General features: G+C 56.9%; 50 protein-coding genes. 33 read left to right on the top strand and 17 right to left on the bottom strand.

Annotation, left to right across the window (positions count from 1 at the left end; translation table 11 throughout):
• Positions 1 to 678: 678 nt before the first annotated feature.
• Positions 679 to 1,551, bottom strand: coding sequence for a BrxR family helix-turn-helix transcriptional regulator (locus FJD38_RS06635; protein ID WP_146384484.1), 873 nt, complete (start codon positions 1,549 to 1,551; stop codon positions 679 to 681).
• A gap of 120 nt (positions 1,552 to 1,671) precedes the next feature.
• Between FJD38_RS06635 and FJD38_RS06630 the strand changes: the two genes are divergently transcribed.
• The 13 genes from FJD38_RS06630 to FJD38_RS06570 all read left to right on the top strand — a co-directional run bounded on the left by FJD38_RS06630 (position 1,672) and on the right by FJD38_RS06570 (position 19,310).
• Complete coding sequence (locus FJD38_RS06630; protein ID WP_146384482.1) at positions 1,672 to 1,929, top strand: hypothetical protein; 258 nt, start codon at positions 1,672 to 1,674, stop codon at positions 1,927 to 1,929.
• 8 nt (positions 1,930 to 1,937) lie between these two features.
• Positions 1,938 to 2,990 carry an ADP-ribosylglycohydrolase family protein gene (locus FJD38_RS06625; RefSeq protein ID WP_146384480.1) on the top strand — a complete coding sequence of 351 codons (1,053 nt, stop codon included), beginning with the start codon at positions 1,938 to 1,940 and terminating at the stop codon, positions 2,988 to 2,990.
• A gap of 46 nt (positions 2,991 to 3,036) precedes the next feature.
• Positions 3,037 to 3,240 (top strand): hypothetical protein, encoded by a 204-nt coding sequence (locus tag FJD38_RS06620; protein ID WP_146384478.1) that lies wholly within the window; start codon positions 3,037 to 3,039, stop codon positions 3,238 to 3,240.
• A gap of 27 nt (positions 3,241 to 3,267) precedes the next feature.
• Positions 3,268 to 3,666, top strand: a complete 399-nt coding sequence (locus FJD38_RS06615; protein ID WP_146384476.1) for a hypothetical protein — start codon at positions 3,268 to 3,270, stop codon at positions 3,664 to 3,666.
• A gap of 182 nt (positions 3,667 to 3,848) precedes the next feature.
• Positions 3,849 to 4,961 carry an ankyrin repeat domain-containing protein gene (locus FJD38_RS06610; protein WP_158637850.1) on the top strand — a complete coding sequence of 371 codons (1,113 nt, stop codon included), beginning with the start codon at positions 3,849 to 3,851 and terminating at the stop codon, positions 4,959 to 4,961.
• A gap of 35 nt (positions 4,962 to 4,996) precedes the next feature.
• Positions 4,997 to 8,032: a serine-rich family protein gene (locus FJD38_RS06605; protein WP_146384472.1), complete on the top strand. Its 3,036-nt coding sequence runs from the start codon at positions 4,997 to 4,999 to the stop codon at positions 8,030 to 8,032.
• 11 nt (positions 8,033 to 8,043) lie between these two features.
• Positions 8,044 to 8,742, top strand: a complete 699-nt coding sequence (locus tag FJD38_RS06600; protein ID WP_146384470.1) for a hypothetical protein — start codon at positions 8,044 to 8,046, stop codon at positions 8,740 to 8,742.
• A 57-nt stretch (positions 8,743 to 8,799) separates the two neighbouring features.
• Entirely contained in the window at positions 8,800 to 9,546 is a 747-nt protein-coding gene (locus FJD38_RS06595) for a hypothetical protein (protein ID WP_146384468.1), read from the top strand.
• Entirely contained in the window at positions 9,546 to 10,175 is a 630-nt protein-coding gene (locus tag FJD38_RS06590) for a hypothetical protein (protein ID WP_146384467.1), read from the top strand. The genes FJD38_RS06595 and FJD38_RS06590 overlap by 1 nt, the downstream gene beginning before the upstream one ends.
• Positions 10,176 to 10,330: 155 nt before the next feature.
• Positions 10,331 to 13,054 (top strand): Hsp70 family protein, encoded by a 2,724-nt coding sequence (locus FJD38_RS06585; RefSeq protein ID WP_146384465.1) that lies wholly within the window; start codon positions 10,331 to 10,333, stop codon positions 13,052 to 13,054.
• Between the two features lie 149 nt (positions 13,055 to 13,203).
• Positions 13,204 to 14,685: a type I restriction-modification system subunit M gene (locus FJD38_RS06580; RefSeq protein WP_146384463.1), complete on the top strand. Its 1,482-nt coding sequence runs from the start codon at positions 13,204 to 13,206 to the stop codon at positions 14,683 to 14,685.
• A complete protein-coding gene (locus FJD38_RS06575) occupies positions 14,682 to 15,824 on the top strand; it encodes a restriction endonuclease subunit S (protein ID WP_070415312.1) in 1,143 nt (380 codons plus the stop codon). The genes FJD38_RS06580 and FJD38_RS06575 overlap by 4 nt, the downstream gene beginning before the upstream one ends.
• Positions 15,825 to 15,827: 3 nt before the next feature.
• The gene (locus tag FJD38_RS06570) at positions 15,828 to 19,310 is read left to right on the top strand and encodes a DEAD/DEAH box helicase family protein (protein ID WP_146384461.1); all 3,483 of its coding nucleotides are present in this window, start codon (positions 15,828 to 15,830) and stop codon (positions 19,308 to 19,310) included.
• Between the two features lie 151 nt (positions 19,311 to 19,461).
• On the opposite strand, the gene FJD38_RS06565 is transcribed toward FJD38_RS06570, so the two are convergent.
• From FJD38_RS06565 to exaC, 11 genes are all read right to left on the bottom strand, one after another.
• Positions 19,462 to 19,737, bottom strand: coding sequence for a hypothetical protein (locus FJD38_RS06565; RefSeq protein WP_146384459.1), 276 nt, complete (start codon positions 19,735 to 19,737; stop codon positions 19,462 to 19,464).
• The gene (locus FJD38_RS06560; protein ID WP_146384458.1) at positions 19,734 to 20,714 is read right to left on the bottom strand and encodes an integrase domain-containing protein; all 981 of its coding nucleotides are present in this window, start codon (positions 20,712 to 20,714) and stop codon (positions 19,734 to 19,736) included. Before FJD38_RS06560 ends, FJD38_RS06565 begins: the two co-directional genes overlap by 4 nt.
• Positions 20,715 to 21,726: 1,012 nt before the next feature.
• Entirely contained in the window at positions 21,727 to 22,953 is a 1,227-nt protein-coding gene (locus tag FJD38_RS06550) for a tyrosine-type recombinase/integrase (RefSeq protein ID WP_146384454.1), read from the bottom strand.
• Positions 22,954 to 23,312: 359 nt separating this feature from the next.
• A complete protein-coding gene (locus tag FJD38_RS06545; RefSeq protein ID WP_146384452.1) occupies positions 23,313 to 24,053 on the bottom strand; it encodes a LexA family transcriptional regulator in 741 nt (246 codons plus the stop codon).
• Positions 24,054 to 24,308: 255 nt separating this feature from the next.
• A complete protein-coding gene (gene ppa, locus FJD38_RS06540; RefSeq protein ID WP_016779241.1) occupies positions 24,309 to 24,836 on the bottom strand; it encodes an inorganic diphosphatase in 528 nt (175 codons plus the stop codon).
• Between the two features lie 87 nt (positions 24,837 to 24,923).
• Positions 24,924 to 25,748 (bottom strand): M90 family metallopeptidase, encoded by an 825-nt coding sequence (locus FJD38_RS06535; protein WP_146384450.1) that lies wholly within the window; start codon positions 25,746 to 25,748, stop codon positions 24,924 to 24,926.
• A 15-nt stretch (positions 25,749 to 25,763) separates the two neighbouring features.
• Positions 25,764 to 26,417: a DedA family protein gene (locus tag FJD38_RS06530; RefSeq protein ID WP_122782022.1), complete on the bottom strand. Its 654-nt coding sequence runs from the start codon at positions 26,415 to 26,417 to the stop codon at positions 25,764 to 25,766.
• 366 nt (positions 26,418 to 26,783) lie between these two features.
• Positions 26,784 to 27,587 carry an ethanolamine ammonia-lyase subunit EutC gene (gene eutC / locus FJD38_RS06525; RefSeq protein ID WP_167654233.1) on the bottom strand — a complete coding sequence of 268 codons (804 nt, stop codon included), beginning with the start codon at positions 27,585 to 27,587 and terminating at the stop codon, positions 26,784 to 26,786.
• Positions 27,584 to 28,984: an ethanolamine ammonia-lyase subunit EutB gene (locus FJD38_RS06520; RefSeq protein ID WP_122782021.1), complete on the bottom strand. Its 1,401-nt coding sequence runs from the start codon at positions 28,982 to 28,984 to the stop codon at positions 27,584 to 27,586. Before FJD38_RS06520 ends, eutC begins: the two co-directional genes overlap by 4 nt.
• A 51-nt stretch (positions 28,985 to 29,035) precedes the next feature.
• Positions 29,036 to 30,484: an ethanolamine permease gene (gene eat / locus FJD38_RS06515; RefSeq protein WP_146384446.1), complete on the bottom strand. Its 1,449-nt coding sequence runs from the start codon at positions 30,482 to 30,484 to the stop codon at positions 29,036 to 29,038.
• 110 nt (positions 30,485 to 30,594) lie between these two features.
• The gene (gene exaC, locus FJD38_RS06510; protein ID WP_146384444.1) at positions 30,595 to 32,115 is read right to left on the bottom strand and encodes an acetaldehyde dehydrogenase ExaC; all 1,521 of its coding nucleotides are present in this window, start codon (positions 32,113 to 32,115) and stop codon (positions 30,595 to 30,597) included.
• Positions 32,116 to 32,460: 345 nt separating this feature from the next.
• Here exaC and FJD38_RS06505 point away from each other — a divergent pair, with 345 nt between their 5' ends.
• From FJD38_RS06505 to FJD38_RS06490, 4 genes are all read left to right on the top strand, one after another.
• The gene (locus tag FJD38_RS06505; RefSeq protein ID WP_146384443.1) at positions 32,461 to 34,350 is read left to right on the top strand and encodes a sigma-54-dependent Fis family transcriptional regulator; all 1,890 of its coding nucleotides are present in this window, start codon (positions 32,461 to 32,463) and stop codon (positions 34,348 to 34,350) included.
• 258 nt (positions 34,351 to 34,608) lie between these two features.
• A complete protein-coding gene (gene mpl, locus FJD38_RS06500) occupies positions 34,609 to 35,958 on the top strand; it encodes a UDP-N-acetylmuramate:L-alanyl-gamma-D-glutamyl-meso-diaminopimelate ligase (RefSeq protein WP_146384441.1) in 1,350 nt (449 codons plus the stop codon).
• A complete protein-coding gene (gene ubiX / locus FJD38_RS06495) occupies positions 35,955 to 36,584 on the top strand; it encodes a flavin prenyltransferase UbiX (RefSeq protein ID WP_122783240.1) in 630 nt (209 codons plus the stop codon). Before mpl ends, ubiX begins: the two co-directional genes overlap by 4 nt.
• On the top strand, positions 36,577 to 36,864 hold the full coding sequence (locus tag FJD38_RS06490; protein WP_122783239.1) for a YceK/YidQ family lipoprotein: 288 nt from the start codon (positions 36,577 to 36,579) through the stop codon (positions 36,862 to 36,864). The genes ubiX and FJD38_RS06490 overlap by 8 nt, the downstream gene beginning before the upstream one ends.
• Positions 36,865 to 36,937: 73 nt before the next feature.
• Here FJD38_RS06490 and FJD38_RS06485 read toward each other — a convergent pair whose 3' ends face one another.
• Together FJD38_RS06485 and FJD38_RS06480 are read right to left on the bottom strand one after the other, a co-directional pair.
• A complete protein-coding gene (locus tag FJD38_RS06485) occupies positions 36,938 to 37,579 on the bottom strand; it encodes an oxidoreductase (protein WP_146384439.1) in 642 nt (213 codons plus the stop codon).
• A 49-nt stretch (positions 37,580 to 37,628) separates the two neighbouring features.
• Positions 37,629 to 39,311 carry a C13 family peptidase gene (locus tag FJD38_RS06480; protein ID WP_146384437.1) on the bottom strand — a complete coding sequence of 561 codons (1,683 nt, stop codon included), beginning with the start codon at positions 39,309 to 39,311 and terminating at the stop codon, positions 37,629 to 37,631.
• A gap of 164 nt (positions 39,312 to 39,475) precedes the next feature.
• Between FJD38_RS06480 and FJD38_RS06475 the strand changes: the two genes are divergently transcribed.
• Genes FJD38_RS06475 through FJD38_RS06465 form a run of 3 tightly spaced genes read left to right on the top strand, consistent with a single transcriptional unit; the run spans position 39,476 to position 41,153 of the window.
• Positions 39,476 to 39,838 (top strand): CidA/LrgA family protein, encoded by a 363-nt coding sequence (locus FJD38_RS06475; protein WP_122783236.1) that lies wholly within the window; start codon positions 39,476 to 39,478, stop codon positions 39,836 to 39,838.
• Positions 39,835 to 40,551 carry an LrgB family protein gene (locus tag FJD38_RS06470; protein ID WP_146384435.1) on the top strand — a complete coding sequence of 239 codons (717 nt, stop codon included), beginning with the start codon at positions 39,835 to 39,837 and terminating at the stop codon, positions 40,549 to 40,551. The genes FJD38_RS06475 and FJD38_RS06470 overlap by 4 nt, the downstream gene beginning before the upstream one ends.
• Positions 40,552 to 40,562: 11 nt before the next feature.
• Positions 40,563 to 41,153: an LON peptidase substrate-binding domain-containing protein gene (locus FJD38_RS06465; protein WP_122783234.1), complete on the top strand. Its 591-nt coding sequence runs from the start codon at positions 40,563 to 40,565 to the stop codon at positions 41,151 to 41,153.
• 18 nt (positions 41,154 to 41,171) lie between these two features.
• Here the strand turns inward: FJD38_RS06465 and FJD38_RS06460 are convergent, their stop codons facing one another.
• Both FJD38_RS06460 and FJD38_RS06455 read right to left on the bottom strand, forming a co-directional pair.
• Positions 41,172 to 42,488, bottom strand: a complete 1,317-nt coding sequence (locus FJD38_RS06460; protein WP_122783233.1) for a bifunctional DedA family/phosphatase PAP2 family protein — start codon at positions 42,486 to 42,488, stop codon at positions 41,172 to 41,174.
• A gap of 422 nt (positions 42,489 to 42,910) precedes the next feature.
• On the bottom strand, positions 42,911 to 43,615 hold the full coding sequence (locus FJD38_RS06455; RefSeq protein ID WP_122783246.1) for a DNA-3-methyladenine glycosylase: 705 nt from the start codon (positions 43,613 to 43,615) through the stop codon (positions 42,911 to 42,913).
• A gap of 176 nt (positions 43,616 to 43,791) precedes the next feature.
• Here FJD38_RS06455 and FJD38_RS06450 point away from each other — a divergent pair, with 176 nt between their 5' ends.
• The 13 genes from FJD38_RS06450 to FJD38_RS06390 all read left to right on the top strand — a co-directional run bounded on the left by FJD38_RS06450 (position 43,792) and on the right by FJD38_RS06390 (position 56,215).
• On the top strand, positions 43,792 to 45,063 hold the full coding sequence (locus FJD38_RS06450; RefSeq protein ID WP_122783232.1) for a glutamate-5-semialdehyde dehydrogenase: 1,272 nt from the start codon (positions 43,792 to 43,794) through the stop codon (positions 45,061 to 45,063).
• A 64-nt stretch (positions 45,064 to 45,127) separates the two neighbouring features.
• Positions 45,128 to 45,754 (top strand): nicotinate-nucleotide adenylyltransferase, encoded by a 627-nt coding sequence (gene nadD, locus FJD38_RS06445; RefSeq protein WP_167654250.1) that lies wholly within the window; start codon positions 45,128 to 45,130, stop codon positions 45,752 to 45,754.
• A 69-nt stretch (positions 45,755 to 45,823) separates the two neighbouring features.
• Positions 45,824 to 46,318 carry a ribosome silencing factor gene (gene rsfS / locus FJD38_RS06440; RefSeq protein WP_122783230.1) on the top strand — a complete coding sequence of 165 codons (495 nt, stop codon included), beginning with the start codon at positions 45,824 to 45,826 and terminating at the stop codon, positions 46,316 to 46,318.
• Positions 46,319 to 46,327: 9 nt separating this feature from the next.
• Positions 46,328 to 46,795 (top strand): 23S rRNA (pseudouridine(1915)-N(3))-methyltransferase RlmH, encoded by a 468-nt coding sequence (rlmH, locus tag FJD38_RS06435; RefSeq protein ID WP_003444191.1) that lies wholly within the window; start codon positions 46,328 to 46,330, stop codon positions 46,793 to 46,795.
• 12 nt (positions 46,796 to 46,807) lie between these two features.
• The gene (gene mrdA / locus FJD38_RS06430; RefSeq protein ID WP_122783229.1) at positions 46,808 to 48,703 is read left to right on the top strand and encodes a penicillin-binding protein 2; all 1,896 of its coding nucleotides are present in this window, start codon (positions 46,808 to 46,810) and stop codon (positions 48,701 to 48,703) included.
• Positions 48,704 to 48,734: 31 nt separating this feature from the next.
• A complete protein-coding gene (rodA, locus tag FJD38_RS06425; protein ID WP_167654249.1) occupies positions 48,735 to 49,838 on the top strand; it encodes a rod shape-determining protein RodA in 1,104 nt (367 codons plus the stop codon).
• A 17-nt stretch (positions 49,839 to 49,855) separates the two neighbouring features.
• A complete protein-coding gene (gene mltB / locus FJD38_RS06420; RefSeq protein ID WP_122783227.1) occupies positions 49,856 to 50,866 on the top strand; it encodes a lytic murein transglycosylase B in 1,011 nt (336 codons plus the stop codon).
• Complete coding sequence (locus FJD38_RS06415) at positions 50,866 to 51,858, top strand: septal ring lytic transglycosylase RlpA family protein (RefSeq protein ID WP_122783226.1); 993 nt, start codon at positions 50,866 to 50,868, stop codon at positions 51,856 to 51,858. The genes mltB and FJD38_RS06415 overlap by 1 nt, the downstream gene beginning before the upstream one ends.
• Positions 51,859 to 52,031: 173 nt before the next feature.
• The gene (locus FJD38_RS06410) at positions 52,032 to 53,189 is read left to right on the top strand and encodes a D-alanyl-D-alanine carboxypeptidase family protein (RefSeq protein ID WP_122783225.1); all 1,158 of its coding nucleotides are present in this window, start codon (positions 52,032 to 52,034) and stop codon (positions 53,187 to 53,189) included.
• A 79-nt stretch (positions 53,190 to 53,268) separates the two neighbouring features.
• Positions 53,269 to 53,544, top strand: a complete 276-nt coding sequence (locus FJD38_RS06405) for a DUF493 domain-containing protein (protein ID WP_122783224.1) — start codon at positions 53,269 to 53,271, stop codon at positions 53,542 to 53,544.
• Entirely contained in the window at positions 53,544 to 54,197 is a 654-nt protein-coding gene (lipB, locus tag FJD38_RS06400) for a lipoyl(octanoyl) transferase LipB (protein ID WP_122783223.1), read from the top strand. The genes FJD38_RS06405 and lipB overlap by 1 nt, the downstream gene beginning before the upstream one ends.
• 1 nt (position 54,198) lies before the next feature.
• A complete protein-coding gene (gene lipA / locus FJD38_RS06395; RefSeq protein WP_122783222.1) occupies positions 54,199 to 55,239 on the top strand; it encodes a lipoyl synthase in 1,041 nt (346 codons plus the stop codon).
• Between the two features lie 4 nt (positions 55,240 to 55,243).
• Positions 55,244 to 56,215: a S66 peptidase family protein gene (locus FJD38_RS06390; RefSeq protein ID WP_146384431.1), complete on the top strand. Its 972-nt coding sequence runs from the start codon at positions 55,244 to 55,246 to the stop codon at positions 56,213 to 56,215.
• 106 nt (positions 56,216 to 56,321) lie between these two features.
• Here FJD38_RS06390 and FJD38_RS06385 read toward each other — a convergent pair whose 3' ends face one another.
• Positions 56,322 to 57,635 carry a lytic murein transglycosylase gene (locus FJD38_RS06385; RefSeq protein ID WP_146384429.1) on the bottom strand — a complete coding sequence of 438 codons (1,314 nt, stop codon included), beginning with the start codon at positions 57,633 to 57,635 and terminating at the stop codon, positions 56,322 to 56,324.
• Positions 57,636 to 57,671 lie beyond the last annotated feature (36 nt).

Raw genomic sequence — 57,671 nt, 5'->3', positions numbered from 1 at the left:
TACTGACGAGACACAATCATCAGCCTGGGGGGCGTCGTAATGTGTCGCGGTCACCCAGCACGGCAATATCGAGTGGGGGAGCGAGAACAAATTCCTTACGTCTTTTTACATCTTCGATCCTGGCGTTCAACCGCAACTTACATCGTCTTCCAATACTCGGCATGACCCCAACGGCGCACTACTGGCCGACCTCTACACCGTCTGGGGCAGTGCCAACCCGAAAGTGCTGGTCGAAAAGTAATCTTGCCATCCACAGGGCGCGCTCCTTCGGGCGCAACTTTATCGAGCCACTGACAAGCCCAATGTATGACGGGGACCGACAGGAGAGAGCTCGCTTTCTCCTGTCATCAGATACCTCTACACCTCGGCGCTCTATGAGGAAATTGCCGATGAAGATCATGAAGATCATGAAGATCATGAAGATCATGAAGATCATGAAGATCATGAAGATCATGAAGATCATGAGGATCTGGAGTTTGAGGACGAGATCCTGGAAATCCGATCTTACGATGTTTGGGAAGACGAAGATGTGTTGTTAGAAATTCCGTCCCTGGAAGCACGCTTCCGGCACGAACTGCTGCGTAAGTAAGGGGCGCTAAGCCTTCGTGGCGCTATTGGCAGGGAAGTAGAGGTTGATTACGTGCACCGTCCAGGTAATCAACCCGACTTGCGAACTAATCACTCATACAGCCACGCCTTCAATTCCTTGAGGTTAGTCACCACGATTTGCTGCGCCTCAGGGTTGGGGTCCATGTTTCTGTGGTCGATCTGATAGCGCTGCAATACATACTTCACCAGCGCCCTACGGCTGGGCACCACTAGCTGGCCATCAACCATGCCGAAGTCGGTTTCGATGATCGCCTTCTGCGCTGCGCTCAATCGCCCATCGGGCGCGATGATGACTGGTATTTCAGTATTCCAGTCTTCATCCAACTCACGGGTGTTCTCTGACGCATCAAGCAACCCCGGCTCACCTCGCAGTCGGCTAAGCACAAAATCCCGGTACTGGCCGTTCTTCTCGCAGTATGCGCGCACGTGCCAGCGCATGCCGGTGTAGACCAAGGTGTGCGGGGCTATGAGACGAGTATCGACCTCAGGGGTATTGAGTGACACGTATTCGGTTTCCAGGCGCAGACCATCGCGACAGGCTTTGAGCAGTGGGCGCAGGATCTCGGGGCGAATCGGCCGGTCCGGTACCTCCAACACCTTGGTGTGAGCGTAGGCCAGGGCGAGCCCATCAATGTGCGGGGCGCGTTCGTTGTTCTGGTAAAGCAGGTGCAAATAGGCGCTGGCGCTGTCGTCGATGAACTTTGGTTTGAAGTGCTTGCTGGGTACATAGCCCTTGATCTGCTTGTCATATGTCAAGTTTCGGGGCGCATGTTCGGTGATGTAGGTGTTGATGTCTTTTGACGCCTGCTGACGGCTGATGCCAAAGCTCTGGATCAAGTGTCCCGTGGTCAGCCGGCCCTCCCACCAGGCAACGGTCTCAATCAAACGATAGCGAAGTGCCAGGTCCCAGCGGACCTGTTCGATGGACTGCTTGCGTTTCATAACCTCTCCATGTGCGCGAATACTTTACCTGTATAAGTCTACATTCTAGACCTGTCGTAAATCACTACATATCGTGTGGCTGTCTGAAAAGACAAATTGAACTCACGGAAGGAAGTGGACATGAGTATGTCGCAAGCGGTTTCGACAGGTGCATTGGTGATGATGGGGGTAATCCTGCTGGTGCTTCTGCTGCAGTACCTGAGGCTGCGTGAGCTCTGGCAAATGGCTCTTGCCTGTCGAAAGGACGCGCGCTGGGTACGGATTTGGGAGATGGAGAACCGGGAACTGCGCTCGGCGCTGCGCGCTGAGAAAGCGCACATCGAGCAGTTGCAAAGAAAGCTGGTGATTTTGCAGGAATTGATCCCGGCAGAGGGATAAGGGAGGGCATGAACAGACTTGAACGGATCAAAGGTTGCCTGCTGGGTGGTGCCGTCGGCGATACGCTAGGCGCCCCAGTGGAGTTTCTCGAGTGGCCTGCAATCGAAGCTAAGTTCGGTCCACAGGGAGTCATCGATTTTGCCCCGGCTTACGGAATCACCGGTGCCATCACCGACAACACCCAGATGATGCTTTTCACTGCAGAAGGCTTGCTGCGGGCTTATGTGCGCGGCAGTTCACGAGGGGCTTGCCACGTCCCCAGCATCATTCATCATGCATTGCTGCGCTGGCTGATGACCCAGGATTACCCTACCGCGATACCGGTCAGCAGGGACGGGTGGCTGATCGAGCAACTGGCGCTCTGGTCTCGCCGCACCTCTGGCACTACCTGCCTCGCTGCACTTAAGGCCAGTCCACGGCTGGGGGCTGTCGCGGAGAACAACAGCAAAGGCTGTGGTGCCGTGATGCGTGTCGCACCCTGCGCATTTTTTGCTAATGCCTTTGACTACGCCGCCCAGTCAGGGCGCCTGACCCATGGGCACCCCACGGGCTATCTGGCTGCTGGGTTGTTCGCCGATATTCTCCAGCGCATTGTCGACCGGCAAGACAGCCTGGAGCACGCAGTCACTCAAAGCTTGGCCAAATACGGGCAAATGCCCGGTATGGAAGAAACACGTATCCTCATTGAGCGCGTACTTTTCTTCTTTTACGAGGGCTACCAGCCCACCCCACAACGCATAGCCGAGCTCGGTGGCGGTTGGGTCGCCGAAGAGGTGCTGGCTATTGGGTTGTGGTGCGCTTTGGCGGCGCACTCGTTTGAAGAGGGCGTGATCTCGGCGGTGAACCACAGTGGCGATAGCGACAGCACCGGGCTGATCGCCGGGCATCTGTTGGGTGTTCAGTATGGTGCTGCGGCGATTCCTGCTCGGTGGTACGCACAACTGGAACTGCGTGAGGTGATCGAGCAAATGGCCGAGGATATTGAACGTGTTCCGCGGGAGTACTGTGGGTATGACGGAGAGTTCGATCAGCAGATCGAGCAGATGTATCCCGGCGGGTGAGAGAGTTGATGGAGTCGACTATGGGTAAGTTTTCAGGAGAACTGTGATGCCAATTAAACCCAAGCCTTTCACCTTTGTTTGTGATGACTGTGGCTGGAAAAAAACTGTAGCACCACGCAGCGATGCATTGGGCCCCGGTGACTGGTTCGCTCACTGCCCCAAATGTGGCAGCGAGGCGTTGAGTCATCGGCGAGCGGGCATTATTGATCGCTCGGTGGCTGAATGGCTGGCGCGACTGCGGCGCTTTTGAGTGCTCGTAGGTACGCAAGGTAATGTCATGATGATATCGTTGGGCGCCCTGCAGTGGCCGTCACTTCTGGCTGCTGTTGGAGTGGTGCTGCAAGGAAAAGGGATGTTGGTGTTCATAGCAATTATCGTCGCACTGATTGGCTTCGCCGCTATGTCTCGGCTGTTCAAGACTGTTCTTTCCTTGTTCGTGGGGTACTTTGTCTATTGCCTCTATCTGCATGGCGGTAGGGCCGATCTGGAACAGGCGTCGATCTTTCTGACGCTGATGGCCGGGGGTATTGACCTGTTGATCCTCGGTGGCGTTCGTGCTGTTGATCGCAGTGTTTTATGGCGTGAAAAACGCTATCGCAAGCCGATCTTGGGTCAAGGCATGAGTGACCTTGTATATCCAGGGGGGCGCTCAAGAAGTCGATCGCTCGGCCGATAGTGAACATGCTGCGGGCCCGTTTACGGGCTGAATCTTGCGCAATCTGATCACACACGGACGAGCCTCATGTTTTGTTCCTTTTTGCAGGTTAGGTGGCTGTCGCTAGATCACACCCGGCTTGCGGCCCTTGCAAGTCGCTCTGTTATTGACTCATGCCCACCGGAAAATGGAAGCCCCGCGTCATGAACGCTCGCTACTCATCTATCGTCAAAGTTCCGAAAGCACCGGTGCCTTTTCTCGCCATTGATGTGGGTCGTATCGACGAGTCCGAACACGTCTGGTATGAGCGGGTCTCGCAGTTCGTCCGGCACTGGGCGTTCGATCATCCCGATCAAAAACCTGCAACTCTGTGGTCGCTGGAAACCTTGAGCGAGCTTTTTGAGGGGGGCTACGGTATTTACATCGCGACCAGTACGAAGCTGCCTGAAGACTTTATGATTCGCTTGGGGCGCTATCTGCGCCAAGAGCTGGGACAGGTAATCAGGTCTGCGAAAGGCGCCGATCTTAGAGGTGAGGACGACTGGCAACCGCTATTCCATTTCGAAGACGATAACGTCTGGACACCGCGCGACTTTGAGAACTGGCCCGCGCGCGATCTGACCCCCATCGAGCGCCCATCAACGGATGACGACAATCAGCGTGCTTACAACTTTCGGTCCGAACCTTATGTGCTGTCCGAGCAACAGCTCAACACACGTCAGTTCAAGGAGGCGTTGAGCTCGGGTGATGTCGGCGACCTCGATCGGTACATCCGCGAGCATTCGGCAATCCTTGGTTCGTCTGAAGCCTTTGAAAAGGGCAACACACCTTTGCACCTGGCCGCCGAGGCCGGTGAAGTGGAGGCATGCCGCGTGTTGTTCAGCTACGTTTCATCAGACATCAGAAACCATAGCGGACAAACCCCGTTGATCCAGCTGTGCATGTCCAGGCGCTTCAAACCCCATGCCGGTGTCGTCGAGCTATTCGCTTCGACCATCAATTACATCGACCAGTATTCGATGACTGCACTGATGCACGCGGCAGATGGGCAAATGATCAAAACCCGCATCGGTAACCTGCGTCTGGTAAAGCTGCTGGTCAATCAGAATGCCGACCTGCAAATGCTTGATGCTAAGGGTAGAACCGCTCTGGGGCGAGCGACTGCGCGTAATCTCACAGGTAAACCGGATGCCAATATCGAGGTGATCGAGTGGCTTCGAACAAAGACCTACGAGCAATCCGTGGACCGCTACTTCCGCACACACTACGACCATTATTTCGATGAGAAAGGTCTCCTCAATATCCGTAAGCGCTGAGCGCTTGAGACTTTCTCATGGATTGGGAACATTGAATGAATGCCAAATACGATCCAACTACCGTTGAGTTGAAAAGCCTTACGCCGATGGCCAATGACTTGCCGCGCATTGACTGGGACGCGCCGAATTTCGCTGAGCTGGTTCGCCTGCCCAAGGTGCCTGACAGTCAGATCAGTTACCGGATGCTGCACATCAGCGAAATTGGTGAGGGTAAGCCTGATGCCTACCGCCAGGCGATGACCAACGTCATTTCGTGCCTGAACAGCACCTCGTGCGCCAGCGTCTACATCTTGTCAGGTCGGCCCGAGGGTATCGACCTGTACCTGGGCGTTGCGACGTCCTCCAAGGATATTGATATTCCAGACGCCTCGAAAATGCTGCGGGCAACCTTCGAGGGCAACTTTCTGGGCGCCAGACTGGAAGACGTCAGGGACGATGACGAGCAGTTTCAACACCTTTATCGCGACAGCCGTCATCTGGGCATGATTACGGGCGTGCCATCGTTCAACGATAGCGAGAGAGCGGCAGAAGAGGACTTTCAGGGCGTCGAGCGGCTGGCTAACAGCCTGGTCGGAGAGACTTGGCAACTGACCATCTATGCAGAGCCGGGCACGGACGATGACGTTCGCGCCACACTCGACAGCGTCTACAACCTATCGACACTGCTGTCGGCCCATATCAAGCAGTCGGTGCAACAGTCTGAGAACAGCGGCTGGCAGAGCACCCGGACCACCGGTACCTCGACCAACGACACCAATGGCACCTCGAAGACTTATGTCCGGGGTACCAACATGAGCGCCACCAATAACTCCGGTCGTGCTGATAGCAGCAACAGCAAGTCGATCCAGAAAGGTACAAACGAGTCCACTAACACCGGCACCAATGATTCAGTGTCCACGGGTAGCAGTGACTCTTTGGCCAACGGCACCAGCGGCGGCCAAAGCCTGGCCATGACTCGAGAGCGCACCGACAAGCGTGCGGAAGAACTGCAAAAACACCTGAGCGAAACCCTGATCGAGCGTTTCCTGCAGGGCCGAAGCAAAGGCATGTACCGCACTGCCATTTATGTCAGTGCCGAGACCCGAAGCACCTTCGAACGTCTTTCTCGCGGGTTGATTTCGACCTTCCAGGGCAATAACTCAAGCGTGACGCCGCTGCGGGTTCACAAGTTGCAGTCTGGAACCAGCTTTAACCTGTCGGAGTTATTGCAGCTACGGCGTTTGAAAAACAAAGGTATTTCTGCGGACAACTGCGTTGCCCACAGTGCGCCGCTACTTCCGGGCGGTGAGCTGCTCGGCGCAACCTGGCTAAACATCGAAGAGTTGGCGCTGGTTGCCGGTTTGCCAAGCCTAGAGCTGCCAGGATTGAAGATTCGCAAGAACGTCGACTTTGCCCTCAATACGGGCACCGATGCTTCCAGCACCGATCAAACATTGAAAATCGGCAAGATCATCCAGCATGGTCGACTGCTCAAACACAAACCGGTCAGCCTGCCGCTCAAGGAGCTGTCCAAGCACGTCTTCGTGACCGGTGTGACGGGGGCAGGGAAAACCACCACGTGCATGAACCTGCTACTTGAGTCCAAGTTGCCATTCATGGTGATCGAGCCGGCCAAGACGGAGTACCGCGCCTTGCACGGTCGCGGGGTTGAAGTCGACTACTACACCCTGGGCCGCGAAGACCTGACGCCATTTCGTCTCAACCCATTCGAGCTGGTGTCCAGCCGACAGAACCTGGCCAGTCATATCTCGGTGCTGAACGCCACGCTGGCGGCGGTTTTTCCTATGGAAGCGGCGATGCCCTCGATTGTCGAAGAGGCGATCATCGAGGCTTACAAGGCCAAGGGTTGGGATATCCATAGTACGCAGAACTTCCTACTCGACGACCCGTGGACGAATGGCAGTGATGCCTGGCCGACCTTCTCCGACATGATCGCCAAGCTGGATAAGGTGATCACCTCCAAGAAAATGGGACACGAGTTCGAAGAAAAGTACCGGGGCTCACTAGTGGCACGTCTGACTAGCCTGACCCTGGGCGTCAAAGGGCGGATGCTCAACTCGCGCTACTCGATGAACTTCGACCAATTACTCGATCGCCACGTTGTGATCGAAATGGAAGAGATCAAGGACGAGAAGGATAAGGCCCTGCTGATGGGCTTGATCATCAATCGTCTGGCCGAGTGCATGAAGCAGCGGCACCGAATCCAGCCGGCCTTCCAGCATTTGACCCTGATCGAAGAGGCTCACCGCCTCCTGTCGCGGCCAGAACCTGGAGATGCCGAGTCGAAAAAAATGGGCGTCGAGATGTTCGCCAACCTGCTCGCGGAAGTGCGCAAGTATGGCGAAGGCCTGATCATTGCCGATCAGATCCCGAACAAGCTGATCGCCGATGTGATCAAGAACACTAATACCAAAATCGTCCACCGCCTGTTCGCTGCCGACGACCGAAAAATTATTGGCGATGCCATTGGCTTGAGCGAGGAGCAGCAGGCGTTTCTACCGCTGCTTAAACCGGGCGAAACTATCGTCTATTGCGGTGGCTGGCACGGCGCGGTACGGGTTCAGATCGAGCAGATCGCTGAAACCGACGCGGCGGAAATTCCCGAGGAAACGATCAAGCAGCGCGGTCGGCTTCAGCTCTGGGAGCAACGTCAAAAACTGCTGCCGCGATTGGCAGCAGACCCTTTGATGAGCAATCCGGATCACCTGGCACAGGCCCTGGAAAAAGGCTGCTTGCTGATCAACATGTTTCTGACGCTCAACCACCTGCGTATGCACGCGACTAGCTCTAAACCGCTGCATGCACGCATCGCTCAGCGCTTCGGCGTTGAGTCTCGGGCGTTGTGTGATGCGCTCGTGCAGACGCCGGAGCAAGTGTTCGGGTTATTGACCAAGGTCTTCGAGGACTGCGCCAGCATCCCCGGTTGGTACGAAAACGATTGGGCCCTCATTCGCCCGCTGCTTGATCAAGCATTCAACGCGTTAGGTGACTCGCTGGAAGCCTTTGAGACGGTCTGTGCACAACGGCCGATGAAGGGGCTAGAACTTCTTCAATCTTTCGACTCAATCTAGGAATCTGAACCATGGTATTTCCTCTCATAGCAGCAGCATTCAGTGCCGTCGCCAGCGTAGTCGCCGCCGTTACGCCGGTCATTGCTTCCATTGGTCCGGCTGTCGCCAGTTTCTGCACCACGGTGTTGCCCAAGGTCGTACCGGTTCTGATCGGTAACTTGGAAAAACTCAACACCTTCGTCAGTGTGGTCCAAGCGGTGCTGCAGGTCATTGGGATTTTCAAACCTGGTGAGCAGATCAAGGATATTGGTGATCGAGCCATTCAGGCTGCAAGCCAGGACATTAAGCCAGAGAACTTCGACAGTTTCGAAGCGTACATGGAAGAAATCCGTGCTTTTGAACTTGATCCTACCAAGACCGAAAGCATCACCGATGTTGAAAAATATGCTGCTGGCCTGGCAATCGGCGCCCAGTGTATGGATGAAAAATTCAATGTGCGTGAAGGTACTATGGCCAACCTATGGCCGCTGGTGGCGAACAATCCGGAGTACTTCAGTAGCACACGTTTGACCTCGCTGCTGGGCTCCACAACCGACGTAATCAGCCTGCTCAAATACTTCGAAGGCGGTCTCGGCCCGGCCGCCGCCGCAGAAACCGAAGGCAAAATTATTGCTGCGGAAAAAAACATGGCACCGGATAAAACCGAAGAAGCCATCTACGTGCAGCTGGACGCGGCGGTTGAACACTTCAAAAAGCCTGAGTCAGTCTGATAACCGAGCCCCACGCGTCGGTTTCGGCGCGTGGTGGCCATTGATTGGGACAGTCCTGTGTCTACCGAGAAATACGCTTTAGTGCTGAGGGGCGACCAAGTTGCCTGCTTCGAATCAACGACCGCAGTTAATGAACAGTGGAAAGTCACGTTGATCAATGGTGAACCGTGGGTGTCGCTGAGCAGCCATTCAGCGCAAACCGCAGGCTCCGTGCTCAAGCAATTGAGTGAGCGCCGAAACCTACGCAAGCAGTTGGCGCAGGTGCACATCACCCTAATCTACGAGCAGGTCTCAGCAGGGTATCTGGCTGACGTTTCCAGGGCACTCACCGAGTTGCAATGCTCAAGCTGGGAGGTTCTGCGTTATGAGCCACTGGCTGAGCGCATCACGTTGCCACAGGGTGAACTCCCACGTCCGTACGATGGTGCTTGGCTGGTCGAGCACCTGCTGCAGCCGGGTTTGGCTCAACCGGTACAAGAGTCCGTTGCAAGTCCCACGACCAGCGTGAATGGCATGTCTGAATTACCGGGTGTCGAGTTGCTGCAACTCTATCTGCCGCTGCTGTTCCAGAACTTCTGGTCCAGTATCAGCCCGCAGGATCTCGCGTTCATGTCCGGCTCGCTGCAGATCCCGGACGTCGAGTCGCCTTATCCCGAGCCTTCGCTGGAGGCCATCGCGGTGCTGCGTCGACGCTTCCTGAAACTGCCGGCCGCACAACGCAGTACGGTGTTGGGATTCGCTCAGGAGCTGACCTACAAACTCAAGGTGCGGACACAGCTGCGTGACCTGCTGGAGGTGTTTTGATGAGTGAGCTTTCCTCGCATGTGGCGAAAGAAGAATGGTTGCGGGAGGCACTGATCAAACTGCTGGAACGCGACACCAAGGTTCACCAGTTGGTGCTTGATATCGTCGCCTCGTCGGCGGCTGCGGGTGAGCCAGCCCCTGAACCAGTGCCTCTGCCTGTGGCCGTGATTCCGCTGACACTGCACGAGCGTCCGCAAGATTCACTACGCGAGCAGTTGGTCGCGCAGTTGGCCTTGCTTAAAACACTCTCAGCCGATGAGGAACTGAGCGCCGCCTGGCTCCTCGAAAGCGAAAGCGAAGGGCAACAACTGACGCGTTTGTTGGCCACAGCCGCTCAGTGGGAGCGCCTGCTCGAACTCTGGGACCTGCTGGCCGAACGCTGCAAATCGCAGGCACGCCCGGCAAATGCTGCTGAGCTGCACATCCTTGAAGGATGTCTGGATATCCACAACCTGATCTGGCGCGATCGCCAGGCGCAGCTGTGCTGCGTGGAGGCTGGCGCTGAATACGACTACCGCCTGCACCAGCGTTCGACGCTCCGAGGGGAAGTGATTAGGGCGCAGTGGTTGCCTGGCCTGGCCAACGCCGGAGGTGAGCGTCAGCGCTTGCCGCTGGCGGCAACTGAGTAGAGACCTGCGCCCGCCGGGCCGCCAGCACATTGATTGCCGTTTAAAAATAGAGCCGTATCTGACCAATGACCATGACCCAGGCGTCGTCGTTACCTGCTTTGCTCAGTCACTTGATCGGGTTGTTGAAGCAGGTCGAAATATTAAAGGAATGCCATATGTCGGGGCGTACACCACCCTATGCTCGCAATGCGTTTGTGGCGAGTTTGCGCAGTCAATGTGCGTCTGAAATTGCCGCTTCGCGGTATTGGTGGGTGAAGTTTCCCCAAGAGTCCGCCTCGAAGCTGTACGACACGCAAAGTCGCCTGATATGGGATGACGACGTCCCCTCCAGAGCCGTCTATAGCCTGTCTGTTGCAGAGGAGATCCTTGAGCAAAAACTGATCATGGGCACTCCTCCGTGGCGTTTACCTTCCAGGGTTGAGCTAATTGATTTTGCTTCAACCGAGGGTAACCCTCTGCGCGTAGGCTCTTCAAAAGCGTTACTAGGGCAAGAGTTTTGGTTGTCGCAGGAGGGGATGGTCGATGTTGATAGCGATTGGGTTTATGCCGATGGGTTCGGTTGTCTGATTGCGTGCAGCGACCAGGTAAGCCACCTCGACACCCAGCAATTTGTGACCCACGCCATCCAGCGCGGCTGGAGCCTGACATCGCTTGATGCCAACCACAAAAAGGACCCTTTAGCGATTATGAATACCCCAGCACCTGACTTGGCCAGCCTGTACCGCGACGTCGATTACCGCATTTGCCGTCTACCCAAACTCAGTGATGCACAGTTCAGTGACCCGAACCTGGGCATTTGGGAGTTCTGTGGCGAAGACCCGACAGAGCTGAGCCAGGCCAAATTGCGCGCGCGTGACCCGGTGACGGACGTCAAGGACTGGAACATCGCCATCGACTTCGGCACCAGCAGCAGTGTGGTGGCCTACGACGACAATGGCCGTTACAAGCTGCTGCGTATCGGCGCCAAGGATCATTGGGAAAAAGAGCAGCCCGAGCATTACGAAAACCCAACGGTGCTTGAGTTCATCGACTTGCGGAGCAGCCTGGAAACCTGGAACTCGGAGGCGTACCGTCCCAACCTGAACTGGGACAACGTGCGCTGTTCCCATGAAGCCTTGCACAGCCTGCGCAATAACGGCAGCGACCCCAAGGTGGTCGCCAGCATCCTGTCCAAGATCAAGCACTGGGCATTACGCCATGGCTCGGACAACCTCACCCGCATCGCCGATAGGGTGAATGGTTACGAATACCCACTGCCAGCCCTGACCAAGCGTGATGTGGTCAAAGGCAAGCCGCTGACCGTCAGCCAGGATGATCCGCTCGACCCGATCGAGTTGTATGCCTGGTACCTGGGCATGGCAATCAACTGGCGCAGCCGCGGGCTCTTTTTGCGGTACTACATGACGTTCCCCGTCGCCTACACCCGGGAACTCAAAGAGACGATCCTGATGTCGTTCCGCAGAGGCTTGCAGCGCAGCCTGCCACCTCAGTTGCTTGAAAGTGAGGTGTTTAAAGAGTTCTGTGTCGAAGAACTGGCCAACGAGCCGGCCGCGTACGCCGCCGCGGCGTTGCCAAAACTGGGCATCGAGCCAACCGAGGAGGGCATTGCCTACGGGGTGTTCGATTTCGGTGGTGGCACCACGGACTTCGACTTTGGTCGTTACCGTTTGCCCACCGCAGACGAAGAGGACGAAGGCTGGGAGGAGGTGTTCGAGCATTACGGCAATGCCGGGGACGCTTACCTTGGCGGTGAAAATCTGCTCGAAAACATGGCCTACCTGGTATTTCGCCACAACATTGAACTCTGCCGTACCAAACGCATTGGCTTCGTCCGCCCATTGGACGCCGAGGACTTCCCGGGTTCGGAAATGTTCCTGCTCGACAGTCAAAGTGCCTCGACCAACAGCGTGATGTTGTTGTCACGCTTGCGCCCACTCTGGGAGCAGGGAGCCCTGCCGGAGAAGAACGGCGTACTGAAACTGCCGCTGCTCAACCGCGACGGCGAAAAAATCGAAAGCGAACTGGCCGTCCCGGTGGACAAGCTAGTGAGCTACCTGACCGACCGCATCGGCCTGGGCATTCAGAATTTTTTCAGCGCCATGAACAAAGCCTTCACCGGGCATTCGGTGGAAAGTGTGCACGTGCTGCTGGCGGGTAATAGCAGTCGCTCGGCAATTGTGCAGAAGTTGTTTGAGGCGGTGGCCGGTGGCGCTGACAAAGATCAGGCAGTGACCAAAGATAGCCCCGCGGCCATTTTGGGTAGTGCTACAACGCTGAGTGGACTCCTTACGGCGACCATGTTGTCCCCAGCGGGTTCCATCAAACCGCCCCAGCCCCCCGTGCGATCAGAGTCAGTCAGCGCTCGTGCGACGGATGAGTCGGTTCCAATGATCATCGTCCACCAGCCACTGGTCTCCAACCCGGACCAGCCCTACAGCCCCAACGGCAAAACCGGCGTCGCCATCGGCCTGCTGCGCCTGGCGCCCGGTAGCCCGGTCAAAGTGATCTCCAACATCACCCGCGACACCGAAGAAGCCCCATTCGCCCATTACGTCGGTCGTGTACAGCGAGGCAAGTTCAGTCCAGGGCTGCAGCAAGGCGACACCTACCACACCTGGAAAGAAATCGGCGTCCCCCGGGACCGCGTCTTCAACCTGTTCCATTCCCAATCTCCAAGAGCCCATACCGGCGAAATGCTTGAAGGCGAAAGCGGCCTCCACAAACACCGTCTCAGCATCGCCGGCGACCATCAGGGCCACCGGGTATACGCCAAGGCAATCGGCCCGCATCAGGTGCAACTGTGTACGGCCAGTTCGTTGGAGGCGTTGGAGGCAGGGGATTGCAGTGTGATTGATGCGTTGGATTTGGCGAAGGTTTAGGGCAGGGTGGCGGTTTTGTTTGGAGGCGGGGGGCGACCGAATTCGTCCTCCAGACCTTTCAGGCACCCGATTGTGTAGGAAGAACACTTGGCATCGACATGCCATGCATGAATAAATGTACCCATATTTCATACAGGTAAATAGACACCGTGATTACAGGCGCTATCAAGACCCAAGTTGACCAGATCTGGAACGCGTTCTGGAGCGGTGGAATCTCGAACCCGATGGAAGTCATTGAGCAGATGACTTACCTGCTATTCATTAAGCGCTTGGATGAACTGCAAACGGTCAAGGAAAAGAAAGCCGCGCGTACTGGAAAACCGGTTGAAAACCCGATTTTCTATGCCACCCACAGCACCCTGCGTTGGTCGGTGTTCAAGGATCTGGGGGATCCGGCCGAGCTGTATCGCGTGATTGCCGAGGAAGTGTTCCCGTTTATCAAGTCCCTAGGCGGTGAGAAGGACGATTCGACCTACGCAGTGCATATGAAGGATGCGCGTTTCACCATCCCCAATCCGGCATTGCTGGCCAGGGTGGTGGACTTGTTGGACGCGATCCCTATGGAGGACCGCGATACCAAGGGCGACCTCTACGAATACATGCTCGGCAAGATCGCCAGCGCCGGCAAGAACGGTCAGTTCCGTACGCCGCGCCATATCATCAAGTTGATGGTGGACATGATGGCGCCTAAGCCGTCAGACACCATTTGCGATCCGGCCTGCGGTACGGCGGGTTTTCTGGTAGCGGCTAGCGAATACCTCAACACCCATCACCGCGACGAAATTTACGCCGACAAGCAGTCTACAAAGCGCTTCAATCAGGAAACTTTCCATGGTTTTGACTTCGACAACACGATGCTTCGTGTGGGTTCGATGAACATGCTGTTGCATGGCGTGGAGAATCCGGCCATTGAGAAGCGTGACTCCTTGAGTGAAGAGCATTCGGGTGTCGAGAACCAATTCAGTTTGATTCTGGCCAATCCACCGTTTTCGGGTTCTCTGGACAATGAAAGCTGCGCCAAAGATCTGCAGCAAATAGTGAAAACCAAGAAGACAGAACTACTTTTTCAGGCGCTGTTTTTGCGGCTGCTGAAGGCGGGTGGCCGTGCTGCGGTCGTCGTACCGGACGGTGTGTTATTTGGCACTAGCAAGGTGCATAAGACATTACGCCGTATGTTGGTAGAGGACCACAAGTTGGATGGTGTTGTTTCGATGCCATCGGGCGTTTTTCGACCATATGCGGGTGTGTCCACGGCAATTTTATTTTTCACAAAAACCAACTCTGGCGGCACCGACAACGTTTGGTTTTACGATATGAAAGCTGATGGCTATTCTTTGGACGATAAACGCACCCCTCTGGATGCCGGCAAACACGTCAGTAATAATCTTCCAGATATTCTTGCTCGCTGGCATCAGCGTGATCTAGAAGTAGATCGTGCGCGCACTTTGCAAAGTTTCTTGGTGCCGAAGTGCGAAATTGTTGATAGTGATTACGATTTATCGATCAGTCGATACAAAAAAATAGTGCATGAAGACGTACAATACGAGTCGCCTAAGAAGATTTTTGCCGATCTGAGGGTTTTGGAGGCGGAAATTATTCGGGGTATGGATGAGTTGGAGAAGCTGATATGAGTTTTCCAATAGTTGAACTTGGTGAAGTGGTTGACTTTAAAGGAGGTGGCACCCCAAGTCGGGATAAATTGGATTATTGGGGAGGGGATATTCCTTGGGCGACAGTCAAGGATTTTAATGACGGGCATGTAATTCGTACTACTCAAGAATTTATTACAAGTGAGGGGCTTGAGCAGAGCGCATCAAATCTTATTCCCGCAGGTACAGTTATTATTCCTACCCGAATGGCGTTAGGAAAGGCGGTTGTAACTGAAGTGGATTTGGCTATCAATCAAGATTTAAAGGCTGTTTTTCCTAGTGAAAAAATAGATGCACGTTACTTGCTTTGGTATTTTATAGCGAATGCTTCAAAGATCGAGGCGATGGGGAAAGGGGCTACGGTCAAAGGGGTCACTCTAGAGCAGTTACGAAAGCTAAAATTTCCATTTGTACCATTATCAGATCAGCGTCGTATTGCTGCTTTACTGGATAAAGCCAGCGCAATCTGTGTTAAACGGCGGGAAGTGATACTTAAGCTTGATCTTCTTGTGCGTACCTTGTTTGTTGATATGTTCGGCGACCCTTTATCTAACTCCAAGGGTTGGCCGATTTTTAAGCTTGAAGAGTTGGTGCAGTTTACTGGTGGGTCGCAGCCGCCAAAGTCAGTATTTGTGGACTCTCCTCGTCCGGGTTATGTACGTCTTGTTCAAATAAGGGACTTTAGGACCGATAAATATCCTACATATATTCCGGATGATTTAGCTCGGCGTAGATTCGAAAAGACAGATGTGATGATTGGTCGATATGGGCCGCCTGTATTTCAAATATTTCGCGGAATGGAAGGCTCCTATAATGTGGCTCTGATGAAGGCCGAGCCGAAGGAAAAATTATTGCCGGACTATCTTTTTTATATGTTGAAAAATTATTCGGTTCAAAGGAGCGTAATTGCTAGCTCGCAACGTTCCGCAGGGCAGACAGGTGTGAATCTTGAGTTTCTTCATGGGATTGAAGTCGGCACACCTCCAGTCAGCTTGCAAGAAAAATTCGCATCTGCGGTAGTGGCTTTAGACGCGCAGCGTGAGGTGTATGTCAGGTCTGAGAGTAAGGCGAATGTGTTACTTAATTCGCTGAAATATCAAATGTTCGCAGGGAAGCTATAACCAATGACCAATTTCCAGTTTCTCCACCCTGAATTCAAAGTTCTCCTTGAACCTGCCCAAGGTGCGGAGCAACTGGTCTATTCCGATCCTCGTGCGTGCTGCATGCGCACTCGTCACGCCTTGGAACAGACAGTGCTGTGGCTGTACGAGCATGATCGCGACCTGCGCATGCCCTACGACAAAGGGCTCAATCTGCTGCTGACTCAAGTCGAGTTTGTCGAGTTGCTGCCGCCGTTGATTCACCAAAAGGCTCGGCTGATTCAAAAGTTCGGCAATCAGGCTGTGCATTCCAGGCAGCCGGTTGGTTTCAGCGATGCAATGAAGCTGGTGCGTGAGTTGTTTCACGTGCTTTTCTGGCTGGCGCGTACCTATACGCGAGCAAGTGATCCGAAGAGCATTGATGCCGAGTTTGATGAGAAGCGTGTACCCACGCTGGTTAGCGCGGTGGATGCAGCGGCTTTCACTCGTGAGGAACTGAAAAAGCAGGAAGCCAAGTTTCAACAACAGATCGAGGCCCTTAACTCTCGACTTGAAGCGCGCGAAGCCATAATTGCCGCGCAAGCAGCGCTGCCAGCAGACCGCGAAGCAATGTTGCGTACGCTCGATGCATCGCTGGCAGACACACGTGCCGAGTTGGCGTTGGCCAAGTTCGCGAACATCGCTGTTCCCGATACTCACGACTATGACGAAGCAGACACTCGTCGCTTCTTTATCGACGTGTTGTTGCGCGAAGCTGGTTGGGAGTTGGGTAAAAACGCTGCCATTGAGGTACCGGTTTCTGGCATGCCGAATGAAAAGGGCAATGGTTTTGTCGATTACGTGCTGTGGGGCGCCGACGGTAAACCATTGGCGGTAGTGGAAGCCAAGCGCAGCCTGAAAGATCCGGACATCGGCCAGCAACAGGCCAAACTGTATGCCGATTGCCTGGAAGCCGAGAAAGGTCAGCGACCACTGATCTTCTACACCAATGGTCATCACACCTGGTTGTGGGACGATCTTCGTGCGCCACCACGGGAAGTGCAGGGCTTTTATACGCGTGACGAACTGGAACTAGCGATCAAGCGCCGCCATCTACAGACTGATGTACACACGTTGCCTATCAACACTGCCATCGTTGAACGTGCTTATCAGCACCGTGCGATCCGTGCGATGACAGAATCGATGGCCAAGGGCCGTCGCGCTGGTTTGCTGACCATGGCCACCGGCACCGGAAAAACCCGAATGTCCATCGCATTGGTGGAATTGCTGATGCGGGCCAACTGGGTCAAGCGGGTGCTGTTTCTGGCTGACCGAGTGGCGTTGGTCAATCAGGCGGCAGGCGCCTTCAAGGAGTTCCTGCCCGACTCTGCTCCGGTCAATTTGGTCACCGACAGAAATGGCCAGGGTCGGGTCTATCTGTCGACCTATCCCACCATGATGGGGTTGATCGATGAGATGGAAGGTGACCAGCGTAAATATGGTGTCGGTCACTTCGATTTGATCGTGATCGACGAAGCGCACCGCAGTGTGTATCAGAAGTACGGCGCCATTTTCCGCTACTTCGACAGCTACCTGGTCGGCTTGACCGCTACCCCGCGGGACGAAGTGGATCGCGATACTTACCACTTGTTTGGCCTTGAAACCGGTGTGCCAACCGATGCTTACGGCTTGGACGAGGCCGTGAAGGATGGTTACTTGGTGCCGCCGATTGCGCATTCGGTGCCCATAAAATTCGTGCGCGAAGGTATTCGTTACAGTGAGCTTAGCAGTGAGGAAAAAGAGCACTGGGAATCACTGGATTGGGGAGACCATGACCTTGAAGGTGACACACCTGCCGAGGTCGTAGCATCACAGGTCAACAAACAGTTGTTCAATGAACACACTGTCGACTTGATGCTGCAGCATCTGATGCAAAACGGACTGGCCGTGGACGGTGGTGACAAAATTGGCAAGACCATTGTGTTTGCGGTCAATCAGAAACACGCCGAATTCATTGCCAAGCGCTTCAATCATCATTACCCACAATACAAAGGTGAGTTCGCCCGCGTGATCACCCACGCAGTTACTTACGCACAGAGTCTGATCGACGACTTTGGCAGTAAATTGAACAAATTACCGCAAATCGCCATTTCGGTGGATATGTTGGACACCGGCATTGATGTGCCGCAGGTGCTGAATCTGGTGTTTTTCAAAGCGGTGCGTTCGAAAGTAAAGTTCTTGCAGATGATCGGTCGTGGCACGCGTCTGTGCCCAAATCTGTTTGCGCCTGGAGCGGACAAAAGCGAGTTCTATATTTTCGATTTCTGCGCCAACTTCGAGTATTTCAACGAGAACCCTCAAGGGGCTCCTGGTAGCGTGGCTGAGCCGCTAGGCAAGCGGTTGTTCAAGGCGCGACTGGATCTGCTGTCATTGTTGTCATCGAGCAATACGCGCAAAATCACGGGCGTAGGTGAGGCGGTGGAGACGTACGATGTGTTTATGAGTCTTCGCAAGGATTTGACCGATGAACTGCACAGTGAGGTGGCGGCGATGAATGTAAACAACTTCATCGTTCGTACTGAACTGGAGCATGTGACTCATTTTGCTGACCGTGAAGCCTGGAACACCTTGAATGACTCGGCCCTGGGTGACCTGCGTACCCACGTCGCGGGTTTACCTAGTGAGCTTGAGGCTGAGCATATCAGCGCAAAACTGTTCGACCTGGTATGCCTTAATTTGCAACTGGCCCTAGTGCGGTCTACCAGCGACTTCGTGAGCTACCGTGACAAAGTGATTGAGCTGGCTACCCAGTTGGAAGGGATGGAGGCCATCCCGTCCGTGCGGGCAGAGCTAGCGTTACTGCAAGAAGTGCAGAGCGAAGAGTACTGGGAGGACATCACCTTGCCGCTGATTGAGCGGATGCGCCGCAAACTGCGTGGGCTGATTCAGTTTATCGAACGTCAGCCTGGTAATCCGGTCTATACCGTGTTGACCGATGAGATCGGTGAAGCAACTGTCGTGAGCCTGAAGGACTTCAGTACCGGTATCAACATCGCCCAATACAAGAAGAAGGTCGAGGCTTACATCCGTGAGAACGAAAGCCATGTGGCTATCGCCAAGCTAAAGTACAACAGGCCGCTGACGCCGACCGACTTGAGTGAGCTGGAGCATTTTGTCTACGATTCCGAATTGGTGGAAAGCCGTGCGCGTTTTGAGGAGTGCTATGGCAGCGACAGGCCGTTGAGTCTGTTGATCCGCTCACTCGTCGGCTTGGATCGCAACGCAGCCAAAGATGCATTTGGCAAATTCCTCGATGAAAATCGTTATAGCAGCCAACAAATTCGCTTTGTCGAAATGATCATTGATCGTCTGACAAAGCAGGGTGTCATGGAGGCGGGACAGTTGTATGAGCCTCCATTCACCATGGATCACCATGAAGGGCTGGATGGGACATTCAATGATGCAGATGCGGATGCAATTGTCGCTACGATTTTCGAAATTAACCGTGCTGCAGCGGTAGCGGCCTAGCATGCTAAGGGAATGAGGCATTGCAACCATTGCAACGCCTAATTTTTGCAGGGTTGCTGATTAACCAAACGCTAGCAGAGTTACATAGCAATGCAGACTTCAAGATGGTGCGTGCGTTTTTACACAGCCTGGGCCGGTTGCTGACCTTCGCTTAGCAGTTGAACTGCCAGAATTTTCCTAGGCGATGAGTGAGTAATTGTATGGTCAGCAAATAGTAATAGCGCGTCGAGTCAGTGCGCTGGTTTAGGTGGTGATTTAAAAACCACACAAGGTGTTTTTTCTGCCAAGTCCGTGGGTTGTCGCGTTGCCAGCGCTCAGCGATTGCTGTTTGGATAGCCTCCGCCTGACGAAGGTGGCGTTGGCGTGTGGAATGCGACCCGGTCAGAACGCCGGCCAGCAGCAGCTCCATATCGAATGCCTTGCTCATGTTCGACCGCCAATGTAAGCCGACACCACGTCGATACGGCCGTGCCCGAGTTCATAGCTGATTTGCACTCGGGCTTCCTGATCTAGCCGTCGGTCGAGCTGATAGCAGCGGCCACCGTTGATGGGCGCGAGATGATGGGTGATTTGCTCGTAGCGTTCGCACGCATAGGCCGCCCGCAATTCGTGGAAGCCTTTAAGGTTGTGCTGATGGAGGAGGTGTCGGGCGGGGCGGATGATTCCTCGTTGGAAATCAAGGTAGCTTTCATGCGGCGCAAGCAGGTTGCGGCTACCGTCGGGCGAGACCTGTTCGGCAAACCTCAGCGCGTCACGAATATGCTCATCTACCATAATCCAGCGAGGCGCCGACGCGCCAGAGCGACCACCTTTGGTGCCCTCCTGGATGTTGATCTTGCCGTAGTGTTCGGCCTCACGTTTTAGGCGCGGTAGGTCGGCCAAGATGGCCTCGCGCAAGCGCATGCCGGTGGCTCGGGCCAACTGAGCGATGGCCGCGGGGCGCAGCTGCTGGTGCTCGCAAAGCACCTCTACGATCCGCTTCACCTGTTCGCGGTCTTGGCCTTGCGGCACAGAACGACGAACACTGGTTCGCCGCATTCCCAGCGCCTTGCTCGGGCTCGGCACTTTTACATACTGATCGCGGCGAAGCGCCGCCATCGTTCGGTTCACGCTGGACAACCGATTTTGCGCGGTGGCGATGCAGATAGCGCCTTGTTCAACCTGCTGACGTAGATATCCTGCGTAATCCAGTAAGGTCTGCCGATCAATTTTTCGCGAATCGTTAAACCCTGGCCCATCCTCCGACCGACACCAGCGCACAAACGCCTGCCACCGATCACTGTGCGCCTTGACCGTGCCGTAGTGTCCGCCGCCGAACATGTCTTTCAATGCCTGTGGCCCGGCATAACTCAGTTGCCGACCCCATCCAAAATTGCGCCCATCCCGCCTACCTACCAATGCCATGATCAAATTCCTCTCGAAGCCAAACTTTTAAAAACTTCCCCACGTCATCCCGCCATGGATGTTGAGTGCTATCAGGGATCAAGGCCCCTGCGACCTGTGAGGGTTGTCCACTAACGCGGGACTGGCGGCTCCTTACGGCCAAGAGCTTGGGCATCTCATGATCTGGCCTCCTGAGCACTTCCGAAGAAGTGGGCGGGTGGAGGCTGCGCTGGCTGACGAAACCGGCGCCGCGAGATCCTGAGTCGGGTGAAGGCAGTAATGCGATGACCGGGGCATGCCTGACTGTCAGTCAGCTGCAGTCCATTCCCTGGGCTGCGGCACCATCATCTGCATCGCTGTGACGAGTGAGCATTCGGTGTTTGTCACGCCGATTGTCACGAGGGGGAATGCCGCAAAGCCTTGTACGAGTTGGGCTGCAGCAGCGGTAGGCGCGTTCGTCTCTTCCTGGAAGTAAGAGACGAACGCAGGTTGGCGCAGTGAAATGGCCAAGCGGATAGGTTGCTGCAGGGCAGGAATGTAGAGGTATGAGTTGCCGCAGTGGGCACTCTGGTAGAAGTAGGCATCCATCACATTGCTGTGACTGTGCGAGCCGCCGGACGCTAATCGCACTTGGGGGTGAACCACCACGTTCGTGGCGTAGCCTTAAAGGTTCTGGCTACCTGGGTTGCTGTCAACGACAGCGCTTGCACGATCTTTTCTACGCCTGTGGATAATTTGGGTCAAGGCCCTATTTTTCGCGGGTTTTGCGGCTGTGGATGAAATTATCCACCGGTGGAAATCAGTGGTTTTCCACAGACAGTTACGTGGGTTTTAGATTTTTTAAGTTAGGCCCCTTCAAGCAGGGAGGCTACGCATCCCTGCTTGAAGGGGCCCGGCTTGAAAGTCGGTAGCCAGAGATTTTGTTGCCTTACACCGATGTTGGTTGCGCCGCGGTTGCGGAATTGTTGTCTTGATACATGGGCCTCAAGGGCTGACGCACTCAGTGGCCGTCGCCTCATCATTCTTCCGAGGTTTAGTGTTGAGCTTCATTCGTGTGTTCGGGTGTGGATGTAGCGTAGATGGCCCATGCGTTCATCAGCTCCCGACGTTTATCAAAAAAGTCTGATCGAGAGTACGCGCTTTCCGTTTCCCCGCGCTCGTCATGGGCTAGCGCGAGCTCGCAGATATCTCTCGGGAAAGGTGTCTTTTCACCTGCCCAGTCCCGGAAGGTTGAGCGGAAGCCGTGACGAGTGATGTGCTCATAACCCAGTGTATGTAGCAGATTGCGAATGCCATTAGCGTGCATCACGCCGCTTTGGCCGTGGCCGGGGAAAACGTAGGGACTTCTGATGTTGATTTTCGGAAGGCCCTTCAGAAGTGAAACCACTTCTGGGGCCAGGGGGATCGCGAACGCTTGCCGCGTTTTCATGCGCTCATCAGGCAGAGACCATCGACCCGACTTCAAGTCAAATTCATCCCAGCGTGCGAATCGGACCATATGCGAGCGAGCGCCGGTTAGGATCAGTAACTGAGCCGCGACAGAAACGTGGCTGGGGTCCTTGCGCAAGGCATCCATGAGCTTCGGCAGGTCCTGCCATTTCAGCGCAGGATGATGCTGGCGTTTGCGAGCTTTTTTCTTCTCGTGCCGACTGAGCAGGTTTTCCAGATGGCCGCGCCAGCGTGCTGGATTCTCTCCGGTCCTGAGGCCTCGGGCTCTGGCGGCATCCAGGATCTGTTCGATTTGCCCGCGTACTTCGTCGGCCGTCCGTGTCTTGGTTGACCATAGTGGCTGTAAGGCCTTGATCAGATGCTTGGTCTCGACCTGGTCCGCTGATAGTTTTCCCAGATAGGGAAAGGCATAGAGCTCCAGTTTTCGCAGCCAGCCTTTGCGCCACTTCTCGGACCAGCTTGTCCCATGGGCGTCGCGGTAATCGTTGGCTAATTGCTCAAACGTGATTAGCTTGGCCTGTTCTCGCCGCTCAGCTTCTTTCGCGGCCGCTTGTTCAGCTTGACGCTTTTCAAGTGGGTCGTTTCCACCAAGGACCTGAATCCGGTTTTCGTATGCCGCCGCGCGAGCTTTCTTCAGATCGAGTTGAGGGTAACCGCCTAGCCCCATTTCCCTACGTTTGCCATTGAGCTGGAATCGCAGAACCCAGTTTTTTCGGCCCGTTGATTTGACGACAAGGCGCAGTCCATCACCGTCTTCGTAGGTGCCTGCTTCGGTCACATTTTCGACTTGCTTTGCGGTCAGCTTGCCCATGCTTTCGGCCCTCTGGTCCCCCATTTGATCCCCCACTTTGTCGTGGAAGCCGGTGGATTAAAAAAGAAGTCACAGGAACAAAAATAGGCTGAAACCCTTGATCTAGCAAGGCTTAGGCGGATTTCAGTAGATGAGAATGGCTTTCAATAGGGCATTAAAAAGCCGGCTTGTGGCCGGCTTCTCGGGGGTGGGTCTGGTTTATTTTTGGTAAACCGTACTCACCTTCAAACTGGGAGTGGGGCGGGGCAACCTTGCGTTGCCGACCCTGCATGCCGGCTCGCGGTGAGCGAGGGGGATGCGTAAGTGCGGCAATCATACTGAGGTTGAAACGCTTTTCCCAGAAAAAAGCCCAGCTGTTGTTATTCACTCAGTGCGTAAGGCACTAGCGGGCGCCGTGTGTTCAGGGTTGACCACCAGAATACCCAGCCCAGAATGCGTATGTTTTGCTGCTCTACTTGTAACTCACTGAAGACTTCGTCCGGGTACTCGCCCGGGTTGTGGCTGCGCAGGCGCAGGCCGCTGTTGGGTAGCCGGTAGGCGTATTTGATGCGCAACATGCCGTCATGTTCGAGGGCGTATATCTCGCCATCGACGATTTGGGTCAGGCTGCGGTCAATGGCGACCGTCGAGCCGTCTTGTATCCGGCAGCTCATGCTGTTGCCGATCATGGGCGCGCAAATGGCCAGGTCCGGGTTGACGTCCATGGCGTGCAGACAGGCAAGGCTCAATCGCACTCGGCAGCCCGGTATTTCAACCACGTGGGTCTTACCCGAATCGTTGGGGCTAAGGACTTCGTTGTAGAAGGGTACGGCGATGTCGTTGGCCGCGGCGTCGACAGCGTGGGAGGTGGCAGTGGCCGTTTTAGGGGCATTGGGTGGCAGTCCAGGGGCGGAGGGGTGTTTCACGCCTTCCCCCGTACGTAACCAGCGGCTGTTGACGCACAGCAGTTCGGCAATTTCGTCCAGACGGGCCATAGGTATACCGCGTTTGAACCAGTTGTTGACGTGCTGCGGCGTAACGCGGCGGTTGGCGGCGAAGTCCGAAGCGGATAAATGGCACTCCCGCAGGAGTGACTTGAGGCGATCACCGGATGTATTCATGAATAGGGAGTTTACGGGCAACCCCTGTCCGTTTAAATAAACCAAGCGTTCAATAAAGCAGGCATGAAATAGGATAAATCCCTATCGCCTGAAGAAGTTTCTGAAGCTTTTTATGTAAATTCCTACAGCTGCACGGCTTAATCGTTAAACCTGTTGAACAGACCGTTTGGTGGCGATGTTTCAGGCATAAAAAAACCTCGGCGAACCGAGGTTTTTCAGGAAGTAGAAATGCCACTAAGGCATGACCGACTTCACTTAGCCTTTGTAGGCTGCAACCGATTTGGTGATCTCGGCGCGGGCAGCTTCTGCGTCGCCCCAACCTTCGATTTTCACCCATTTGCCTTTTTCGAGATCTTTGTAGTTCTCGAAGAAGTGCTGGATTTGTTGAATCAGCAGCGGTGGCAGGTCGGTGTACTCTTTTACGTCAACGTACAGCTGGGACAGCTTGTCGTGAGGCACTGCAACGACTTTGGCATCGCCACCGCCGTCGTCGGTCATGTGCAGAATGCCAACCGGACGTGCACGGATAACCGAACCTGGCGCTACCGGGTAAGGGGTCACAACCAGCACGTCGAGGGGGTCACCGTCGTCAGCCAGGGTGTTAGGGATAAAGCCGTAGTTGGCCGGGTAGAACATTGGGGTCGCCATGAAGCGGTCAACGAACAGGCAATCGCTGTCTTTGTCGATTTCATATTTGATCGGCGCGTGGTTGGCCGGAATCTCGATGGCGACGTAGATGTCATTCGGTAGGTCTTTGCCAGCCGGAATCTTGCTGTAGCTCATTGGGCGGTGCCCCCGTGTATAGGCGAATTTACTTGGCCAATTTGACCAAAAAGTGGCGGCGATTATAGGCGTATTCGTATAACGCCGTCACGTCTGGCCGTGCAGGGGCTGCGCACGGTATTCGGGGTGTTCGCTTTGCAGGGTGAGCAGGCGGGCCAGCGGGTCCTGCCGATAAAACAGGCCGAGTTGTTGATACACCTTCGGGTAGGCACGGTTCAGCAGGTCGGGCGCGCTGAAAAAGTATTCGCTGGTGACGGCAAAGAATTCAGCCGGGTTTTCACCCGCATACGGGTCTATGGGCGCGTGATCGGGGTGATGATCAAGGATGCTGTTGAGGTGGTCGTAGGCGTGCTGCATGGCTTGCGTCCAGTCACTGACGACCATGTGGCTGTGCAAGGGTGGCATGCCGTTCGCCGCGCCGTTCAGCATGTCCAGCTTGTGCGCCAGTTCGTGAATGACCAGGTTGTAACCTTCCCAACCACCGCTGGCCAGTACGCCGGGCCACGCCAGTACGACGGGGCCATGTTGCCAGGCTTCGCCGCTGTGGTGGCCTTCCCATTCGTGTTCCACGCCACTTGAATCACGATGGCGTTGTGGGCTGATGAAGTCATCGGGGTACAGGACAATTTCGTGAAAACCCTGATACCAGTCCAGATCACCAAGGTTGAGCAACGGCAGTTGTGCCTGCGCGGCCAGCAACAACCGGCCTTCTTCATTCAGTTCGACGCCCGGCATGGCGGTCAGGTGTTTTTCTTGCAGGAACAACACGCTGCTCTCGCGCAGCCATTGGTATTGCGCGTCATTCAGGCCGTCGAGAATGCTCAGGTGCTGACGAACGTTGTGCCACACATCGGGGGCTACCGGGTGTTGCGCCAGAATTCGCTGGCGCCGCCATTCATGAAGAGACCACATCAGGTACGGCCTCGATCAAGCTTTGGCTTTTACAGGTGTACGACCCATGCGGCTGCGTACGACACCAATAATCATCGGCACCAGCGACAGCAGAATGATGCCCACCACCAGTAAGGACAGGTTGGTCTTGATGAACGGTACGTTGCCGAAGAAGTAACCCAGCGTGACCAGACCGCCCACCCACAGGATGGTGCCGATCACGCTGAACATCAGGAAGCGCGGATAGAACATGTGCGCGACGCCGGCAACGAAAGGCGCGAACGTTCGGAAGATCGGCAGGAAGCGCGCCATGGTCACGGTTTTGCCACCATGACGTTCGTAGAAGTCGTGGGTTTTTTCCAGATAATCGCGGCGGAAAATTTTCGAGTTGGGATTACTGAACAGGCGTTCGCCTGCCGTTCGTCCGATGACGTAATTGGTGCTGTCGCCCAAAATCGCCGCAACCATCAACAAGCCCGCCAGCAATACCGGGTCCATGCCACCGCCAGCCGCGACCGCGCCAGCAATAAAGAGCAGCGAATCACCCGGCAAAAACGGCATGACCACCAGACCGGTTTCGCAAAAGATCACCAGAAACAGGATGGCGTAGATCCACGGCCCGTAATTGTTTACCAGCAAATCGAGGTACACATCGAGGTGCAAGATAATGTCGAGCGGGTTGAAATCCATGTGAAGCACCTGTGTTGATGACCCGACTCAGCAGGCCTGTGCGGGGGGAGAGGGTATTTAACTACAAGCTAAGTAGTAATTTCGTACAATTTTGACGAGTTGGATTATACGGTGTGATGCGAATTCTGCTGATCGAGTTTGTAGCGAAGCGTGTATTTGGCATGAAAGTCTCGTAGATATTTTGTTGCAGGTTGAACGGGGAACGCAAAGCCCCGTAGCAGCTGACGAGTAGTGCGAGGCTGCGTTCGACGATGCAATCGTCGCAAGTTATTTGAGCGCGATGTATCTGAAATCACCCGGCTGAATGATTTACGACGGCTTCGCCGCCGAACGCAGCCTCGTTCCTACGGCAGCGGCTACAGGGATTCAGTCGCCCTTTAGCAAAAAGTTTTCGCGGGGGGCTTCGGATTCAAGGGTGTTCAGTTGCGCTTCGTCTTTCAAGTTAACTCCCGACAGTTGCCGACGGCAGGCTTCATTCATCAAGTACGCCAACCGATGGGCGGCCATGCTGTAGCTCAGCCCTTCAAGCCGGACGTTTGAGATGCAGTTACGGTAGGCATCGGTCAGCCCGACTTTAGGCGCGTAGGTGAAATACAGCCCCAGGCTGTCCGGTGAGCTCAGGCCGGGACGCTCGCCAATCAACATCACCACCATGCGGGCGCCCAACAGTTCGCCAATCTCATCCGCCACGGCCACTCGGCCCTGTTCCACCAGAATCACCGGCGACTGGCTCCATGCCGCTTGGGCGATATGTTCTTGCATCCGGTTCAAAAAAGGCAGGGTGTGGCGATGAACGGCCAGCGCCGACAAGCCATCTGCCACCACGATGGCCAGGTCGATGCCACCGGGGTTGGCTCGCGCGTGCTCACGTAATTGTTGTGCAGAACCCTCATCGAGCTTGCGCCCCAGATCAGGACGTTGCAGGTAGCTGTGACGGTCCGGGGCGGCACTGTGAAGCAGCAGGGTAGTTTGACCGCGTTCGGCCAGTTGTTCGCTGAGGCCTGCATGATTAAACGGTAGATGCACAGCGTCCCGCGCTTGCGCATGGGCGTACTGAAAATCCAGCTGGGCATGGGTGGGCAAGCTGGTGCCTGTACGGCCCAGGGCAATTCTGGCTGGCGTCAGGCGGCGCAGTTCAAGCCACGGGTTAAGAGTGTCAGTCATGCTCATCGACCTCCCAAATGAGCCAGCGCCTGACGAAATGCCGGCGGTAACTGATGGCCGAACTCAATCCGGCCATCGGTCTGGGTAAATATTCCGACCTTGCTCAGCCACTGCTCGAACTCAGGGGCAGGCTTGAGTCCCAAGGTTTTGCGCGCATAAAGGGCGTCATGGAACGAGGTGGTCTGATAGTTGAGCATGATGTCGTCCGACCCGGGAATGCCCATGATGAAGTTGATTCCGGCCACCCCCAGCAGCGTGAGCAGGGTGTCCATGTCGTCCTGATCGGCTTCGGCGTGGTTGGTGTAACAGATGTCGCAGCCCATCGGCACGCCCAGCAACTTGCCGCAGAAGTGGTCTTCAAGCCCGGCGCGGATGATTTGCTTACCGTTGTACAAATACTCGGGGCCGATAAAACCCACCACGGTATTGACCAGAAACGGTTTGAAATGCCGGGCGACGGCGTAAGCGCGGGTTTCGCAGGTCTGCTGGTCAACGCCAAAATGCGCGTTGGCCGACAATGCGCTGCCTTGGCCCGTTTCGAAATACATCAGGTTGTTGCCCAATGTGCCGCGATTGAGGCTCAAACCGGCTTCGTAGCCTTCCTGCAACACATTCAGATTGATCCCGAAACTGGCATTCGCGGCTTCAGTGCCGGCAATCGACTGGAACACCAAATCCAGTGGCACACCTCTATTAATAGCTTCAATTGAGGTGGTTACGTGAGTAAGTACACACGATTGAGTGGGTATCTCGTAGCGCTGAATGATTGCGTCGAGCATGTTCAGCAAGTCGCAGATTGAGGCGATGCTGTCTGTGGCCGGGTTGATGCCGATCATGGCATCACCGTTGCCGTACAACAGGCCATCTAGAATGCTGGCCGCAATACCGGCCGGGTCGTCGGTCGGGTGATTGGGTTGCAGGCGGGTCGAAAGCCGCCCGCGCTGGCCCATCGTGCCGCGAAACCGGGTGATGACACGGATCTTCTGCGCCACCAGTACCAAGTCCTGAACGCGCATGATCTTCGAGACGGCGGCGGCCATTTCCGGGGTCAGGCCGGGCGCCAATGCCCGCAGGCTGTGTTCGTCGGCGGCGTCGCTGAGCAGCCAGTCGCGAAAACCTCCGACAGTCAGATGGCTGACCGGTGCAAAGGCGAGCCGGTCATGGCTGTCGAGAATGAGCCGGGTGACTTCGTCGGTTTCGTAGGGAATCAGCGCTTCTTGCAGGAAATAGGCGAGGGGAGTGTCAGCCAGTGCCATTTGTGCAGCGACGCGTTCACCGTCGTTCTGCGCGGCCACGCCAGCCAGAAAGTCCCCTGAACGCGCCGGACTGGCTTTGGCCATCAGGTCTTTGAGGCTATCAAAACGGTAAGTCTGAGTGCCGACCGCGTGAGAAAAAGTTGCCATTCAAATGCTCCTTAACGTCAGGCGCCATGCGCCTGACGTGACGCTCGGCGGTTAGTGCAGGGCTTTTTCGGCCTGTTGAATGGCCGCGAATTCCTCTTCCGGCGTACCGGCGACCAAGTGATGTCGACTGTAGAACGCGAAGTACGCGATTAATACGCCATAGATCACCGCCGCGCCAATTACCACGCGCGGGTCCACCAGAAAACCGGCGACAACCGCAACGCAGGCCAGCACCAATGCGATGCCTGAGGTGAATATACCGCCCGGAGTGCGATAAGGACGCTCCATTTTGGGGCGTCGAATGCGCAGGGTGATGTGCGCAGCCATCATCAGCACGTAGGAAATCGTTGCGCCAAACACGGCCACCAGAATCAGCAAATCACCCTGACCGGTCAATGACAGGCCAAAACCGATAATGCCGGGAATGATCAAGGCCAGCACGGGGGCTTTGCTTTTGTTGGTTTGCGACAGTTTTCGCGGCAAATAGCCCGCGCGCGATAAGGCGAAGATCTGACGTGAGTAGGCGTAAATGATCGAGAAGAAGCTGGCGATCAAGCCCGCCAGGCCCACCAGATTCACAAAGCCGCCCATCCAGGTCGAGCCGCCATAGGCCTTGCTCAGGGCTTCAACCAGCGGGTTGCCGGAGGCCATCAAGTGATGGGCGCCCGCACCGCCGGGGCCAATGATCAGGATCAGCAGAGCGAAGGTGACGAGCACCAGCATGGCGCCAATCAGGCCGCGGGGCAGGTCGCGCTTGGGGTTTTTGGTTTCTTCGGCGGCCAGGGGCACGCCTTCGACCGCGAGGAAAAACCAGATGGCATACGGGATGGCAGCCCACACCCCGACATAACCGAAGGGCAGGAAAGCACTGGCGCCCTTGGCTTGAGTCACTGGAATGTCGAGCAGGTTGTTGATGTTGAAGTGCGGCACCATCGACACCAGAAACACACCCAGGGCGATGGCGGCGACGGCGGTGATGATGAACATCAACTTGAGCGCTTCGCCGACACCGAATATGTGGATGCCGATAAAGATGATGTAGAACGCCAGATAGATCATCCAGCCGCCAATGCCGAACAGCGACTCGCAATAAGCACCGATAAACACCGCGATGGCGGCGGGCGCAATGGCGTACTCAATCAGGATGGCGGTGCCGGTGAGGAAGCCGCCCCACGGCCCGAATGCACTGCGGGCAAAGCCATAGCCGCCGCCCGCAGTGGGGATCATGGAGGACAGTTCGGCCAGTGAAAAGCACATGCACAAGTACATGGTGGCCATCAACAATGTGGCGATAAACATGCCGCCCCAGCCACCTTGGGCCAGGCCGAAGTTCCAGCCGGCGTAGTCGCCGGAGATGACGTAGGCGACGCCAAGTCCCACCAGCAGGACCCAGCCGGCGGCACCTTTTTTCAGTTCGCGTTGTTGGAAATATTCAGAGCCGACCTTTTCGAAATCCACGGAGGTCGGGGCCGCTGTTGCGGCAATCGGTTCGCTAGGCATGTGCAGTCACCTGTGCTTTATCGTTTGAAAAATTTGACAGGGTGTAAAGCAAAAGATGAGCCAGAAGGCTCTGTAGCCGCTGTTTTCGGCAGCGGCTACGGGGCGATGGGTTAGAAGAAACCCAGCGGATTGATGTCGTAGCTCACCAGCAGGTTTTTGGTCTGCTGGTAGTGGTCGAGCATCATTTTGTGGGTTTCACGGCCGACACCGGATTTTTTGTAACCGCCGAACGCGGCGTGTGCCGGGTAGAGGTGGTAGCAGTTGGTCCAGACGCGACCGGCCTTGATGGCGCGGCCCATGCGGTAAGCGCGGTTGATGTCGCGGGTCCACAGGCCGGCACCCAGGCCGAACTCGGTGTCGTTGGCAATGGCCAGCGCTTCGGCTTCGTCCTTGAAGGTGGTGATGCTGACCACCGGGCCAAAGATTTCTTCCTGGAAGACACGCATTTTATTGGTGCCTTTGAGCAGCGTCGGCTGGATGTAGTAGCCGGTGGCCAGGTCGCCTTCGAGCTTGGCTACAGCGCCGCCGGTCAGCAGTTCAGCCCCTTCGTTTTTGGCAATCTCCAGGTAGGACAGGATTTTGTCGAACTGTTGCTCGGACGCTTGAGCACCAACCATGGTGTCGGTGTCCAGCGGGTCACCGCGCTTGATCGCTTCGACTTTGCGCATGACCACTTTCATGAAGTCGTCGTAGATGGATTCCTGAACCAGTGCCCGCGACGGGCAGGTGCACACTTCACCCTGGTTGAAGAAGGCCAGCACCAGACCTTCGGCCGCTTTCTCAATGAACGCCGGTTCGGCCTGCATGATGTCTTCGAAGAAGATGTTGGGTGACTTGCCGCCCAGTTCTACGGTCGACGGGATGATGTTTTCGGCGGCGCATTTCATGATGTGCGAGCCCACCGGGGTGGAGCCGGTGAAGGCGATTTTGGCAATGCGCTTGCTGGTGGCCAACGCCTCGCCTGCTTCTTTGCCGAACCCTTGCACCACGTTGAGCACGCCCGGCGGCAACAGGTCGCCGATCAGTTCCATAAACACGGTGATGCTCAGTGGCGTTTGTTCAGCCGGTTTGAGCACGATGCAGTTACCGGCCGCCAGCGCCGGGGCGAGCTTCCAGGCGGCCATCAGCAGCGGGAAGTTCCACGGAATGATCTGCCCGACCACGCCCAACGGTTCGTGGATGTGGTAAGCCACGGTATTGCCGTCGATTTCTGCGGCGCTGCCTTCTTGGGCGCGGATGCAGCCTGCGTAGTAACGGAAATGATCAGCAGCCAATGGCACATCGGCATTCAGGGTTTCACGCACCGCTTTGCCGTTGTCCCAGGTTTCGGTGATGGCCAGCAGTTCGAGGTTTTGTTCGATGCGGTCAGCAATTTTGAGCAAGACCAAAGAACGGGCCTGCACCGAGGTCGCGCCCCAGGCATCTGCGGCTGCGTGGGCAGCATCGAGGGCTTTGTCGATGTCTTCTGCGGTCGAGCGCGGGAATTCGGCAATGGCTTTGCCGTTAACCGGCGAGGTGTTGGTGAAGTACTGGCCTTTGACCGGTGCCACGAATTCGCCGCCGATGTAGTTACCGTAACGGCTCTTGAACGAGACGATCGAGCCTTCAGTACCGGGTTGTGCGTAACGCATGGTGAGTGTCTCCTGGCTTTATTGTGCTTATTGGGAGGATGCGCTGTAGCGCTGGCCAATTCAGCAGCAAAGGCTGGGCCATAGTGCTGAGACTCAGGCGGGCCGGGGCTTGGCAGGTTTTAGTGTGGGCGGGAGTAACGGGTGCTGTGCCAACGGTGACACGCTCGCTGTGACACTGTGTGCCACAGGTGACACAGTCGACGACCGGTGAGTCAGTTCGTGATTGCAATGCTCGGGTGCCCGGAGGATGCTGGGGATTCGGTTTGAACTGGATCTGTGTTGCCGCTGAGGAGCTTTGCCTCTGACGAGCGCAAGACCGCCGAGACAGCAAGGAGAACAATAACAATGCACAGCACCGATTTAAGCCGTCATGCGCGGCAAGTCTTGGATGTCACCCGAGGCCGTCCGTTGGGTTGCGACCCCTCTATTATTCGTTCCTGGCAACGCTGCCTGGACGACTACCACCTTGATCCGGCACAGACCATCGCCCCGACGGTGCTTGAACACGGCCGAATTCTGGAGGGGCGCGAGCGTTTGCAGCAGGTGCTGCAATTTGCCGGGCATGAAATGAACAGCTTGCACCAGCAGCTTTCGGGTGCCGGGCATGCGGTGCTGCTGACGGATGCTCGCGGGGTCATTCTGAACTGCGTCACGGCGTCGACTGAGCGCAAGGTATTTGAGCGGGCGGGCCTGTGGCTGGGCGCTGACTGGAGCGAGTCGCGCGAGGGGACCAACGGTATCGGCACATGCCTGGTGGAGCGCCAGGCGTTGACGATTCATCAGGACGAACACTTTCGGGGGCGTCACACCGGCCTGACCTGTTCGGCAAGCCCGGTGTTCGATCCCCATGGCGAGTTGCTGGCGGTGTTGGACGTGTCCTCGGCCCGCCATGAGGTTTCACGCCAGAGTCAGTTTCACACCATGGCGCTGATCAATCTCTCGGCCAAGCTCATCGAAAACAGCTACTTCCAGCGCCACTACGAGCATCAGTGGCTGCTGCGCTTTAATGTTCAAGCGCAGGCGGTGGGGCTCTTCAGTGAAGGGCTGCTGGCGTTTGATGGCGACGGGGTGATTGTGGCCATTAACCAAAGTGCCTTGAATTTGCTGGGCAACGGCCGCGCAGGCTTGCTCGGACAAGGGGTTGAAAGCGTATTCGACTGCCCGCGTGACGAACTGTTCTCCCGGGCCAGCGCACAGGCCAGTCAGTGCTGGCCATTACGCACACACGACGGTCGCACCCTGTTTGCCGTCGTGCGAGGGCAGCCGCGCAGTGTGCCGACGCCGGTCAATGCTCAAGCGCTGCCTGAAGCTGCCCCGCGCCTGAACGCTATCTGTTTGGGGGACGAGGGCCTGCAACACCATTTTCGACGGGCGCTGCGGGTGTTCGAGCGGGATGTGCCGTTGTTGGTCAATGGCGAAACGGGTTCAGGCAAAGAGGTGTTTGCCAAGGCCGTGCATCAAGCCAGCTCGCGCAGCAGCCAACCTTTTGTAGCGCTCAATTGCGCGTCGATTCCCGAGAACTTGATTGAAAGCGAGCTGTTTGGTTATCGCGGTGGCAGTTTTACCGGCGCACGCAAAGAGGGGATGCCGGGCAAGCTGCAGCAGGCCGATGGTGGCACGCTGTTTCTGGATGAAATTGGCGATATGCCGCTTGCGCTGCAAACCCGTCTATTAAGAGTGCTGGAAGACCGCTTGGTGGTGCCCATTGGGGGTGAGCCGCTGGCGGTCAATGTGCGCATCATCAGTGCCACCCACCGCAACTTGCAGGAGCATGTGGCGGCGGGCACTTTTCGTGAAGATTTGTATTACCGGTTGAATGGCTTGGAGATCGGCTTGCCGGCCTTGCGAGATCGCACGGATAAAGCACAGTTGCTGGACTTTTTGTTGGCCCGGGAGGCGGGGGAGCAGCGCATCACCATCAGCCCTTGCGCGCGTGTTGCGTTGCTGGACTTTGAGTGGCCGGGCAATGTGCGGCAAATGCGCACCGTGCTGCGCGCGATGGCTGCATTGTGTGACAGCGCAGTGATTGAAGTGGATGATTTGCCGGCAGCCATTCGTCAGGCCGCGGCCCCGCCTGCCAGGCTGTCTGAGCATCCGCTTGAGGATGCAGAAAAGTTGGCCTTGTTGGGGGTGCTTGAACAGCACCGCTGGCACATGACGCAGACGGCGGAGCAGTTGGGGGTCAGCCGCAACACGCTTTACCGCAAGCTGCGCAGGCATGGGATAGCGCGTTGAATCCTGAAGCACCCTCACCCCAACCCTCTCCCAGAGGGAGAGGGGGCAGATGGGGGGTGATTGTGAAAGTGCAGGCAGTCAGTTCCCTCTCCCTTTGGATGAGTAGGCAGATTGGCGGTGAAGGTGAAGATGCATACGGTCAGTCCCCTCTCCCTTTGGGAGAGGGCTAGGGTGAGGGCTGGAGCATTCAACAATAATCATCAGGTGCGAAAATAACCCTCCTACGCTACCCTTCGCCGATGTTTTACGAGGTCGACTATGCACATTCATATTCTTGGTATTTGCGGCACTTTCATGGGCTCTCTGGCGGTGTTGGCCAAAGAACTGGGCCATCACGTTACCGGTTCCGACGCTAACGTCTATCCGCCAATGAGCACCCAGCTGCAAGCTCAAGGCATTGAATTAACGCAGGGCTACGACCCGGCCCAACTCGACCCCGCACCCGATGTGGTAGTGATTGGCAATGCCCTGTCACGCGGCAACCCGGCGGTGGAGTACGTACTGAACAAAGGCCTGCCCTATGTTTCAGGCCCACAATGGCTGGCCGACCATGTGTTGCAAGGTCGCTGGGTGCTGGCCGTCGCGGGCACCCACGGCAAAACCACCACCAGCAGCATGCTGGCGTGGGTGCTGGAGCATGCGGGCATGGCGCCGGGGTTCCTGATTGGCGGTGTGCCGCAGAACTTTGCCGTGTCGGCCCGCCTGGGTGATACCCCGTTCTTTGTCGTTGAAGCCGACGAGTACGACAGTGCGTTCTTCGACAAACGCTCAAAATTCGTTCACTACCGTCCACGCACCGCGATCCTGAATAACCTTGAGTTCGATCACGCAGATATCTTCCCCGATCTGCCGGCTATTGAGCGTCAATTCCATCACTTGGTGCGCACCATCCCGAGTGAAGGTCTGGTGATTCACCCGACCACCGAGCCTGCATTGCAGCGCGTGATCGAGATGGGGTGCTGGACGCCGGTACAAACCACAGGCGAAGGGGGGCAATGGCAAGCCCGCTTGCTCAGCGACGACGGCTCGCGGTTTGACGTGCTGTTTGAAGGCGACGTTCAAGGCACGGTTGAATGGGACATGACGGGTCAACATAACGTGGCGAATGCCTTGGCAACGCTGGCTGCGGCGCGTCATGTGGGGGTAGTCCCTAGCTTGGCAATCGCCGGTTTGAATGCATTCAAAAGCGTAAAACGGCGCATGGAGAAAGTCGCGCAAGTGCACGGCGTCACCATTTATGACGACTTTGCCCATCACCCCACAGCCATTGCCACGACCCTGGATGGCCTGCGCAAGCATATCGGTGATGCCCCGCTGATTGCAGTGATTGAGCCACGTTCCAATTCCATGAAATTGGGCGCGCACCGCGAAGGTTTGCCACACAGTGTCGTGCAAGCCGACCATGTTGTCTGGTACGCACCGGCCAACCTGGGCTGGGACCTTGCGGGCACTGTGGCTTGCAGCCCTGTGCCGACAAGGGTCTGCGATTCGCTGGAGGCCATCATTGCCGAGGTCAAATCGAAGGTCACGCCCGGTACTCATGTCGTGATCATGAGCAACGGCGGCTTTGGTGGCCTGCACGGTAAATTGGCGGACGCCCTGCGATGAGCGGCCCTGAACGCATTACCCTGGCAGTCACCGGAGCCTCGGGCATGCAATACGCCTTGCGCCTGCTCGATTGTCTGGTGCGTGAAGACCGCGAGGTGCACTTCCTGATTTCCAAGGCCGCACAATTGGTGATGGCCACTGAAACCGATGTGCTATTGCCTCCCAAACCACAGGCCATGCAAACCTTTCTGACCGAGTACACCGGCGCGGCTGCCGGGCAGATTCGGGTGTACGGCAAGGAAGACTGGATGTCGCCAGTGGCCTCCGGCTCAGGCGCGCCTGCTGCGATGGTGGTCGTGCCGTGCTCCACCGGCACCTTGTCGGCGATTGCCACAGGCGCGTGCAACAATCTGGTTGAGCGAGCGGCCGATGTCACACTTAAAGAGCGACGGCAGTTGATTCTGGTGCCGCGTGAGGCGCCGTATTCCAGTATCCATCTGGAAAACATGCTCAAGCTGTCGAACATGGGGGCGGTGATACTACCGGCCTCACCGGGCTTTTATCACCAGCCGCAGACCATCGATGATCTGGTGGATTTTGTCGTGGCCAGGATTCTCAATCTGCTGAATATCCCGCAAGACATGCTCCCGCGTTGGGGTGAGCACCATGTCGGCGGCGATGAATAAGGCGCTGCTGGCGTTGTTGATGACCTTGCATATCGGTGGTTGCGCCAGTGTTCGCACGCTGGACGCGGCCAAACCGGGCGCCCCGGTTGTGTATTCCGGCACTCGGCTGGACATGTATGCGCTGCAAGGCGGGTGTTGTGCAAAAGAGCGCTTTGGCGCGGATGCGCCGCGCTATCCCGGCCTGGATCTGCCCGCCAGCGCGTTGCTTGATACGGTGCTGCTGCCGTTGTCAGTGCTGACGGTGCTGGGCGTCGGCTTTCAGGCAACCGGCGGGTTGTAAACGGTGCATCTTTTGTAGTCGCTGACGAGGTGCGAGGCTGCGATGGGCAGCGACTACGCGAGGTGAGGCGAGATTATTTGCCCAGGCGCCTCAGTTCATCGGACTCAATAACCCGCGTACCGTCTTGTTCCTCCAGGGCCAAACGCCACAGTGCCCGTGCGAGGTGGCAAGCCTCGATCCCTTGGTACTTGCCCGGAATCAGCTTGGACAGCGGCCCGGCAATTTGCTCGGCCAGTCGTGGTTCAAGGCGATCGCCAATCAGTATCGAGGGGCGGGCAATGGTCAGTTGTGGCCAGCCTTGAGCACGCAGCGATTGCTCCATCTCGCCTTTGACCCGGTTATAAAACACCGACGACTCCGGGTCGGCGCCAATGGCGCTGATCACCACCAAGTGCCGTGCGCCCATTTCCAGAGCGCGTTTGGCAAATGCCACCACCATGTCATGGTCAACCGCCCGGAAGGCTGCTTCAGAACCGGCTATTTTGATCGTGGTACCCAGGCAACAAAACGCCACATCGACTTTGCCGCTCAGTTGGGGCAGGAACACGGCGGGATCGCCCACAGGGTTTTCGAGGTGCGGATGGGGGGCCAACGGTTTGCGCGACGGGGCCAGCACACGGTTGATGGTGGGCTCGTTCAGCAAACGGTCAAGCAAGTGTTCGCCGGTAAGGCCGGACGCTCCCGCCAGCAGAATGTTGGAAGGTGTCAAATGCATGGTGTGTCTCCCTTGATGCATTCAGCTTAGTCAGCTCAGGGGGCTTTGCTTATTGCAGAGCCTGTTTTGCTTGTTGTTGACGTAAGCGTTGCCAGTGGGTCAGAACGCCTTTTGGCGCCCATATTTGGGGTTCAGAAGGCTCATAACCCTCAGCCTGTTCTCGTTCTGCGATGGATTGAGTGGCCAACTTGAAAGCTTTTTGCAGGTCGTCCGTCTGGTTAAGCGCCTGGGCAAACAGCGCATTGCCGAAATAGGTGAAGTCGGCTTCTTCCGAACAACCGAATGAAACATTACCAGCGCTGGATGCGGTCATGATCAGAGTCTTTTCATCTTTGAGGGCCGGAATAAACCCGCCCGAATAGCAGGACGAAATGACGATGATCTTGTCGCGGTTTTTCAATGGCGCCAGTGCCGCTGCAAGTTCGTCAGCGGCCAGGTCTGCAAGTTCCATGCGCGGCTGTTCCAGCACCAATTGGTGCTCGGCGGTGCCGTGGCTGGTGAGGTAGATAAACACCAAATCTTCTGGGCCAGTGCGCTCAGCCAATGTTTTAGCCGCGCGGTAGAGATTTTCTCGGGTGGCCATTGGCCGGTCCAGTAGATGATCGCGATGGTTGATCAGGCTGATCTGGCCGCGGCTGCCAAAGCGGCTGGCCAGCATGTTGTTCACGTACTCGGCTTCGCGCTTGAACACGCTTTGCTTGCCATCGCCGGCCAGCACCAGGCTGTACAGCTCGACGGCAGGGGTAGAAGGGGCAACAGCGTCCAGCGCTTGATTAAGCAAGGTGCCTTGATTGAGCAGCCCCAGCTCCAGCGGGTCGGGCAGCACGGCGCCTTTGGCATCGCGTACCCGCTGGCCGTTTACCCACTCGCCACTCAGTACGGTGCCATCACTCAAGGTCAGGGTGCCGTGGCCCTGATAGGTGTCGGCGGCAAACTCACCAACATAGGTGCTGCCATCGGGCATGCTCAGATGGCCGGGGCCGTTAAAACGCCATTCATTGAACTGGCCGCGATAGTGGGAACCGTCGACCCCGATGAGTTCGCCCTGACCGGTCAGGGCGCCATCCTTGAACTCACCGATCCAGACATCGCCGTCGGCATTTTCATAGCGACCTTTGCCATTCAACTGGTTGTCTTTGAAGGCACCTTCGTATTGGTCGCCCTCTGCGCTGTTAAAGATGCCATTGCCTTCAAGATCGCCATTCACGAACTGGCCGCTGAACTCATTGCCACTGGCATCACTGCGCTTGCCTTCGCCGTGGGGTTTGCCGTGGGCGAACTGGCCCTGGTACTGGCTACCGTCTTCGAGCTCAAGGTGGCCGATGCCCGAGAATTGGTCGTCCTTGAATTCACCGCGATAGGTCATTTCGCCCTGTTTGAGGGTGCCTTCGCCTTCGCGTCGGCCTTGCTTGAAACCGCCGACATAGGTGCTGTCGTGGGTGGTCAGACTGCCTTGGCCGCTATACAGACCCTGCTCGAAGCCGCCGCGATAGACGTCGCCATTGCTGGCGTGCCATTCGCCCTGGCCATGCCACAAGCCATTTTTGAATTCGCCGGCGTACCAACTGCCGTTCGGGTAATCGATGCGGCCCTGGCCTTGCAACAGCCCATTGACCACCTCGCCGCGATAACGTCCGCCATCAGGCAGGCGTGCGTCGGGGGGCAGCAGCGACTCTCCCTCACCGCAGGCAGTCAGCAGCAATGTCAAAGCAAGGGGGGCAAGTGAGCGCATGGCAAGATCCGCAAAGTTAGGCCTGCGAGTATGCCGCAGCAACCCAAGCGGCTCTATAGGCCCGCATGAAACATGCGCACTTATTCGGGGAGCAGCCGATGCCGGGTCGAGAAGGGACGTGCTTATAATGCCGAGCCAAAAATAATAATCGCTGGAGAGGTGAAATGTTGTTACGGGGTTTGACTTGGCTGGTGCTGTTTCAATTACTCGGCACGGCCCTCAATCACTTGTTCGTCCCGGTATTGCCGGGGCCTATCATCGGCCTGTTACTGCTGTTGGTGTTCTTGATAGTGCGCGGTCAGGTGAGCGAGCCTTTAAGCCAGGCCGCCAGTGGTTTGTTGCGCTATCTGCCCTTGTTGCTGGTGCCGCCTGCTGTAGGGGTGATGGTCTATGCCGCTGACATCGCGGCCGATTTTTGGGCGATTGCCGGGGCGTTGGTGCTGTCGTTGCTGATCTCAATGGCGTTTGTCGGGGTACTGATGCAGCGCTTGCTTAAAGGCCACGCTCATCCTGAGGAGCGGCCATGAACCTTCAATGGCACGACGCCTGGCAGTCGGTGATTCATCACCCCTTGTTTGGTATCGGTATTACCTTGGGTGCCTATCAATTGGTGCTGGCGACTTACGAAAAGACCCGCTGGATCTTCCTGCAGCCGGTGTTGGCTTCCATGATGCTGGTCATTGGCGTGTTGCTCAGTTGCGGTTTGAGTTACGTGGAGTACCGTAAAAGCACCGAGATTCTGAGCATTCTGCTAGGCCCGGCGACCGTGGCGCTGGCCGTGCCGCTTTACTTGAACCTGCGGCGGATTCGTCAGCTGTTCTGGCCCATCTTTACTACGCTGGTGATTGGAGGCGTAGTGGCGACAGCGTCAGTGGTGCTGCTGGGGCAGTGGTTCGGTGCCGAGCATATGATGTTGATGACATTGGCGCCCAAGTCAGTCACCTCTCCGATTGCCATGCTGGTTGCCGAGCAAATCGGTGGCGTTGCTGCGCTGGCTGCGGTATTTGTGCTCATTACTGGCGTGATCGGAGCCATTGTCGGCCCCGGTCTGTTACGACTTTTACGGGTTCACAGCCCGGAAGCGCGCGGTATGGCGCTGGGTATGACCGCGCATGCGGTGGGCACTTCGGTGGCCTTGCACGAAGGCGAAGAGTGCGGCGCATTTGCGGCGCTGGCGATGAGTTTGATGGGAGTGGCAACCGCCGTATTTTTGCCGTTGGCTGTCTCCCTTATAGCGTAGGAACAAAAATTATGAAGTTGCCGTTGTTTCCTTTGAATACGGTGTTGTTTCCGGGCTGCGTACTGGACTTGCAGATCTTCGAAGCGCGTTATCTGGACATGATTGCTCGCTGCATGAAGCAGGGCACGGGCTTTGGTGTGGTGTGCATTCTGGAAGGTGAAGAAGTTGGCGATGCGCCGCAAGGCATTGCCCGGGTGGGCTGTGAGGCGTTAGTCCGTGATTTTCAGCGTCAGGACAATGGCTTGCTGGGGATTCGGGTCGAAGGGGGGCGCCGTTTTGAGGTGCTGGACACCGAACTTCAGCGCGACCAGCTCATGGTGGCAGAGGTTGAGTGGCTGGATGAGAGCCCCGAGCAGCCTCTGTCCGAAGAAGACCAGGACTTGCTGGCGTTGCTCAAGGCGCTGGCCGAGCATCCTATGGTGGCTGCCTTGAACATGAACACGGAAGTGGCGGGGCAGCAATCGTTGGCCAATCAGTTGGCGTATCTATTGCCCTTTACCGAAGAGGACAAGCTGGAGCTGCTGCTGGTCAATGACCCGCAGCAGCGTCTGGACGGCATTCAGGTTCTGCTCGATGAAATGCAGGGCGAGATGCTCAATTGATGAGCGGCTTGCCGAACGCTAATAGGCGTAACGCAGCAGTTCTTTGGACAGGTGCCCCAGTATAAAAAAGCCGTAGAGCGCGGTCACTGACGGCAAGATCAGCCACCAGATTTTTTGCGGGACGGGCTCCAGCGGCATAAACCGCTGGCTCAGGGCCAGTGCGAAGGCGTTGACGGTGATGGCCAGTAGCGCTCCGGCAGTGATGTCGGTCGGCCAGTGTGCACCTAGGTACACTCGGGACATCGCAATCGTGATCGCCATCAAGCATCCCAGTAACACCCACGTCACGCGCATGCGTTGCGGCTGATTACGTCCTGCCAGAATGGCCAGCGCGACAAAAAATGCAAAGGCTCCCGAGCTGTGACCGCTTGGCATGCTGTAACTGGTTAAGGGATCTATCAGCACTTCGGGGCGCACCCGCGCAAAGAAGAGCTTGGTGGCGGTGTTGGTCAGCGCGGTCACCAGTGTCACCCCACCAAAAAACCACATCGCTCTCCATTGCCGGGTGAACATCAAAATCACACATACCAGCGCGGCTGCTAGAAATTGCGTGCGGAAGTTACCGATTAGTGTCACCAGTACCGCAGCGGTGTCCATGGCACTGCTTCGATGCTCTTGCACCAGCGCGTTGATGCCTTGATCGAACGCCGTCATGTACGGGTAGCCAATGAATACAGCCAGTAGCAAGGTCAGGCTTAATGCGCCAATCAGCAGTGTGGCTTTGGGTTGGCGGCGAATGCTGGCATTGATGCTTAGCCCCAGCAGTGCGCACAGGCCTACAGCAACGATGGCAGCCTGCGGCCAGAAGCCTTCGGGCAGTGGCAGGCGAATGGCCGCGCCGGTGGCCCAGCCCGGCAGCAGATAAGCCACGGACCACCCTGCGCCTGCCAGCAAGCTGACGCCGATAAAACGAGGGATTGGCATGTCACACATGCCGGCGACCATGGGTAGCATAGGCCGCAGCGGGCCAATAAAACGGCCCACCAACAGGCTGACGATGCCGTACTTATGGAAGTAGCTCTCGGCACCGTTCATCCACTCGGGGTGGGTGCGCAGCAGTGGCAAGCGCCGGATGTTCTGGTGGAAGCGTCTGCCCAGAAAGTAAGACACCGCATCGCCGAGCAAGCCGCCGAGGAAGCCCAATAGCAGGGTTTCGCCTAAAGACAGGGCCCCGCTGCCGGCCATGACGGCAATGGCGAATAGCAAGACCGTGCCGGGGACAATGATCCCGGCAATTGCCAGGCATTCCACGCACGCCACAATAAATACCGCCAGGCCCAGCCATTGTGGGTTCGCGGTGAGCCAGCCGGTGATGCTGTCGAGCCATGGGCCCATCTTCATGTCCTTATTTGTATTGGATCAAAAGCCCCTCACCCTAACCCTCTCCCAGAGGGAGAGGGGACTAAAGGCGAAAGCAAATATGTATTACGCCTCCGCTCAGCTCCCTCTCCCTGAGGGCGAAGGGACTAAAGGCGAAAGCAAATATGTATTACGCCTCCGCTCAGCTCCCTCTCCCTGAGGGCGAAGGGACTAAAGGCGAAAGCAAATATGTATTACGCCTCCGCTCAGCTCCCTCTCCCAGAGGGCGAAGGGACTAAAGGCGAAAGCAAATATCTGTTACGCCGCCGATCAGCCCACTCTCCCTGAGGGCGAAGGGACTAAAGGCGAAAGCATATGTGTATTACGCCGCCGCTCAGCTCCCACTCCCTGAAGGCGAAGGGACTAAAGGCGAAAGCAAATGTGTATTACGCCTCCGATCAGCTCCCTCTCCCTCCGGGAGAGGGTTGGGGTGAGGGCAGCGGTTCAACCACCAAATAATCGCGCCCTTCAACTTGCCCGCGGCGCAACGGATTACGCGTGCAGTACGCAGCGTAGTCAGCGTCAACAAAGCGGTACATCAGGTGTTCGTCTCGCCCGTGAGGGATACCCAGCCGTGTGGTCTGAATGATCTGCGCCGGTTTTGCTCCGACGTCATCGACCCATAAACGTTCTGGGTCGAAACATTTTGCATCCCATTCGCGGACTTTCAGCCCAAGTGCCTTGCACAGCAGTGTTTGCCCTGCACAGAGCTTTTGCGCGGGGCGCGGGTTGCCTTGGGCATCGGGATTGTTCAGTTGCATCCGGGCCAGGCTGGCCGGGCCGGAGAGCTCATCAAGCCACGGATAAGCCGATTTGATGAGCACGGCATTACCCGGCCCGTGTGCGCTGAAGTTCAACGAATCACCTCCGCGCGCGTAGTACATATAGATGTGCCCGCCATCCATAAACAGTGCTTTGCGCTTTTCGGTGTAGCCCAGCGAGGCGTGGCTGCCTTTTTCAGCGCAGTAATAGGCCTCGGTTTCTATGATGCGGGCGCTGAGCCACAGGCCGTCGACCCGATGACGAATCACTTTGCCCAGCAGTTCGCGCGCCAGTAACTGGGCGTCACGGTCAAAAAATGAGTCCGGCAGCACGATGGGCATGTTCAGGGCGGTCAGTGAATGGCTGAAAAAGCGCAGATCATAGCAACTCATGCTTAATCCTTGCTGAACACGCTGAATTCGCAGCCCATTTCGACCATCCGCCAGCCACTGCTGTGATTGAGGCTACGCGACAGCTATAATCGGCCGCTTTCCTCCCTGCCAAGACCCTTGAGACCATGACTGAGTCCGTTCTTGACTACATGACCCGCTTGGGTCGCGCTGCTCGTGAAGCTTCCCGAGTGATTGGCCGTGCCAGTACCGGGCAAAAAAACCGTGCCTTGATGGCGGCGGCTGCCGCACTGGATGCCGCGCGACCCGAACTGACGGCTGCCAATGAGCTGGATCTGGCCGCTGGCCGGGCTAATGGTCTTGAGCCCGCCATGCTGGAGCGTCTGGCGCTGACCCCGGCGCGTATCGACGGCATGATCGTCGGTTTGCGCCAGGTGGCCAGTTTGCCGGACCCGGTAGGGGCCATTCGCGACATGAGTTACCGCCCTTCGGGGATTCAGGTCGGCAAAATGCGCGTGCCGCTGGGGGTGGTCGGTATCATTTATGAGTCACGTCCGAACGTGACCATTGATGCCGCCAGTCTGTGCCTTAAATCAGGCAACGCGACGATTCTGCGCGGTGGCTCTGAGGCCATTCACTCCAACCGGGCGATTGCTGCCTGCATCCAGCGAGGTCTGGCCGAGGCCGGGTTGCCGCCGGCGGTGGTGCAAGTGGTTGAAGTTACCGACCGCGCTGCGGTTGGGGCGTTGATCACCATGCCCGAGTACGTGGATGTCATCGTGCCCCGTGGCGGTAAAGGCTTGATCGAGCGCGTCAGCCGTGACGCCAAGGTGCCGGTCATCAAGCATCTGGACGGCATTTGCCATGTGTACGTGAGTGCTCAGGCCGATCTGGTGAAGGCGCAGCGCATCGCGTTCAACGCCAAAACCTACCGTTATGGCATTTGCGGCGCGATGGAAACCTTGCTGGTGGACCAGTCAGTCGCGGCGCAGTTTTTGCCTGCAATGGCTGAGCAGTTCCGTGCTAAAGGTGTCGAATTGCGCGGTTGTGAGCGCACCCAGGCGCTGATTGACGTGAAACCCGCCACCGAAGAAGACTGGCACACCGAGTACCTGGACGCGATTTTGTCGATTCGCGTGGTCGATGGGCTGGATCAAGCGATTGAGCATATCAATCACTATGGTTCTCATCACACGGACTCGATTGTGACCGAGCATCAGGGCGACGCCCGGCGTTTTATGGCAGAAGTCGACTCCAGTTCGGTGATGCTCAACACGCCAACCTGCTTTGCCGATGGATTTGAATACGGATTGGGTGCCGAGATTGGCATTTCTACTGATAAGCTGCACGCCCGCGGTCCGGTAGGTCTCGAGGGTCTGACCTGCGAGAAGTACATTGTGGTCGGTGACGGCCAGTTACGCGGTCAGGAGCCAGTCTGACTTGGTCGACCTTATCCCGATAGCGGCAGAACCGGTCATCGAAGCGGCACCGTTGCGCATTGGTATGCTGGGCGGCACCTTCGACCCGGTGCACATCGGCCATTTGCGCGGTGCGCTTGAAGTGGCGGAAATGATGACGCTCGATGAGCTGCGTCTGATCCCCAATGCCAGGCCGCCCCATCGAGATACGCCAAGAGTGTCGGCGCTCGATCGTCTGGCGATGGTTGAGTGTGCGGTTGCCGGAGTACCTACGCTGAAGGTAGACCCTCGGGAGCTGCATCGGGACACGCCGTCCTACACTATTGACACCCTGGAACTGATGCGGGCCGAGCTGGCTGCTGATGACCAGTTGTTTTTATTGCTGGGCTGGGACGCTTTTTGCGGCCTGCCCACGTGGCATCGCTGGGAAGAGTTGCTCCAGCATTGCCATATCCTGGTGCTACAGCGCCCGGATGCCGACAGCGAACCGCCGGATGCCTTGCGCAACCTGCTGGCAGCGCGCTCGGTAAGCGACCCGCTGGCCCTGAAAGGGTCGAGCGGACAGATTGCATTCGTCTGGCAGACACCGCTCGCGGTATCCGCCACCCAGATCCGTCAACTGCTGGCCAGCGGTAAGTCGGTACGTTACCTGGTGCCCGACGCGGTCCTGGCCTATATCGATGCGCACGGGCTTTACCGTGCGTCGAACTGAAAGGCGTGGTTCATAGCACGATCTAACGTGTAATGAACCCCCCGAACATACGAGCAAAACGAGTTTTATATGACTGACAAAGATGTAAGCAAAGTAAAGCGTAAAGGCACCTTCAAAAGCGCTCCACTGCCAGAAAAAACCTTCTCTGCCGAGCCTCTGAAAGGCGACGCGCTGGTCAAGGTTGCAGTCGCCGCGCTGGAAGACGTAAAGGGCCAGGACATTCAGATCATCGACGTACGTGACAAGCACAGCATCACTGACTTCATGATCATCGCCACCGGTACTTCGAACCGTCAGATCGGCGCGATGCTGGACAAGGTCCGTGAAGCCGTCAAAGCCTTGGGCATCAAGCCATTGGGTGAAGAAGGCAAGGGCGACAGCGATTGGGTACTGTTGGACATGGACGACGTGATCGTGCACATGATGACCGCCAGCGCCCGTCAGTTCTACGACCTGGAACGCCTGTGGGCCGGTGCTGCACAGAGCCGTGCTGAAAGCGCTGCTCACCACAGCCCGGAAAACACCCATGAGCATTTCGCCAAGCTCAACAAAGACCAAGAGTAAGGGTTCGTTGTGCGCCTGCGCCTGATTGCTGTCGGTTCGCGTATGCCCAAGTGGGTGGAAGAAGGCTGGCATGAATATGCCAAGCGTCTGCCATCCGAGCTGGCCCTTGAACTGGTGGAAATACCGCTCAATACCCGTGGCAAGAATGCTGACGTGGCCCGTTTTATCCGTCAGGAAGGCGAGGCCATGCTGGCCAAGGTCGGCCCGGGCGAGCGGATCGTCACCCTTGAGGTGCACGGTAAGCCCTGGAGCACTGAGCAGCTGGCGGTCGAGCTCGACCGCTGGCGCCTGGACTCGCGCACGGTGAACTTCATGGTGGGCGGCCCCGAAGGGCTGGCGCCGGAAGTCTGCGCCCGCGCCGATCAGCGCTGGTCGCTGTCGCCGCTGACGTTGCCGCACCCGTTAGTACGGATTCTGATTGGTGAGCAGTTGTATCGCGCCTGGACGGTGTTGTCCGGGCACCCTTATCACAAATAGTCAGCGTCCCGAATGTCTCAGCCGATTCGCCTAAAAGATCACGAGAAAGACGCCCGCCTTGTGCGCCGACGTGTCGTGGTCGGCGCATGCGTGGTGGTGGCACTGATTTGTGTGCTGATCGCACGTCTGTATTTTCTGCAAGTGGTGCAGTACGAGTATCACTCGACGCTGTCAGAAAATAACCGGGTGCACGTTCAGCCGATCCCACCGACACGGGGTCTGATCTTCGACCGCAATGGTGTGGTGATCGCGGACAACCGTCCCAGCTTCAGCCTGAGCATGACGCGCGAGCGTTCCGGTGATTGGTCCCAAGTGCTCGACACCATCGTTCAGGTGCTGGAACTCACCCCGGATGACCGTGCTCTCTTCGAAAAGCGCATGAAGCAGGGGCGGCGGCCGTTTGAGCCGGTGCCCATTCTGTTTGAGCTCAATGAAGAGCAAATCGCCCGCATCGCTGTGAATCAGTTCCGCTTGCCCGGGGTTGAGGTGGTGGCGCAATTGGTTCGCCATTACCCGCAGGGCGCGCATTTCGCGCATTCTGTGGGCTATATGGGGCGAATCAACGAGAAAGAGCTTAAAACCCTCGATCCGGTGAATTACAGCGGCACCCATCACATTGGCAAAACCGGTATCGAGCGTTTTTACGAAGCCGAGTTGCATGGTCAGGTGGGTTACGAAGAAGTCGAAACCAATGCAAGGGGCCGGGTGTTGCGGGTGCTTAAACGCACCGATCCGATCCCGGGCAAAGACATCGTGCTTAGCCTTGATATCAAGCTGCAAGAGGCGGCCGAGGAAGCACTGGCAGGGCGCCGAGGCGCGGTGGTAGCACTGAACCCGATGACCGGTGAAGTGCTGGCGATGGTCAGCCAACCCAGTTTTGACCCCAATCTGTTTGTGACCGGCATCAGCTTCAAGGCGTATGCCGAGTTGCGCGATTCGATTGATCGACCACTGTTCAACCGCATTCTGCGTGGTCTGTACCCACCGGGTTCGACCATCAAGCCGGCGGTGGCTATTGCCGGTCTGGACAGTGGCGTAATCACCGCCGGGTCACGGGTCTACGACCCCGGTTATTACCAGTTGCCCAATTATGATCACAAGTACCGTAACTGGAACCGCACAGGCGATGGTTATGTCGATCTGGACACGGCGATCATGCGTTCCAACGACACCTACTTCTATGACCTGGCGCACAAGCTGGGGATAGATCGTCTGTCCTCGTACATGAACCAATTCGGCATTGGCCAAAAAGTCTCCCTCGACATGTTCGAAGAGTCGGCAGGGCTGATGCCGTCCCGTGACTGGAAGCGTGCCACCCGACGCCAGGCCTGGTTCCCGGGCGAAACCCTGATTTTGGGGATTGGCCAGGGCTATATGCAGTCCACCCCGTTGCAACTGGCTCAGGCCACCGCGTTGATCGCCAGCAAGGGCAAATGGATACGTCCACATCTGGCCAAAACCATTGAGGGTGTACCGCCGGTTGATCCGAACCCGATGCCCGATATTGTGCTGCGAGACCCGTCCAACTGGGCCAAGGTCAACCACGGCATGCAGCAGGTAGTGCATGGTGCCCGCGGTACGGCCCGGGTAGCGGGCGTGGGTGCGCAGTATTTGATTGCGGGCAAGAGTGGTACGGCGCAGGTAGTGGCGATCAAGCAGGGTGAGAAATACGATCGCTCCAAAGTACAGGAGCGTCACCGCGACCACGCGTTGTTCGTTGGCTTTGCGCCAGCCAACAACCCGCAGATTGCCGTCTCGGTGATGATTGAAAACGGCGAAGCCGGCAGCCGGGTGGCATCGCCCGTTGTGCGCAAGGTTATGGATGCCTGGCTGCTGGACGCCGATGGCAAGCTCAAACCTGAGTACGCCGGTCCTTTGAAGACAGAGGTTACGGGCAATGATGAGTAATTTTGACCGCATCCTCTCCAGCGAGGATGTGATGCGTCGGCGTGCCACGCTGCTTCAGCGTTTGCACATTGATGGCCCTTTGCTGATTCTGCTCCTGACCCTGGCGGCAGGCAGTTTGTTCGTGCTGTATTCAGCCAGCGGCAAAAGCTGGGATTTGCTGGCCAAACAGGCAACCTCATTCGGTATCGGGCTGGTGTCGATGTTTATCATCGCCCAACTGGAGCCGCGTTTCATGGCGCGCTGGGTACCCATCGGTTATCTGATGGGCGTATTGCTGCTGGTGGTGGTGGATGTCATGGGCCACAACGCCATGGGTGCGACGCGCTGGATTAACATTCCAGGGGTTATTCGCTTCCAGCCGTCGGAATTCATGAAGATTCTGATGCCGGCAACCATTGCCTGGTATTTGTCCAAACGCACGTTACCGCCGCAGCTCAAGCACGTTGCCGTGAGTTTATTGCTTATCGGCATTCCCTTTGGCCTGATCGTTCGCCAGCCAGACCTTGGCACCGCGCTGCTGGTGCTGGCCGGCGGTGCATTCGTGCTGTTTATGGGGGGCTTGCGCTGGCGCTGGATTATCAGCGTGCTGGCTGCTGCCGTGCCCGTGGCCGTGGCCATGTGGTATTTCATCATGCACGACTACCAGAAACAGCGCGTATTGACCTTTCTCGACCCTGAAAGCGATCCGCTGGGCACTGGCTGGAACATTATTCAGTCCAAGGCTGCGATCGGTTCGGGCGGGGTGTTTGGCAAGGGATGGCTACTGGGTACGCAGTCGCATCTGGACTTTTTGCCTGAAAGTCACACTGACTTCATTATTGCGGTGATGGGTGAAGAGTTCGGTCTGGTCGGTATTTGCGCGCTGCTGCTGATCTACCTGTTGTTGATTGGTCGCGGTCTGGTGATCACCGCCCAGGCGCAGACCCTGTTTGGCAAATTGCTGGCAGGCAGCCTGACGATGACCTTTTTTGTGTATGTCTTCGTCAACATCGGTATGGTCAGTGGCTTGTTGCCGGTGGTGGGTGTGCCCTTGCCGTTTATCAGTTACGGCGGTACTTCGCTCGTGACGCTGCTGTCAGCGTTCGGGGTTTTGATGTCGATCCACACACATCGCAAATGGATCGCACAAGTTTGATTAAGGTGAATTATTCAATGCAAGTAATGCGCGGCTGGGCCGCTCGATTTGCGCCATGGATGGGCTTTGTTGGCCTGTTCGGGGCAGCGCAAAGCGCGGTAGCCGGCGACTATGAAGGCTCGCCCCAAGTGGCAGAGTTCGTCGGCGAGATGACCCGCGATTACGGCTTTGCCGGCGAGCAGCTGATGGCAGTGTTCCGTGAGGCGAATCGCAAGCAGAGCATCCTCGATGCCATTTCGCGCCCGGCAGAACGCGTCAAGCAATGGAAAGAGTACCGTCCTATCTTTATTTCCGACGCCCGCGTGGCCAGGGGTGTGGATTTCTGGCGTGAACATGAAGCTGTGCTGGCTCGCGCCGAGCAGGAATATGGGGTGCCTGCGCAAGTGATCGTGTCGATCATTGGTGTTGAAACCTTTTATGGCCGCAACACCGGTAATTACCGAGTGATTGATGCCCTGTCGACGTTGGGCTTTGACTATCCGCCGCGCGCCGAGTTTTTCCGCAAGGAATTGCGTGAGTTCCTGCTGCTGAGCCGTGAAGAGCAGGTCGACCCGTTGACCCTCAAGGGCTCATACGCCGGAGCAATGGGCTTGCCGCAATTCATGCCCAGCAGTTTTCGCGCCTACGCGGTGGATTTCGACAACGATGGCCACATCAACATCTGGAGCAATCCGGACGATGCCATTGGCAGTGTCGCCAGCTACTTCAAGCGTCATGGCTGGGTCGCCGGTGAGCCCGTCGTGGCCCGCGCTCAGGTGCAGGGTGATCGCGCAGACGAAGGTTTGACCCAGGGAATCGAGCCGATCAAAACCGTCGGGGAGTTGCGAGCGCTGGGCTGGTCGAGTCATGATGCGCTGCGTGACGAAATGCCCGTCACGGCGTTCCGTCTGGAAGGCGCCAATGGCCCTGAATACTGGATGGGCCTGAAGAACTTTTATGCCATCACGCGCTATAACCGTAGCGTGATGTACGCCATGGCAGTGCACCAACTGTCCGACCTGCTGGTTCAAGCCCGGGGCAACAAGTAATGCCGTTTTTAGCGATCCGCACACCTTTGAAACTCGTAGCCTGCGCATCGATTGCGCTGGTGGTGGTGAGCTGCTCCAGCAGCCGCCCTAGCACCCCGCAAAAGACTACTGTGGCCGTTGCTGCCAAACCGGGGCTGGACATCAACCGTGCGCACAAAGATGGCGCGCCGTGGTGGGACGTTGATGTTTCGCGTATCCCGGATGCCACCCCGACCCTGCACACCGGGGCCTACAAGGCCAACCCGTATACCGTGCTGGGCAAGACCTATTTCCCGATGCAAGAGTCCAAAACTTACGTGGCCTCGGGCACCGCGTCCTGGTACGGCACCAAGTTTCACGGTCAAAACACGGCCAATGGCGAGGTGTACGACCTGTACGGCATGAGTGCCGCACACAAAACCCTGCCACTGCCCAGCTACGTCAAAGTGACCAATCTGGACAACGGCAAAGCCGTGATTCTGCGGGTAAACGACCGTGGCCCGTTTTATTCGGACCGCATCATTGACCTGTCTTACGCCGCCGCCAAGAAGCTGGGCTACGCCGAGACCGGGACTGCCCGAGTCAAGGTTGAAGGCATTGACCCGCAAGCCTGGTGGGCCCAACGTGGGCAGCCGGCGCCCTTGATGCTCAACGAGCCAAAAGTGGCCCAGTCCGCACCGGGGCCGACGGTCAATACCGGCAAGGTCGAGCAATGGACACCGCCCGCACAGCAGCACGCTACGGATGTAATTCCGTTGCAGACCGCCCAGAAAGGGCAGGGCACCTACTTGCAAGTGGGTGCATTCGCCAATCCTGACGCGGCAGAGTTGCTTCGCTCCAAGCTCAGTGGCATGGTCAGCGCCCCGGTGTTCATAAGCTCGGTGGTGCGTAACCAGCAAACCTTGCACCGCGTTCGCATGGGGCCGATCGGTTCGGTCAATGAAGTGCAGCAGACACAAAACAGCGTGCGATTGGCCAACCTGGGCCAGCCGAGCGTTGTGACAGATCAGTAACACTGAATAAAGCGTCGGGCATTCATGCGTGAAGGCTCGACGCAGTTGGCAGGCTCTAAAATAAAAAGCCCTTAAACGGCTGACCTGCAACTGAACACGCGACAGCCTGTCAAACGGCTGCCACACCCGGTTTGCCCGTGAGGGTAAGTTTTATTAACAATTTCGAGAGACGGATGAACATCACCACCTTTGCCAAACGCCTGTGTCTGCTTGTCCCGCTGATCATCACGCCTGCTGCCTGGGCCGTCGAGATGATGCCTTCAGCACCCCAGCTTGCAGCCAAAGCCTACGTTTTGATGGATGCCAGCAGCGGTAACGTACTGGTTGAGAACAACGGCGACCAGCGCCTGCCCCCGGCCAGCCTGACCAAGCTGATGACAGCCTATATCGCGACACTGGAAATCCGTCGCGGTCAGATCGGCGAAAACGACCCAGTAACGGTCAGCGAAAACGCTTGGCGTACCGGCGGTTCGCGGATGTTCATCAAGGTCGGCACTCAAGTGTCGGTCAGCGACCTGTTGCACGGCATCATCATCCAGTCGGGTAACGACGCCAGCGTTGCGCTGTCCGAGCACATCGCCGGCAGCGAAGACGCCTTCGCCGACATGATGAACAAAACCGCTGGCGAACTGGGCATGAGCAACAGCCACTTCATGAACCCGACCGGCCTGCCAAACCCAGAGCACTATTCGTCGGCACACGACATGGCGTTGCTGGCGCGGGCAATCATTCACGAAGACCCGACTCATTACGCGATCTACTCGCAGAAAGAGTTCTTCTGGAACGGTATCAAGCAGCCTAACCGCAACCTGTTGCTGTGGCGTGACAAGACCGTAGACGGTCTGAAAACGGGTCACACCGACGAAGCCGGTTACTGCATGGTGTCCTCGGCTGTTCGTGATGGCCAGCGCCTGATTGCTGTGGTGTTCGGCACCAACAGCGAAGTGGCTCGTGCTGCCGAAACACAAAAGCTGCTGACCTACGGTTTCCGTTTCTTCGAAACCCAGACCTTCTACCAGAAGGGTGTTGAGCTGGCTCAGGCACCTGTCTGGAAAGGTACGACTAATCAGGTCAAAGCCGGTTTGGCAGAAGACTTGACCATGACCATGCCTAAAGGCCAATTGAAAAAACTGGCTGCCAGCATGACCATGAACCCGCAACTGATGGCACCAATTGCCAAAGGTGACGTGATCGGCAAGGTAGAAGTCAAACTGGACGACAAGGTTGTGCACAGTGCAGACCTGATCGCCCTTGAACCCGTTGAGGAAGGTGGTATTTTCCGACGCGTGTGGGATAGCATCCGTCTATTCTTCTATGGGCTGTTCAACTGATTACAGCCACCTGTATGACCTCGCGCTGACACGGCGCGGGGTTATCTCTGTAGTTCTCGGCTTACGAGGCCAATACGCCATGAGCGATACCGAAGTAAAGGCGCCAAAGATCGAATTCCCAGTGACTGATTATCCGGTTAAGGTCATCAGCGACACGGGTGTGGGCAACAAGGACAAAATCATCGAAATCATGCGAAAGCACGCGACGGTCAACGATGAGCGTGTGGACGAACGCCAGAGCACCAACGGCAAATACACCACGATCCAGTTGCACATTGTTGCGACTGATCAAGACCAGCTTTACAACATCAACAGCGAATTGCGTGCCACCGGCTTCGTGCACATGGTGCTGTGATGTCGCAGGTCTTGGGGTTTCGCGAGCTGGGCCTGGCTGACTATGAGCCGACCTGGCAAGCGATGCAGCGGTTCACCGACGAGCGCAAGCTCAAGCCGGACACGCAAGACGAAGTCTGGCTGGTGCAGCATCCGCCTGTGTTTACCCAAGGTCAGGCAGGCAAGGCCGAACACCTGTTGTTGCCGGGCGATATTCCGGTCGTCAAGTCGGACCGCGGTGGTCAGGTGACGTATCATGGCCCTGGCCAACTTGTGGCTTACCTGTTGCTGGATGTACGCCGTTTGGGCTTTGGTGTACGAGAACTGGTCAGCCGGATGGAAATTTGCCTGATTGACCTGCTCGCCAGCTATGGCGTGAGTGCGGCGGCCAAGGCTGATGCTCCGGGTGTGTACGTGGAGGGCGACAAGATTGCCTCCTTGGGCCTGCGGATTCGCAATGGCTGCTCTTTCCATGGTCTGGCCCTGAATGTGGACATGGACCTGGAACCGTTTCGACGGATTAACCCCTGTGGCTACGCGGGGCTGGCGATGACCCAGTTGCGTGACCGTGCAGGGCCGATTCAATTTGCCGAGGTCGTTGCGAGGCTGCGTGCGCAACTCGTCAAACACCTCGACTATGCTGAGCAGACGACCCTTACGGGCGGAATCGATTGATATGACTACTGCGCAAGACGCTGTTCAAACCCTGATCCCTACGCTGGATATCTCCGAACGTGTGGCCCGTGCGAACGAGGCCCGTTCCAAGGTTGAGACCGGCGTCAAATTGCGCGGTGCCGAGAAGGTTGCGCGTATCCCGGTAAAAATCATCCCGACGACAGAACTGCCGAAGAAGCCGGACTGGATTCGTGTGCGCATTCCGGTTTCGCCTGAAGTCGACCGTATCAAGGCCTTGCTGCGTAAGCACAAGCTGCACAGCGTGTGCGAAGAGGCCTCCTGCCCGAACCTGGGCGAGTGCTTCTCGGGCGGTACGGCGACGTTCATGATCATGGGTGACATCTGCACCCGTCGTTGCCCGTTCTGCGACGTGGGCCACGGTCGTCCCAAGCCTTTGGACGTCAACGAGCCAGAAAGCCTGGCGATTGCCATTGCTGACCTGGGCTTGAAGTACGTGGTGATCACCTCGGTGGACCGAGACGATCTGCGTGATGGCGGTGCTCAGCACTTTGCTGACTGCATTCGTGAAATTCGCAAACTGTCGCCGAACGTGCTGCTCGAAACGCTGGTGCCGGATTACCGCGGCCGTATGGATGTAGCGCTGGAAATCACCGCTGCCGAGCCACCTGACGTATTCAACCACAACCTCGAAACCGTTCCGCGTCTGTACAAGGCTGCGCGTCCGGGTTCCGACTACCAGTGGTCGCTGACGTTGTTGCAGCGCTTCAAGCAAATGATGCCGCATATCCCGACCAAATCCGGCTTGATGCTGGGCCTGGGCGAGACAGACGAAGAAGTCATTGAAGTGATGAAGCGCATGCGTGAACACGACATCGACATGTTGACACTGGGTCAATACCTGCAACCGTCGCGCAGCCACTTGCCGGTTCAACGTTTTGTGCACCCGGACACCTTTGCCTGGTTTGCCGAAGAAGGCTACAAAATGGGCTTCAAAAACGTAGCGTCGGGCCCGCTGGTACGTTCTTCTTACCACGCCGATGAGCAGGCCAAACTGGTCAAAAACATGCTGGTAGGTGCTTGATACGATGAACAGCCGGCTTACCGCGCCCGTGACTTACAAGGTTCACAGCGCGGTACCCGCGCTTCCCGCTGGCGGGGTGATCGGCCTGATTGCCCCGGCAGGTCCCGCTGAACTTGATCTTGAACGCGCCACCCAATGGGTGAACGCCCACGGCTACTCGCTGCGGGTGTTTGACGGTGTGTGGGAGAAAGACGGCTATCTGGCCGGTTCAGACGCCGTGCGTTTGCGTGATCTGCACGCGGCCTTTGCCGACGACAGCATTGATGCCATCTTTTGCCTGCGCGGCGGCTACGGCAGTCCTCGCTTGCTGGACGGTATCGATTTTGAGCTGCTACGCCGCCATCCCAAGCCTTTTGTAGGCTACAGCGACATCACCGCACTGCATCTGGCGATCACCCGTTACGCAGGCTTCGTGACCTTTCACGGGGCAATGCTGAATGCGGATCTGTTGGGTGGTAAACAAGAGCCGACTCAATCTTCACTGCTGCGTATGCTCACGGGGCAGCAAGGTGCAGTGTTGGAGCACCCTTGCGCGTATCCGCTGACTACCCTGGCACCGGGTTCGGCCAGTGGCCGACTGCTGGGCGGCAATCTGTCGATGATCTGTGCCGCTATGGGCACGGCGTTTGAGCTGGATTCGGACGACATCATCCTGTTTATCGAAGATGTGAACGAGCCGCTGTACCGGGTTGATCGGTTGCTCACGCAGTTACGATTGGCCGGCAAACTCGAACGGGTTCGTGGGGTATTGGTTGGGGATGTTGCCGGGGTTGATGGGTTGGCGCTGGAGCGTTTGCTCACACAGGAATTGGGGCCGTTGGGCGTTCCGATTTTGTCTGGCTGGCGCAGTGGGCACTGTGATCCCAACCTGACGTTGCCAATGGGGGCTCAGGTGCGCCTGGATGCGGATGAACAGCAACTGGTACTTGAGCAGGCGGTGGTTGATACCGTCAGAATCAAAAGCCCCTCACCCTAACCCTCTCCCATAGGGAGAGGGGACTAAAAGCAAAAGCAAAAGCAAATTTGCGCGACACCCCCATCAAGCTCCCTCTCCCTTTGGGAGAGGGCTGGGGTGAGGGCGCTTACTGACTGCGCAAACTTTCCAGCAGCTTATGTGACGGATAACCGTCTGCCGGCCACCCTAATGCCTGCTGCGCACTGCGAATCGCTTTACGGGTATTGGCGCCGATAATGCCGTCCGGGTTGCCGGCATCGTAGTTGCGTTGGTTCAGCAGGGTTTGCAACTCAACGCGTTCAGTACGACTTAGCGGGCGATCATCTTTGGGCCAGTCGCCCAAAATAGTACCACCACCCCCAAAACGCTCAGACAACAAACCTACCGCCAGTGCGTAGGACGATGAATTGTTGTATCGAAGGATGGCGCGGAAGTTATCCAGCACCAAAAACGCTGGCCCCCGGTAACCGGCCGGCAGCAGCAAGGTGGCCGTCAGCGCTTCAGTTCCAGCAGGTAGAGTTTTGCCTGCAGGCAGTGTTACGCCCAGTTTCTGCCATTCACTGACACTTTTACGCACGGCACCATCGGCCAAAACATAGTCAAAGCCTTCAGGCAACGTGACTTCAAAGCCCCACGGCTGTCCTTGCTTCCAGCCAGAACTCTGCAAGTAGTGAGCAGTGGAGGCCAGAGCGTCTGCCGAGCTGTTCCAGATATCCCGGCGGCCATCACCATCAAAATCCACGGCGTGGGTTTCATAGGTCGTGGGTATGAATTGGGTCTGGCCCATCGCGCCAGCCCAGGAACCGCGCATTTTCTCGGGCGTTACGTCGCCTTCCTGAATGATCTTTAGCGCTGCAATCAATTGGCTCTGCGCGAACTCCGGACGACGACCTTCATAAGCCAGCGTCGCCAAAGAGCGGATGACCGAATTGTTGCCCTGGAAGGTCCCGAAGTTGCTTTCCATGCCCCAGACCGAGACCAGCGCCTGACGGTCAACGCCATAACGTTGCTCGATTCGGGTCAGCAGCTCAGCGTTTTCTTCCAGCAAGCGTTTGCCATTTCGTACACGTAAAGGCGAAAGGGCGCCGTCTAGGTATTCCCAGACTGGGCGGCTGAACTCGGGCTGGCTGCGGTCAGCCTTGATCACGCTCATGTCGGGGGTAATGCCGGCAAAGGCGCTGTCGAATACCTGCGGGGTGATACCAGCGTTAAGCGCCTGTACGCGGAACTTGGCTTGCCACTCGCTAAAGCTCTGCTCGGGCGTAATGACAGGCATGTCTGTGTTGGGTGTACCTGTGGTAACCACTGGTGCGGCAGGCGTTACAGGCAACGGTTGAGCATCGGCCGCGGTCGGTTTTTCGGCGCAGGCGACTAAAAGAATGGCGCTGAATGATGCAATCAGTTGGCGCATCGGCCAACCACGTTTATGGCTTAAGGGCATGCTCAGGTCCAGGTAATGCAAATCAGGTACAGACCT

Origin of the sequence: Pseudomonas saxonica, from assembly GCF_007858365.1 — a bacterium.
Lineage (GTDB): Bacteria > Pseudomonadota > Gammaproteobacteria > Pseudomonadales > Pseudomonadaceae > Aquipseudomonas > Aquipseudomonas saxonica.
This window is presented reverse-complemented; position numbering and strand designations above follow the sequence as displayed.

Coding starts and splice junctions, on each gene's coding strand:
- rodA (WP_167654249.1), top strand. CDS start 48,735: ATGCGTCGGCGTGCCACGCTGCTTCAGCGTTTGCACATTGATGGCCCT.
- FJD38_RS06560 (WP_146384458.1), bottom strand. CDS start 20,714: ATGGCATTGGTAGGTAGGCGGGATGGGCGCAATTTTGGATGGGGTCGG.
- ubiX (WP_122783240.1), top strand. CDS start 35,955: ATGAGCGGCCCTGAACGCATTACCCTGGCAGTCACCGGAGCCTCGGGC.
- lipA (WP_122783222.1), top strand. CDS start 54,199: ATGACTACTGCGCAAGACGCTGTTCAAACCCTGATCCCTACGCTGGAT.
- mltB (WP_122783227.1), top strand. CDS start 49,856: ATGCAAGTAATGCGCGGCTGGGCCGCTCGATTTGCGCCATGGATGGGC.
- FJD38_RS06605 (WP_146384472.1), top strand. CDS start 4,997: ATGAATGCCAAATACGATCCAACTACCGTTGAGTTGAAAAGCCTTACG.
- FJD38_RS06505 (WP_146384443.1), top strand. CDS start 32,461: ATGCACAGCACCGATTTAAGCCGTCATGCGCGGCAAGTCTTGGATGTC.
- FJD38_RS06565 (WP_146384459.1), bottom strand. CDS start 19,737: ATGAGCAAGGCATTCGATATGGAGCTGCTGCTGGCCGGCGTTCTGACC.
- exaC (WP_146384444.1), bottom strand. CDS start 32,115: ATGCGTTACGCACAACCCGGTACTGAAGGCTCGATCGTCTCGTTCAAG.
- FJD38_RS06470 (WP_146384435.1), top strand. CDS start 39,835: ATGAACCTTCAATGGCACGACGCCTGGCAGTCGGTGATTCATCACCCC.
- FJD38_RS06635 (WP_146384484.1), bottom strand. CDS start 1,551: ATGAAACGCAAGCAGTCCATCGAACAGGTCCGCTGGGACCTGGCACTT.
- lipB (WP_122783223.1), top strand. CDS start 53,544: ATGTCGCAGGTCTTGGGGTTTCGCGAGCTGGGCCTGGCTGACTATGAG.
- FJD38_RS06625 (WP_146384480.1), top strand. CDS start 1,938: ATGAACAGACTTGAACGGATCAAAGGTTGCCTGCTGGGTGGTGCCGTC.
- FJD38_RS06390 (WP_146384431.1), top strand. CDS start 55,244: ATGAACAGCCGGCTTACCGCGCCCGTGACTTACAAGGTTCACAGCGCG.
- FJD38_RS06610 (WP_158637850.1), top strand. CDS start 3,849: ATGAACGCTCGCTACTCATCTATCGTCAAAGTTCCGAAAGCACCGGTG.
- ppa (WP_016779241.1), bottom strand. CDS start 24,836: ATGAGCTACAGCAAGATTCCGGCTGGCAAAGACCTACCGAATGACATC.
- FJD38_RS06600 (WP_146384470.1), top strand. CDS start 8,044: ATGGTATTTCCTCTCATAGCAGCAGCATTCAGTGCCGTCGCCAGCGTA.
- FJD38_RS06545 (WP_146384452.1), bottom strand. CDS start 24,053: ATGAATACATCCGGTGATCGCCTCAAGTCACTCCTGCGGGAGTGCCAT.
- FJD38_RS06585 (WP_146384465.1), top strand. CDS start 10,331: ATGTCGGGGCGTACACCACCCTATGCTCGCAATGCGTTTGTGGCGAGT.
- FJD38_RS06615 (WP_146384476.1), top strand. CDS start 3,268: ATGATGATATCGTTGGGCGCCCTGCAGTGGCCGTCACTTCTGGCTGCT.
- FJD38_RS06550 (WP_146384454.1), bottom strand. CDS start 22,953: ATGGGCAAGCTGACCGCAAAGCAAGTCGAAAATGTGACCGAAGCAGGC.
- FJD38_RS06455 (WP_122783246.1), bottom strand. CDS start 43,615: ATGCCCATCGTGCTGCCGGACTCATTTTTTGACCGTGACGCCCAGTTA.
- FJD38_RS06460 (WP_122783233.1), bottom strand. CDS start 42,488: ATGGGCCCATGGCTCGACAGCATCACCGGCTGGCTCACCGCGAACCCA.
- FJD38_RS06620 (WP_146384478.1), top strand. CDS start 3,037: ATGCCAATTAAACCCAAGCCTTTCACCTTTGTTTGTGATGACTGTGGC.
- FJD38_RS06535 (WP_146384450.1), bottom strand. CDS start 25,748: ATGTGGTCTCTTCATGAATGGCGGCGCCAGCGAATTCTGGCGCAACAC.
- FJD38_RS06490 (WP_122783239.1), top strand. CDS start 36,577: ATGAATAAGGCGCTGCTGGCGTTGTTGATGACCTTGCATATCGGTGGT.
- mpl (WP_146384441.1), top strand. CDS start 34,609: ATGCACATTCATATTCTTGGTATTTGCGGCACTTTCATGGGCTCTCTG.
- FJD38_RS06630 (WP_146384482.1), top strand. CDS start 1,672: ATGAGTATGTCGCAAGCGGTTTCGACAGGTGCATTGGTGATGATGGGG.
- FJD38_RS06485 (WP_146384439.1), bottom strand. CDS start 37,579: ATGCATTTGACACCTTCCAACATTCTGCTGGCGGGAGCGTCCGGCCTT.
- FJD38_RS06405 (WP_122783224.1), top strand. CDS start 53,269: ATGAGCGATACCGAAGTAAAGGCGCCAAAGATCGAATTCCCAGTGACT.
- FJD38_RS06385 (WP_146384429.1), bottom strand. CDS start 57,635: ATGCCCTTAAGCCATAAACGTGGTTGGCCGATGCGCCAACTGATTGCA.
- FJD38_RS06415 (WP_122783226.1), top strand. CDS start 50,866: ATGCCGTTTTTAGCGATCCGCACACCTTTGAAACTCGTAGCCTGCGCA.
- FJD38_RS06480 (WP_146384437.1), bottom strand. CDS start 39,311: ATGCGCTCACTTGCCCCCCTTGCTTTGACATTGCTGCTGACTGCCTGC.
- FJD38_RS06465 (WP_122783234.1), top strand. CDS start 40,563: ATGAAGTTGCCGTTGTTTCCTTTGAATACGGTGTTGTTTCCGGGCTGC.
- FJD38_RS06575 (WP_070415312.1), top strand. CDS start 14,682: ATGAGTTTTCCAATAGTTGAACTTGGTGAAGTGGTTGACTTTAAAGGA.
- FJD38_RS06410 (WP_122783225.1), top strand. CDS start 52,032: ATGAACATCACCACCTTTGCCAAACGCCTGTGTCTGCTTGTCCCGCTG.
- FJD38_RS06520 (WP_122782021.1), bottom strand. CDS start 28,984: ATGGCAACTTTTTCTCACGCGGTCGGCACTCAGACTTACCGTTTTGAT.
- nadD (WP_167654250.1), top strand. CDS start 45,128: ATGCTGGGCGGCACCTTCGACCCGGTGCACATCGGCCATTTGCGCGGT.
- FJD38_RS06450 (WP_122783232.1), top strand. CDS start 43,792: ATGACTGAGTCCGTTCTTGACTACATGACCCGCTTGGGTCGCGCTGCT.
- rsfS (WP_122783230.1), top strand. CDS start 45,824: ATGACTGACAAAGATGTAAGCAAAGTAAAGCGTAAAGGCACCTTCAAA.
- FJD38_RS06570 (WP_146384461.1), top strand. CDS start 15,828: ATGACCAATTTCCAGTTTCTCCACCCTGAATTCAAAGTTCTCCTTGAA.
- mrdA (WP_122783229.1), top strand. CDS start 46,808: ATGTCTCAGCCGATTCGCCTAAAAGATCACGAGAAAGACGCCCGCCTT.
- eutC (WP_167654233.1), bottom strand. CDS start 27,587: ATGAGCATGACTGACACTCTTAACCCGTGGCTTGAACTGCGCCGCCTG.
- FJD38_RS06530 (WP_122782022.1), bottom strand. CDS start 26,417: ATGGATTTCAACCCGCTCGACATTATCTTGCACCTCGATGTGTACCTC.
- FJD38_RS06475 (WP_122783236.1), top strand. CDS start 39,476: ATGTTGTTACGGGGTTTGACTTGGCTGGTGCTGTTTCAATTACTCGGC.
- FJD38_RS06590 (WP_146384467.1), top strand. CDS start 9,546: ATGAGTGAGCTTTCCTCGCATGTGGCGAAAGAAGAATGGTTGCGGGAG.
- eat (WP_146384446.1), bottom strand. CDS start 30,484: ATGCCTAGCGAACCGATTGCCGCAACAGCGGCCCCGACCTCCGTGGAT.